This window comes from Alkalibacterium iburiense (genome assembly GCF_039521845.1).
In the GTDB taxonomy this organism is placed as follows: Bacteria; Bacillota; Bacilli; order Lactobacillales; family Carnobacteriaceae_A; genus Alkalibacterium; species Alkalibacterium iburiense.
The window spans coordinates 1-57,671 of sequence record NZ_BAAACW010000108.1; the positions used below are offsets into that span (position 1 = coordinate 1).

Genomic DNA, 57,671 nt, shown 5'->3' on the forward strand with positions numbered 1-57,671 from the left:
GTGAAAAGCATTTGTGATAATCGTAACAATGAACACAACGTTTATTAGGAAGTTTTATGCAACACTAGTGGTTTACTATAAGAAAAGTGTTAAAAAAATTCAAACGATACACTCTAAAAGGGGATGAATCAATAGACTCACTTTTAGCTCTTAAACGATTGAGCGATTTTCGCTTTGACATCCTATCTGAAAAAAGTCATAATAAGTAAAATCATATGAAGGAGAAATGACCTATGAGGATACCAAAGAATAAAGTTGTTTTTAGTATGGATAAAGACAATGCACCGGCTTTAACTGCCAATAGTGGAGATAGAGTGGTGTTTGAAACAATGGATTGCTTTTCTGACACAGTCAAAACGAGTGAAGATGTCGTAAGTGAGATTGACTTCAGTAAAGTCAATCCAGCCACTGGTCCTTTGTTTGTCAAAGAAGCCCAACCAGGTGATACGTTAAAAGTGACCATTCATTCGATTAAAATCAGTGACAAAGGAGCTGTCTTAACTTCTCCTGGTCTGGGTCAATTGTCCGATTACATTGAAAAAGAAGAGACGATTATCTGTGATATCAAAGAAGACCATGCTGACTACAAAGGGATCCGAATTCCTTTGACTAAAATGATTGGTGTCATTGGAACGGCAGCTGTCGGAGAAGGTGTAAATACAGGCACCCCTCATAATCACGGTGGGAACCTGGATACGACTCGTATGGCTGAAGGCTCAACGGTTTATTTGCCTGTCAATGTGGAGGGTGCTTTGCTTGCTATGGGAGACTTGCATGCTTCCATGGGTGACGGAGAGATTATGGGCTCTGGCTTAGAAGTAGCCGGTGAGGTAGAGGTCACCGTAGAAGTTATAAAAGATTTTAATCTCCCTCTTCCTTTAATTGAAACAGACGATGTATGGGTCACACTCGGTTCAAGAGAAACGATGGAAGAAGCTTCCAAATTAGCTATCCAGAATATGGTGAAAGTGATTCAAGAACACTCTGACTTATCCTTTAATCAAGCCGGTATGTTATTGTCTTTGGCCGGGCAGTTACGCACCTGTCAAGTCGTTAATCCAAATGTCACCATGCGAATGGAGTTAGCCAAAAACATTTTTAACTAAATAAAAACTGTCATCACAGGAGGAAGATGTATCCTCTTATGATGACAGTTTTACTTTTTTGTTTAGTTTGGTACAGCTAACAAAATTTCACTGAGTGCTTTAACTAAATCTGTTTCTAGGTCTAAAGCCAGTAAGTGTCCCAATACCACTTGTTTATTGCCTTCTTCAAATACAATCCGATCGATTTCTTCTTTGATGTCAAAACCAATCTGAGCTTCATCCAGTAGAGTTTCAATCATTTCTGTGACGTTGTTCTCTTTTAACTGAATATCTTTGAAAATCACCGTATAATCGGAATCAGTAGATGCTTTTGGCAACCGAACGCGTATCCCTTGCTCTGTATTCTCGACTGTTGCTGAGACTTCTTTCCCTTTAACAGTGATGACAGGTTGACTTGGCGATGAAAAGCCGACGAATTCAATCGTGTATTGTCTCTCTTCCGGCAAGTGAGAAACATCTCCTTCTGGTTTCTGAATCGAGAACTCAGACGATGATCCTTCTTTCCACTTGAGTGACATCGAGGTTGTCGCTCCGTCAAAAGGAGCGGTTTCTCCGCTGTCTTCATACAAAGTAAAGTGTCCATCTGCTCCTGCGAACACTTTGACTGTTAAGGATTCTGGAATATCTACACTGTTTTGAGTGGTTGAATCCATTGGAATAATTCCACCCGCTTTTGCAAAAACAGGAACGGCGTCCAATGTCCGGTAGGCATCCATTAAGCGTCCCCCACGGTAACGCATCCCTGTAAAGAAATCATACCATGTGCCTTGAGGTAGCCAGGTCTTCGCGTGCGACCGCTGTAATAAAGGAATCAGCTTAGTCGTAACAGGTGAAACAAGCATTTCTGTTCCGAAGTAATACTGATTTTTCACCTCATAGGCTTCTTCTTTCCAAGGGTGATGGTAGTACATCGGTCTCACAAGCGGCAAGCCTTCATGGGACGTCAGGACGTTCATGGAATACAAGTAAGGAACCAGCTGATGACGGAGTCTCAAATAGTCATCCACTATTTCCTGGGCTTCAAACCCATAGCGCCAAGGCTCTTTTCCGTTGTATTTTCCACCGGTGCTATGCAGCCGGTTAATCGGAGAAAAGACCCCATATTGTAGCCAGCGTATATACAACTCTCTGTCTTTCACTCCACGCATGTGTCCGCCAATATCGTGACTCCACCATGTGTAGCCGACATTGGATGCCGTGGATGTAAAGTAAGGCTGGAAATCCAAAGACTCCCATGTCGTGATGGTATCTCCTGAAAAGCCAATCGGGTAACGATGCGATCCCAAGCCCGCATAACGAGAGAAAATAAGAGGACGTTTCCCGTCTCTTCCATGATCTAAATAATGGAAGTGGTTTAGCATCCACAAAGGATCCAAACCTTCAATTTTAGACGTCGCTCCCTGTTGCCAGTCAATCCACCAGAAATCAACTCCATCTTCTTCATGAGGGTGGTGTAAATGTTTAAAGTAAGCATCCATAAAGTCGGGTTCTGTGATATCAAATTCAATGCCTTGCTTTTTCGAAGGGTCAATTCCTAAGGCGTGTGCCATATCTTCATACGCGTCTTCATGCGGTTCGACCCCTTGAGCCGGATGTAGATTCAAAGAGGTGTGCATGCCTTCATCATGTAACCAGTTTAAGAAACGAACCGGGTCCGGGAACAAATCTCTGTTCCAAGTGTAACCCGTCCAGCCACTCCCGTATTCTTCAGGTACATCAGTGATATGCCAATCCATATCAATAACTGCTACAGATATAGGAATGTCGAGGGCTTTAAATCGATTCATCAGCTCCATATACGTTTCCTCCGAATACGGATAGAAACGACTCCACCAGTTGCCTAACGCATATCTTGGAACGATAGGAGGAAAACCAGTTAATTGGAAGTAGTCTTTTAAAGTTTGCAAATAATTTCTTCCATACCCTAAAAAATACAAATCAATATGGCCTTTTGGTTTTTCTTCCACCCATCCATCATCGGTGAGTATAACGGTCTCACTGTCATCAATCAAAGCGTAGCCATTTTTGTTCATCAAGCCTTCTTCTAAAGGCGTTTCTCCATCGACCCAATCTAATGTACGAGCTGTTCCTTTAAGGGTTTCAAACGTTTTTCCATAGTGCCAGCTGCTATGATAAGTCGAAATGCTTCCAATGACTTGAGCGGTTAAATTATTGGCCGTAAATCCCCCTTTTTCTTTTACGAAAATGAGATGGACAGAAGATGTGATAATCTCAATCTGCTTATCTGTTTCAATTAAATCAAAGGCAACAGATGGGAACTGTCTATTTAAAACCGTTTTGGTAGCTCTGTCCACAAATTCTTTTGTAGGACTGTACTCCATCCGAATCATCGCATCGGTTAATACGGTGAATCGGTATTCTTCCCACGTCACAACACTGTCATCTAGTGGTTTAATTTCTTCAACGTCTTTATTTAACTTTTTATGCATATTCAATCCCTCAACTCTTTACTTTTTTAAGTGATAATCAAACTCCGGAATGTTTAACCATCTTTGTTTTAAGAAATAAGCAATCATTTTGGGTTCACGTGCGCGATTAAATATTCCTTTCTTATTCCCCTGGACTCTTCCCGTTCCTACTTTTGTTTCAAAATCGGCGAAGTTCCATACTTGTTCTCCCACAATAAATGGAAACTCATCAAATACTTTATGGTACATCTCATAATAGTGGACTTGAAATTCTTCAGTAAAGGGAATATCTTGAACAGAATGAAGACCCGAGACCGTATCTGCCCCGTACTCGGTAAAAAGAAACGGCTTGTTCAAATCTTTCTGTTCCCATTCTTTTAATTCATCTCTCAAAGCTTTTTCTCCAGCTTTCAAGTCTGCTGTCTGCAAGTACCAGCTATAGTATCGATTTAAACAAATGACATCCACTAAATCGTGAGTTAACTCTTGACCGGGTAAGGCTTCCATATTATAGACAATGGTAACAGGCCTATTTTGAGGATCTAGTGAACGGGTCAATTCAATTAACGGCTCAAAATACTCTCTCGCTCCTTCATGATGAGTTGCTGGTTCATTCGCCACTGACCACATGACGACACACGCATGGTTTTTATCGCGTTCGACCATTTCTTTTAGAACGAGTTCATGCGCTTCTTTTGTCTGCATTTCATCCCAAGTATTGGGTTCTTCTCCGTCAAACTGGACATTAAAACCAGCATATAAAGAAACAGCAGGTGTTTCATCAATCACAACAAAACCTTCTCTGTCGGCCAAGCGCATCATCTCTTCAGAATAAGGGTAATGAGAAGTCCGGAAAGAATTCGCTCCCATTTGCTTCATTAAATTCAAGTCTAGTACATTTGAAGGTTCATTCAAGCCTCTTCCATGAAGATAGGTATCTTCATGTTTTCCAAAGCCTTTGAAATAAAAGGGTTTGTTGTTGATTAAAAACTGACTCCCTTTCACTTCAACCGTTCGAATGCCCACAGGTAAGTGATAAATATCCGTATCGTTTGGAGCTGTCACTTCTACTTTCACTGTATACAAATAACTATCTAAAGGTTCCCACTGCCGGACAGCCTCAATCGTCAGCTCTGCTTCTTTTCCTTCTCCAGTAGCTACGCGTTCATTGTCTTCATTGAACAGAGTCACACGCACGTTGTCATACTCTCCCTGGATAAAGGTCTGGACAGAAACCTGAGCTTGTTCACCTGATACTTCATAGGCGACTGCTACATCTTCAATAAAGGTTTTAGGAGTGGTATACAGCTTAACAGGTCGGTGAATGCCCGCATAGTTAAAGAAATCAAAATTTTCTGAAACTTTCTTGACTGTTTTTCCGTCCACGACCTCCTCAGAATATACGCCAACGGGTAAGGTTGTATAGTCGATGATATTACTGACACAGACAGTTAAGCGATTTTCTCCTGGTTTAATCGTTGAGCTTACCTCTACTTCAAAAGGAGTAAATCCTCCTTTATGTTCGGTGATAAGCTCGCCATTCAAGTAGACCTGTGCCGAATGCGTCACTGATCCAAAACGCAAAACTAACCGATTATCTTTTAAATAGTGAGGAATAGAAAAAGTTGTTTCGTACCAGATATTCCCTATATGTGTACGCACATCCTGCTCTACTAATTGATCATTAAATGATCCGGGTACAGCCACGGAATAGCCTTTTTTCAAAGGGTTCCTTGGGTTGCAATCATTGCCTTCTTTTTCTAATTGTAATGTCCAAATGCCAGACAAATCAATGACCGCTCTAGACTCTGTATTGATGGGGTATAACACTTTTTCTGCCTCCTTTAGTTCACTAATCTGACTTCTTTTTCTTGTACCTCGTCACTCGACGACCCTATAAAGACCTTGAAGCGACCAGGATCACTCTTCTTCTCTAAGTTACTGTGCACATATCTCACCATGTCTTCTGTTAAAGTAAAGCGAACGTCTTTTGATTCTCCAGGAGCTAAGTCAATTTTTTCAAACCCTTTTAACTCTTTAACCGGGCGGATGACTTCCCCTACCAAGTCTTGAACATAAAACTGGACGATTTCTTTTCCAGCAACTTGTCCTGTATTTCGAACGGTGACTTCTACTGTTAAACCTTCTTCTTTCGAAAAGGTATCAGAAGACAGCTTCATGTCTCCATATTCAAATGTGGTGTAGCTAAGCCCGTAACCGAAAGAATAACGCGGCTCATTCGGCACGTCCAGATATCGGGATAACCATTTGAATTCTGACCCGTCTTCAACCGGACGGCCTGTTTTGAAGTGATTATAGTGAACAGGTATTTGTCCCACATTATAAGGGAAGCTCATCGTTAATTTACCTGATGGATTAACGTCTCCGTATAGGACATTTGAAATGGCGTGTCCGGATTCCGTCCCGAGGAACCACGTCTCAACTATCGCATCCACTTCATCCACGACACCCGTTAAATCTAGCGGACGGCCATTGAATAAAACAGCAACCATCGGTTTACCCGCTTCTTTTACTTTTTTGACCAGTTCAAGCTGAGCTTCCGGCAACTGAATGTTACTGCGACTTGCAGCTTCCCCACTCATTTTAGCATGTTCTCCCAAAGCCAAAATGACGATGTCCGCTGACTCAGCCACTGCTTTAGCTTCTTCTAACCAGTCCTTATTCCCTTCCGTAATGTCACTTCCTTTGGCATAAACGAGAGAATCTTTATCCAGTCTTTCTTCCAGTGAATCGAGTAACTGTACCGCTTCACTTTCTTCTCCACGCCAGTACCACGTTCCCAATACATTACTGTCCGTTCCAAACGGACCAATGAGTGCGACTTTTTTGTCGGTGCTTAAAGGTAAGACGTTCTGTTCGTTCTTTAATAAAACGATGGATTCTTCCGCGACTTCTCTAGCGATTTGTCTGTGTTCATCAGAAAAGACGACCTCTTTTTCTTTCTCTTCGCTGAGTCCTCTATAGGGGTCTTCAAACAAGCCTAATTTATTTTTCAGCTTTAAAATACGCATAACGGATGCATCAATACTATCCATCGATATTTTATTTTCGTCCAGTAATTGCTGGAATCCTGCCGCATAACAGAAAGTCATCATTTCAATATCCACGGTTGCATCTAGCGCCTTTTGTGCTGCTTCGATTTCATCTTCTGCTACTCCATGAGTGATGAGTTCACCTAGTGAATTCCAGTCAGAAATCACAACCCCATCAAAGCCTAGTTTCTCTCTCAATAACCCTTTAATCAGTTTTTTATTCCCTGTAGAAGGAATCCCGTTGACTGGGTTAAAGGAAGTCATCACCATTTCAACACCTGCTTCAATCGCTGCTTCAAAACCAGACACGTGATTTTCTAATAACTCTCTTTCCGATACGTCCACGGTGTTGTACTCTCTTCCTCCTTGAGAGAGACCGTAGGCGACAAAGTGCTTCACACAAGCGGCTATGCGCATTGGATCTGTTCCTAATTCGTCTCCTTGGTAGCCTTTTACAAAAGCTCTGGAAAATTCAGCATTTAAATATGGATCCTCACCTGTGGATTCAACAACTCTTCCCCATCTCGGGTCTCTCGTCAAATCAACCATGGGAGAAAAGGTCAGGTGAATGCCTGATACAGCTGATTCTTTTGCGGCCACTTCGGCACTTTTCTCTGCTAAGTCCACATTCCAAGAGTTCCCTATAGCAAAGGGCAGAGGAAAAATCGTGCGGTAACCGTGTATGACGTCAGCTGTAAACAGTAAAGGGATTTTCAACCGGCTTTTTTCTAAATAATTGGATTGAATCTCTCGTATCGTCGCTGCTCCATAACTTCCCACAATTGATCCGTTAGTGGAATCGAGAAACTCTGGAGCATTCACTCCGCTCAAAGGGCCTGTCACATCGCTACTGGATTCTTCATATAGGTAACCTGCTAGCTGAGTCATCTGGCCAATCTTCTCTTCCAGTGTCATCTCTTTAATTAAATGGTGCAGTTCTTCAGTATTCATTTATATTCTCCTCATTTTTCATTGCTTCTTTCAGTGTAATACAAATCACTTCACTAGTCGCTTATCAACACAATAAGGCGAAATGAAACATTTCGCCTTATGTTTAAAACTATTCATTTGTATTTAATTGTTTTCTCCCGCTTCAACCCATCTGTCGTAAGCGTCTTGGTGAATTTCTTCAAAACGTCTGACACCTAAGTTTTCTAAAGTCGAAATATAATCATTCCAGTTGTCATCATTTAATTCGATATTGCCTGTTATAAAGGCTGCCTCATTTTCAACGACATAGGTTTCTAACTCTGATTTAATATCCGTTACTTCTTCTTGTTCTTCAGGCGTCAAGTACACTTGAGGGAAAATAACTTCGCCATGTGCTTCGATCTTTTCTTGGGTTTCTTCAAGTAAGAAATCACTAAAGGCAGATCGCTCTCCACCAATTGGATCTAATTCAATAGATAAACCTGGAATCGTAATACCGTAAGCCGGTGTAATGGATCCACGGTACTCTTCTCGACTATCTGGATCGATTTCCTCGTTGAAGACACGTGTGCCGCCTTCTTCATCTTCCCATTCCCACAGATAACCTTCAGGTCCTAAGTTAATAAATTCATACCCCTCTTCTGTGTAGAAATAGTCAATCCATCTTAAGGAAGCTTCCGGATGTGGGTTTTCACTCGTTAAGGCAAATGTCCCTCGTTTAATCCCTGAATCTATCGGCATTAATGGTGTCTCTTGGTATTCACTAGTCAAAGGACCGTACATCGGATCATTAATCGCTTCTTCTTCACTTCGTCCTGTTGTGAAGTAAGAGAACCAGTCTTGGAAAACACCGATCTGGTTGTTTTCACCCTTGGCTTGTTTCTGCTCTGTGGATTGTGAAAACGTCTCTTGGTCTAATAAGCCTTCTGAGTAAAGTCTATTCATAAATTCCAGATAGCCTCTGAAGTTTTCTGTGGCAAAGGTGTAACGTGCTTCACCATTATGTTCTTCAATACCCCAGCCTTTTATACCGAAAGCAGGCATCATCCATCCACGTAGACCGTTCATATTAATATCTGAAATAGGAATTTCATCCTGTTGACCATTTCCATTAGGGTCTTCATCTCTGAAACGAACCATTAGTTCATAGAATTCTTCCGTCGTCTGTGGTAATTCCTCTACGCCTAAAGCATCTAGCCATGCTCCGTTATACCATACAGGTCCCATAATCCAGGAAGATGTATCTCCTCTAACTATACTTGGTAGAGCATAAATATGCCCATCAGTAGTTGTAATGGATTGTCTAATCTCAGGGTTTTCTTCCATCAAAGCATAAAAATTGGGCGCATACTCTTCCAGCATATCTTCTAAAGGAAGAAGTAACCCTTGTGAACCATAGTCAACTTCTGCAGAAGCATTTAAAGTGTTAGGGCCCCCTGCATATATGATGTCAGGTAACTCTTGACTGGCAAAAGCTAAGTTTAAGCGCGTCGCAAAATCGCTTTGTGGCGGAGTAGTGTATTCAAATTCAATATTGGTCAGTTCGGAATATTCCTGTAATGTCGGCATATCTTCCCATTCAGACAAACCTAAACCCGGAGCCATCAATGATAACGTAATCGTCTCTTCAACAATTGGAAATCCTTCCGTAGCCACTTCTACGGATTCTGTTGTGCCTTCGTTTCCTGCTCCCGTATCTGTTCCATTTTCAGTATCGGCTTCTTCTCCATTCCCACATGCTGCTAATGTCAGTAAACTACCTAGTAAAATCGGTGCTAACGTCTTTTTAGTTAATATCATTCTGTTTCCCTCCATAATGAGTTTTTGTTTTATTTTTTTCTGAATTGATTTTTCTTATGTGCATTATTCAGTTATGAAACTAAACCGCCCCTCCTTTTCACCTGTTAAAGATAGGGATAAATTAAGCGACTGATTTTTTCTAAACATTGGCGGTTATCCGCCTGTTCAGAAGTCAGAACGATAGCTTTTTCTTTTTGTGGATAGACGACTGCCAACTGGCCAAAAGCACCATCTGCACGATACGTTTGATCTCTTTCGTTTATCCATAAGCCATATCCATAATGAGTCGAATAATCATCCGGCTGATCAACTGATATGTGCTTTGTATAGGAATAACGAACCCAGTTTTTCGGGAGAATTTGCTTCCCTTGCCATCTGCCATCATTCAAGTAGAGTTGAGCCACTTTCTTAAAATCTTCGGGGTATAAAACAATACCGCCTGCTCCGAAAGTATGACCAGTCGGATCTTTTTCCCAATGGACATCTGAAATAGCCAATGGCTCAAACAAACGGGCCTGTAAGAAACGAGACAAATCTTGATGGGTTACTTTTTCAATAAGACGTCCAGCTAAGTAAGGGCCTACATTACTGTATAGAAAGGCATCGGCCTTCTTGTTCGAAAAAGGTTGGTTTAAGCAAAAGCGAATCCAGTCTTCTTCTTCCAGCAGTTCTCTTTGTCCCATCATCAAATACCTCTTGTCCTGTCCCAGACTTAACGTGAGTAAATGGTGTATGGTTAAGCGAGATAAGACATCTCTATTGTCAGGGGTCATATATTCTGGTAGTAACTCTAACAGTGTATCACTTAAACGGAGGTAACCTTCTTCTATAGCAAACCCTATCCCCATCGATACAAAGGTTTTGGCTATGGAATGCATATTTTGAGGTTTCGGTTCATTCCACCGGTATTCTGCGATTGTCTCGTCTTTAGTGATCACACTAATCTGATTTACGCGCTGCTTTGAATCATTTATTTCTGAAATAAATGATTCAAGCAGATTCGGACTAAGGGTAGTCATTCCATCAGAAACTCCTTTAATCATTTTATGGATACTATAATGTAATCGTTCACATATAGAACCAAAAAAAATAAACTGTTTATGAGGTATAGCGTTATACCTCATGTAAGTAAAGAATAGAACACCTATTGTTAATTGTCAACACTTATTTTTTAAAAATAAATATATCTTGACAGATAGAAGGTTTATCACTAGTATTATAGGTGTTAAGCGTTAACAAAAATATAAGTTTAGCGGTATACTTAATTCGAGTGCTTCGAGTGAAAAAGGAGTGAAAAAATGAGTACATTAAAAGAAATTGCAACAGCTGCTGGAGTAAGTGTCATGACTGTCTCAAATGTCGTCAATGGCCGTCACCATAAAGTCTCAGTAGATACGATTGATAGAATTAACAAATTGATTGAGGAAATGAACTATGTTCCTAATGCGAGTGCTCGGATTCTCTCCACAAGCCGCAGCAAATTAATAGCGATGTGCATAAATAATAAATCAAATACTAATGTACTGGAAGACCCTTATAACAGTTTTATTGTCGGAGCAGTCAGTCGTCAGGCGAATGAAAAAGAATATGCTGTTCTTCTGGAAAATGAAACAGAAGTGCCTAAAATCATGAGTCAGTTGAAAAGCTGGAATGTAGCTGGCGCAATCTTTTTAGGCTTTACAGGAAACGATCTGTTAACTATAGAAAAAGAAATGACCGTTCCTTACGTTTGTCTGGACTGTTACCCAGAATCTAAAAACATGGTGACAATCGGAACACATGACTATAATGGTGGAAAATTAGCTGGGCAATATCTCACGAGCTTAGGCCATAAACGCATTGCTTTTGCATCTGGTCCAACAATCACGGATAAAAACAGTAAACAATTAAATCCACTGCTTCATTATCGCTTTCAGGGCTTTCAAGATGCCTTGAAAGAAGAAGGGTTAGCATTGCAGGAAGAGTATATTTTAAAAAGTGAAATCACCTACGACGACGGAGTTCAAACCGGATCGCATCTCGCTCTGTTAAAGGATGTGACAGCTGTTTTTTGTACAGCAGATATTTTAGCCGCCGGAGTCATTGAAGGCTTGCGCCTCAGTGGAAAAAAAGTGCCGCACGAAATTTCTGTTTTAGGTTTTGATAACTTGCCTATATCCAATTATATCTCGCCTAAACTCTCAACTATCAATCAGCAGCACACTTTAAAAGGACAAAGCGCCGTTGATTATATTGTAAACATGATTGAATCACCCGAAATTGTAAAGCCATCTATCCAATACGATGTTAACTTAGTCGAGAGACAAACGACATTACCTATTTATTAAAAATCGGAGGACACTAATGACACTAAATACTTATCCCCTTACACAGTGGGTATTTAAAGAAGCAGAGAAGAAAGAATGGCTGAAAGCAAAAGTGCCTGGAACCGTTCATACTGATTTACTCTTTCATGACCTCATCCCTCACCCATATGAGGGAACAAACGAGAAGTATCTGCAATGGATTGATAAAAAGGATTGGGAGTACCAAACCGTTATCACCATTACAAATGACATGCTATTAGACGAAAAAATCGAGCTAGTCTTTGATGGATTAGATACATTTGCGACCGTTTCGGTAAACGGACAAACTATTTTAGAAGCCAACAATATGTATCGTGAATGGAAACGAGATATCAAACCATTTGTAAGTGAAGGCGAAAATGTGATTAACGTCTATTTCCATTCCCCTATTAATCAAGGACTGAAATTACTAAAAGCTTCACCCTATAGCTTACCTGCTCCTAATGATGATTCAGTATTAGGAGGGATTGGCGAGCAAAAAGTCAGTATGTTTATTCGAAAGGCTCCCTATCATTTCGGATGGGACTGGGGACCGCGTTTTGTCACCAGTGGCATCTGGAAAGACGTGCGGTTGGAATGCTGGTCTTCTTTTAAACTAACAGACGTTTATATTGAACAACCAAGTGTAACTAAAGAAAAAGCTGAATTAATAGCCCATATAACAATAGAATCCACTAAAGATCAAGTAGTCAATTTGACACTTTCAACAGACAACTTGAATATCAATGAAAGGGTCGAATTAGTTAAAGGAGTAAACAGTATTCCCCTTCCTCTTACTCTGACAAAGCCACAATTATGGTGGACGCATGATTTAGGAGACCAGCCTCTTTATACCTTTGAAGTGTACGCAACAAATGATGAAGGCATGAAATCAATACACTCTGTCAGAACAGGTCTACGGGATATTCAGCTAGTTATGAAAGAAGATGACTATGGACAAACTTTCCAGTTTGAATTAAATGGAACCCCTCTATTTATTAAAGGAGCCAACCATATTCCTCATGATTTATTTCTTCCAAGTATCGACGACAATAAATACACAGAGGAAATAGACAGTGCACTGGATGCCCATATGAATATGATCCGAGTGTGGGGCGGCGGAATTTATGAAAAAGATGTTTTTTATAATTATTGTGATGAAAAAGGGCTATTAGTATGGCAAGATTTCATGTTTGCTTGCAGTATGTATCCTGGAACATCTGAATTTTTAAATAACGTTGAAAAAGAATTAGAAGAAAACATTACCCATTTAAGAAACCACCCATCCATCGCCGTTTGGTGTGGAAACAACGAGATAGACAGTATGTGGAAAGAGTACGGAGAAAATACCAGCTGGGGTTGGGGATGGAAGTCTCAATACTCAGATGAACACCGAAAAGAAGTCTGGCAGGCTTACGACACACTCTTCCATAAGCTCATCCCAGAAAAATTAAAGGTATTGCATCCTGATAACAATTATTGGCCTTCTTCTCCAATGGCAGAATTAACTTATGATGAAAACCAGCATGCTTCCTTAAAAAGACACAGAGGAGACATCCATTTCTGGAATGTCTGGCACAGTCGCGCACCAATTGAAGACTACACTCACTTTATCGGTCGATTCATGTCCGAGTATGGGTTTCAGTCCTTTCCTGAACGCTCGACCTATGAAAAAATCGCTCCTGATCAGTCTTTATCTATCACTTCTGAAAGTGTGAGTCACCATCAGAAAAACAAGTCTGGTAACGATCTCATTTTTGACTATTTAAGTCAATATTACAAAAAACCAAAAGATTTTGATAGCTATCTTTACCTCAGCCAGCTCTTACAAGGATATGCCTTTGATACGGCCATACGAAACCATAGAAAGGCCATGCCTTATTGTATGGGAACCTTGTACTGGCAGTTGAATGACGCTTGGCCAGGGGCTTCATGGTCTTCCATTGATTACTACGGCAATTGGAAAGCCAGTCATTATGCAGTGAAAAAAGCCTACCAAAAAAGTATTCTGTATTTAGAAGATAAGGGTTCAATTATTCACATTTACGGGGTGACTGATTCCTTAGAGAATCAATCGGTCACTTTGGAAGTTTACCTTGGTCAGTTCTCTTCTAAAGCCTCTCCTACTAAAAGTTTAACTCAGGAAGTAGATTTACCTAAACAGTCGTCTACCCTGCTCTATACTGTTTCGAAAGATGACATAGACATCAAAGAGAATGATTCTTATGTCCATGTCAAATTGGTAGATAAAGATGAAGTGACTATCGATTCTATTCTTTATTCGTTTGATAGGTTTAAGGATATCGTATTACCTCATCCCACTTTCACTTATTCTCATCAAGTGAAGGAAGAAGGAGTTTTATATACTATCCAGTCTGATACCATTGCAAAAGGAGTATCTCTCACATCAGCAATCGAAGGACATTTTAAAGACAATTTCTTTGATCTTGTACCGAATGAACCGTATGAAGTTCTTTTTATTTCTAAACAAAAAGAATCCTATAATGAAGCAGACTTTAATCTGACTATTCGTTCAATGGTTGATTTTATTCACTCATAAATATCATAAAGAAGGTGCCGTCTAACAATCAGACGACACCTTCTTTTTTATTCTTGACGGGTCAACACGTTTGACAAATACTCTTCTACCCATTCAGCCGCAGCCTTTTCAATAACGGTTTCTCCATCTTCCGTACGTTTGGATGTATAGATGGTCGGTTCTTGTTCATTGGTAGCCACAACAAAAGTAAAATCAACGTTTGTTGCGATTCCCCATTCCCCTTTGTTGTTCATACAGACAAGAGACATGGCGCCTACTTTTCCATATTTTCTTTCCAGCTTTTCTTCGAAGTCTTTCAAGCTAGTTTGAGCCGCATCCATAGGCGACAATCCCATACCCATTCGTCTCACAACTTCATAGCTTAAAATGCCTTTCATCAGATCTTCACCCAGACCTGTTGCTGTTGCTCCACCGATATCACTGTCGGCATAAAAGCCAGATCCCGGTAGAGGGGAATCCCCTATTCTCCCTTTTTTCTTCATAAAGAGACCAGAGCTAGAGGTGCCTGATACTATATTCTTATCTTTATCTAAAACGACAGTTCCTACTGTATCGTGTCCATCATAAGGAGTCAGCTCTTCATTTTCGACTTTCTTTAAACGTTCTTCCCATTTGTTCTTTGAGTAGTCTGTTAATAAGTTTTCTGATAAAAACCCTTCTGATTCAGCGAATTTTTTCGCTCCATCCCCTACTCTAAAAATATTGAAGCGATCTTGACTCAATAATCGGGCAACAGATATTGGATTTTTAATATCTTCCATTCCTGCGACAGCTCCTATTTCAAAAGTTGAGCCATTCATGTACGCCGCATCCAATTGTAGTTTCCCTTCTTCATTTGGCAAGCCCCCATAGCCTACTGAAATGAAATTCTCGAAATCTTCTATCTCACGGATAGAGGCTTCCAGTACATTGCCGGCAAACTCGCCTTCTTTTAGTCGTTCAAACTGATTAACGACTCCTTCATAAGCCATGCGCCAGGTGGATATCATTCCATACATAGTCATTCCCCTTTAATCTCTTTTATGTAAAAAGAAGAGAAAGACTCTTCTCCTCTTTTGTGTTACTTATCGTTACTTAGTGAATACGGTAGTTGGTCAACTGTGTACTCTTTTGCATTGGGTAACAATGAAAGTCTGACAGTCATTTCTCCACCCTTTACAATGTCATCTTGTGAAATAAACAAATTCTCATACATTTGGCCATTCAACTGAATCGAGTGAACAAACGAATTTTGAGGAACATTTCCTTCCACACGAATTGTAAAGGATTGATCATTATCTAAGCGAATAGTCATTTCATCAAACTGTGGGATACCTAATACATATTCAGGCACACCAGGAGTGACAGGATAAAACCCTAAGTGTGAGAAAATAAACCAGCCACTCATACTTCCGTTGTCTTCGTCCCCAGGAAACCCATCGAAGCCATCTTTAAAGGCATGTGTAGACAATTGTTTAACGACATGCTGAGTGTATTCAGGTTTACCTGCATAAGCATATAAATAAGGGATATGGAAGCTAGGCTGATTGGAAATAGCAATCTGTCCAAAATCAACCGTAGACATTTCACTCATTTCATGAATTTCCATCCCGTAGTTCCCTATTTCAAACACAGGTTTTTCATTAGCCAATGTCGTGAGGTGATCAATAAACTTTTCTTTTCCTCCAAGCAAATCGATATACCCTTGATTATCATGATAAAAAGCTAAAGCGTTTTGCCAGGCGCTTCCTTCCGTGTAATCAAAGCCCCAATCTTCAGGGGTAAAGGAATCAGCAAATTGCCCTTCGGAATCTTTCCCTCTTAAAAAACCTGTATTTTTATCGAACAAGTGGCGATAATTTTCTGCTTCTTTACGGTATCTTTCTTCAATATCGTGACGCCCAAGTTTTTTAGCTGCTTGCATAATGCAAAAATCACTATAGGCATTATCCTGTGTTTGATTCACATTTTCGATTTCTTTATTCGATACATAACCCAATTCCAACATCTCTTTCACACCTGCGCGTCCAAATTTTCTTTCTTTTGGAGCTTCTGTCGATTCTTTAACCATGGCATCCAAGAAGAGTTCCGCTTCTTCTTTAGGTAAGATATCTTTCACTATGGCATCAGAAATAACAGCATTAATCAGTGTTCCTGGCATAAGTCCTCTTTCATCTGGACTTAACCATTTCGGCAAGTGTCCGGACTCCAAGTAAAAATGCTTAATGCCTTCCAAAATATCCTTATACATCTCTGGATAAATAATTGAAAAGAGAGGATAGACGGTTCGGTACGTATCCCAGAAACCATTATTTGTAAAGAGTTTGCCTTCTTTTACCGTTTCACTATAGGAATCAAAATGAATCGTTTGATTATACTCGTCTCGTTCATAATACGTCTGTGGGAATAAAAACAGACGATACATATACTGATTAAAACTATCTACCTTCTGGCGGTTTTTATCTTTAACCGTCACTCTATTTAAATGACTTTCCCACTCGTGAGCAGACTGATCGGTTAACTCTTCTAATGAATAAGGAGACACTTCCCGTTCTAGATTCAAGACCGCCTGTTCTCGACTGATAAAAGATGTCCCTAAAGAAAAGGTTAGATTTTTTTGTTCAGTTGCTAGTGACAACCACACGAAACTATCCTTGACATCACTGCTTTCCTTCCAATTTTTGTCATGGATATGTTTCAATTCAATTCCATCTAAATCTGACTCATCAAAGTCTAAAACGACATACATGTTCAGAGTGTTTTTCCCATCATTAACTGGTTGTGGCACACAACCATATAGACGATTGTTCTTTTTATCCACTTCATATGTGACGGACTCATTAGCCGTCAGCAATAATCCCTTTTCTTTATCAGTCTCGTAATCCAGCTTAAACTTAGCTCCTCTTTTAGTGGGAACAATAGTCGTTTTCACTCTGTACCGCAAACTTTCCACTATTAATTGATGCGGATTAAAAACAGCTTCTGATTCTTTATATGAAGACTGGAGTCTATTCAAATCATTGCTTACGGGTCTTCCTGAAATAGGTGTAAACAACAACCAGCTGTAATCCCCCATCCAAGGACTCGGCTGATGTGTCAGCCTGAATCCTTGAGTAATCGGGTAAGTCGGGTCAAAGTGCCAGCTTGATCCAGTCTGGGACTGAACGATAAAGTAATTCATCCCGAATGGTGTTCCTGTATAAGGGAGTGTATTTCCATTAGAATAGCCGCTTTTATTCAATGTTCCGTGTCTCGTGTCGACTGTTTCAACTTTCATCATAGATTACTTCCCCTTTTTCCATCTTTGGGTAATGATTTCAAACGGCTTAGCTGTAAAGTCATCCTTGACTAGTGACTCTTCTTCTAAAATCGTCGTCTTATAAGCTTCCTGATTCTCAGCCGTTATGGAGTACGTTGTTTCTTTATTTGTTAAATTGTACACCCGAGTAATCAGATCATTCGACTCACGATGACGTTTAAGTGCGGTTAAAGCAACGGCTTCGCCTTCAACTGTCAGATAGCGATCGGATGACTTTAATTCCCCTTCATGTAAACTCGTTTGAAGAGCCGTTAAAGGAATTGTTTTATATTTTGCTTCTCTAATCGCTTCTAAGCCATCTTCTTTTCCGTGGAAACTTAAGTGATAGGTAAACTCAAATTCACGATTTAAACACTGAGCTCCCGGTGTTGGGAAGTAACCCCAGTCGCCTAATTCTCCTGTTGCTCTTAATAAAGTAACAGCTAGTGTTAACTGGTTATTTTCTTCAATGACTTCATATTCATTTAACCCATCAGGGGCAATGACTAATCCATTATTATCATCTTTTACTTGAATAAAATGATGGGTTCTCTGATTATTTTCTGGGTTAGTCCAAGACTCACTTACGTTGTTGGGTCTTTCAACTGTTTCATATATTGTATCCGCATAGTGAACAGATGACTGTAAGCCTGTTGGGAAGAGCACACGCAACCTGTGGTCTTTCATTTCATTCGTTAATCTCGTTGTGAAAGAAAGAGATTTAGACTGTTTTCCTAAAGTTAAGACTGTTTCAATCTTTAACGGTTTCGTTTCAGTCACACGTTGAGCTTTTCTGTTTCTAAATTCAACCACTTGATTTTGTTCTAAATCCAACAATTCGTTTGCGGATACAGGAATGTCTAATTCATGTGTGAGGAGTAATTGTTTGTCAAAGCTTGTTTCTTCAAGAACTTTTTTATCGACTAGTTTACCTATCGATAATATAGGTTCTTCTCCGTTTGGCTTCTTGTAAACATACTCGTTTCCAATATCTCCCGTGTTTTCAAAAATCATTAATTGCTTGTACTTTTTGTTATTGACTTTATCTTTGACATTTAACGTTCCATCCTGGTCCACTTCAATAGCTAAATAGTCATTTTCAAGAGAAACCGTCTCACTATTTTTAACCACGTCTTTTTCGGTTGTCGGTACCAAATAATAAGTCGTCCATGATAAAGGTGCCATATTTTCCACATACACACTTACTGAAACATTGTTTGCAATGTAGGGTTGTCTAAAAGCATCCTTAGGTAATTCATAGTTGAATTTCGGATTGAGTATGTCGACTTGTGCTAAGACATCCTGCCCCTTTTCATCAACCACTTTGTACTGAGTGTTTTCTTTTATCTGATCTAAATCTTTATACCCTTCAGTTGGAAACTTTTCAGAAAAGTATATTTTCTCGGTCTCTAAAGTAAGGGAGACTTTATCCGTTTTCTCAGTAGCTGATGTATTAAACACAACAAAAGGAATACTGTCTTCGGGTGCATTTTCTTGTGTATTGATAGCTTCAGCTAAGGTAACTGTTGCTTCATCTATAACATACTTCGCTATATTTTCAGCTTTTTGGAAACGAGTCATCATCTCTTCATGCACTTCATCGACACTGCACCCGCAAATACTATCATGCGGATGGTTTTGCATATAGACTTTCCAAGCGTAGTCTAGAATATCGTGTGGGTATTTTCCAGTGACTTCATAAGCCATTGTTGCTAAAGGTTCTGCGATACTCTCAAGTAAGCGACTCACTTTTGCATTCTCCTGTTTTAAATACACTCTCGAAGAGGCTGTATTGGTTAAGGTATACCAGCCTTCTGTTTCTTGAGATGTCAATTCACCTGTCACGGTATCTAACTTTTCAGGTAAGTCTTCCATCATGTTTGTCATGTAAGTAGTGAAGTCTGAATGAATAAATTCATAATCGGGATATAGTTCATTGGCTACTCGAATCGCTTGAGTGAGTTCTTTTTGTACAGGCTGATGGTCACACCCGTTCATCATAAGGAGATGACTTGTTGAAGCATATGTCTCAACATCTTTGAGTTTCTGATTCCAAAACTTTTTAGCTGACTCTTTCTCACTTGGAATTTCATTCCCGTTGCTGTACCAGTTAGCAAAGAGTAAGCCGACGATTTCAGAGTTATCGACTCCCTTCCAATTCATTTCAGAATAGGAAGAAACAAAGTTATCCCCTTCTGAAGTTTGGTTCGCAAAGCCAGTCGGTTTAACTCCTCGGCCATAAGCTGCTACTTCAAAGCCCAACTGGTTCATTAATTGAGGAATTTGACCTGGATTTCCAAAGGTGTCTGGGAAATACCCGATATCCGTTGTCGCTCCCCATTTATCAGTTTCTTGTTTTCCAATGAGGGCATTTCGGACATTCGATTCACTTGATGTTAAATAGGCGTCTTGTAAAATATAGAAAGGCCCGATTTTTAATTGCCCGTTATCGATGTATTTCTGAAGCACGTCTCGCTTCTCAGGACGAACCTCTAAATAATCGTCTAAAATAATCGTTTGTCCATCTAGATAGAAGCTTTTAAATTCTGGATCGGTTTCAAATAATTCCAAGACATCATCTATCAACTCAACCAGTAACATGTGGTGACGTTCATAGGGTAAATACCACTCACGATCCCAATGACTGTGAGAAATAATGTGTACTGTTTTCTTCATTATAAACTCCTTATTTTACAACATTTTTATCCAATAGTTTCTTTTCTTCAATGACTTTCTTAATCCATTTCCCACTCTTCTTAATCGAACGGTCGCCGGTTTCTAAATCCATTCTGTAGAAACCATAACGGTTTTTATAGCTGTTCAACCAGGACCAGCAGTCGACGAATGTCCACAAGTGATAACCGAAACAGTTTGCTCCTTCAGCTATTGCTTTTTGAACAAATTCTAAATGATCATGAATAAATTCAATACGGTAATCATCTTCAATCATCCCATCTTCATTCATGAAGCGTTCTTCTTCTGCGACGCCCATGCCATTCTCTGAAATATAGAATGGCAAGTTGCCATATTCATCTTTAATCATCATCGCAATATCGTAAATACCTTCAGGGTAAATTTCCCATCCTCGGTATTTATTCATGCGCTTTTCAGGCCAGTCATAGTGACGAGAGAAATGTCCCAGTGAATTCACAGGATAGGTTTTTTCGTGCTCTTCCACTTCTCTTACACGAATCGGCTGATAATAGTTAACCCCAAGGAAATCTACCTTTCCTTTCTCAATTAACTCTAAGTCGCCTTCTTCAACTACAGGCAGTAAATCATGTTCTCTGAGCAGGTCAATTAAATAATCGGAATATTTTCCTTTGACCGTAGGCTCTAAAAAGCTCTTAACATGTAATTCTTCTGCATCTTTCTTCGCTTTTAAATCGCCTTCACTTTGAGAGCGCGGGTAGACCGGTGACAAGTTTAAAATGTTCCCAATCTGTCCATCTAAACCTAATTTTCTATATTCTACGACAGCAGCCGCATGAGCTAGGTTGGTGTGGTGGGCCACTTGAATCGCGCGTTTTAAGCTATTGACTTTTGGCCAGTGGTATTCACCTAGATAGCCACAGGTCACATGTACAATTGGTTCATTGAATGTCGTCCAATAAGTGATTAAATCCCCAAATTGTTCAAAAGCTGTCTTAGCATAAAATGCAAAATGGTCAATCGACTCTCTAGACTCCCATCCCCCTTTTTCCATTAACCACCAAGGCATGTCAAAGTGGAATAAGTTCATAATCGGTTCCACACCTTCATCCCTTAAAGACTGGAAATAGTCCCGGTAAAAAGCAACGGCTTCTTCATTTAACGTTTTGCCGTCTGGTAATAAACGGTTCCAGGAAATAGACGTACGGTAGGAGTTTAAGTTAATATCACTCATCAACTTAGCGTCTTCACGGTAGCGATTATACACATCAGATGTGACTTCAGGACCAATATTGGCGTTAAAGCGTTCCGGCTCTAATTCAAACCACTTGTCCCATGTACTGGCTGATCGTCCACCTGCGTATTGTCCACCTTCCGATTGAGGTGCGCTTGTTGCAGCACCCCAAAAGAAATGTTCAGGAAATGTGTGTGTCATTTTAAACTTCTGCCCCTTTCAATTTGTAATCATAATAGTCCAGCATTAATTCACAGAACAGCATGTTTGGCCAAGAGAACCATTCACGTGTGTACTCTTCTGGACGGTCTTTATGGAATCCTTCATGAAGGGCTTTTTGTCCGCCATCCGTCGCAACCATGGTATCGAGCATCTCTTTTTTAACATCTTTATCTAAGCTGGTTAACCCAATCATAGCCAGGCTCATATGCCAGATGTACTGATCTGGTGTATGGGAACTTCCGATTCCAGAAGCTGCTTCCCCACTATAATAATAGGGATTTTCATCACTCAATAAGGTTTCACGGGTGTTTTGATAAATTGGATCGTCTATATCACAGAATCCTAAATAAGGAGCTGAGATTAAGTTAGGAATATTAGCGTCATCCATGATGCTTGTATTTCCTAGTCCATCTACTTCATAGGCATAAACGTCTTCGCCTGCTTTATTTTTGACGATGGCATGGGTTTTTATCCCCTCATTGATTTCGTTTTTTAATGTGTTAATTGTCTCGACTAAAGACTCATCCTTTGTAATATTTGAGTAGATGTCTTCTAAATAACCTAAGACGGCTACCGCAAACATATTGGATGGAACGAGATAATGATACGTACAGCGGTCGTCACTTGGACGGAACCCTGACCAGGTCATTCCAGTGTAAGCGACCGGAGTGCCTTTTCCATCATGTGTTAACGTATCTTCTTCTCTCCACGTATCTCTTTCAAACTGATAAGGAGAGTTCTCGTGGTTTTGCTCTGTTTTCCAAACATTTAATATCTTCTTGACTCCTTCATGGAAGGTATCATTAAATGAAGAGGTATCTCCAGTTTCTTTATAATAAAGGTAAGCTAACTGGATAGGGTAACACAGGGAATCTATTTCGTATTTTCTTTCCCAAATGATTGGTTGCATATCTGTATGATCATCTTGGTGTCCAGCATTATTATCCTCTTCGTTAAAAGCATTAGCATAAGGATCTACATTAATCATCTGGAAATGTCTTTCGATCAGACCTTTAATCATGTCGCGAATCTCGTCACTCTCATTGGCCAAAAATAAGTATGGTCTAATCTGAGCAGTTGAATCTCTTAACCACATGGCTGGTATATCACCAGTTAATACGAATGTCGTCTCATCTTTCAAAATTTTAACGGTGTTATTTAATGTATCTAAAAAACTATTATTGAATATCTCTAACCATTCTGGCTGGTCTGCCGCCAACTGATTGACTTTATCCATAAATGCTTGAACTTCTACTGTGTTTTTCTGACTCATTACTGCCATCTCCTCTTTAATAGTTGCATAGCCATTAAAAGGCTCGCATCCATCCCCTTTGACGGAGAGGATACGAGCCATATTAATTAATCATGTTGTATGTGATTTAAGCTTATTCTTCTACAGCTTCAACACTTCTGTCGTATGCTGCTTGATAAATTTCAATAAATCTGTCAGCACCCATGTTTTCTAATGTAGAAACATAGTTATCCCATACGGCATCATCTGTTACGTCTAATTGACCTGTAATGAATTTAGCTTCTTCTTCTTCAATGTAAGTAGCCATATCTCCTGCTACTCCTTGAATTTCTTCAATTTCCTCGTTTGTTAAGTAAACCAACGGGAATGCAATTTGTGAGTTTGGTACAACTTTTTCTTGCGTTTCTTCACGGATGAATGTTGCGAAATCAGACTCGCCGACTTCTCCGATTGGAGGTAAAGAGACACCTAAACCAGGAGTAGTGATTCCGTAGAATGGAGTGATTTCTCCACGATACTCTTCGCCTTCTTCTGCTCCACGTTCAGTCATCACTTTTTCTCCGCCTTCTTCGTCAGCCCAGTCCCAGTAATGTCCAGCTGGTCCACGGTCGAAGAATTCTGTTCCTTCTTCACTATACATGTAGTCTACCCAAGCCATAGTTGCTTCTGGATGTGGGTTTTCTGAAGTAATAGCAAATGTTCCACGAACCATCTGTGGGCTTCCTGCGACTGTTCCTTCAGGGTTCCATTCACTCTTAAGTGGTCTGAACATTGGGTTGTTAATCGCTTCTTCTTCTGTTTCACCTGTAGTAAAGAATGAGAACCAGTCTTGGAATAATCCAATTCTATTTTCTTGTCCTTTAGCTTTTTTCATTTCGTCTGATTGAGAGAATAACTCTTGGTCTACTAAACCTTCAGAATAAATTTGACTGAAGAATTCATAGTAAGCACGAGCGTTATCAGTCATAGGGTTATATCGAACTTCCCCATCAACTTCTTCAGCTCCCCATGAATGCATACCGAATGCACCTAGGAACCATACACGTGGGTGAGTTAATCCAGAGTTACTGATTGGAATTTCATCCGCTACACCATTTCCGTTTGGATCTTCGTCACGGAATCTAACCAATAATTCGTGGAATTCTTCTAACGTTTCTGGTACTTCTGCGTCCAATGCATCTAACCATGCACCGTTATACCAAAGAGGTCCAATTGGCCATGAAGCTGTGTCCCCATCGTCAATACGAGGAAGAGCATAAATGTTTCCATCTGGAGTCGTAATCGCTTGTCTCACATGTGGACGTTCTTCTAATAACTGGTACAAGTTTGGTGCATATTCTTCAATTAAATCGTTTAATGGAATAAGCATCCCTTGTTGTCCGTAGTCTACTTCTAAAGCTGGTGTTAAGACGCTTGTTCCTGGTGCAAAAATGATATCCGGTAAGTCTTGACTGGCGAAAGTTAAGTTAAAACGTGTTCCAAAGTCATCCATTGGAGGCGTTGTATACTCTAAGTTAATACCTGTCATTTCAGCGTAAGCCTGCATGGTCGGCATATCTTCCCACTCAGCCATACCTGTACCTGGAGCCATTAAGCTTAATGTAATTTCTTCGTCAACGATTGGGAATTCCCCAACGTTCACTTCTACATCTTGTGCTACTGCATCGTCATTGCTATCGTTAGAACCTGTATCCGCATCGTCACCGTTGCCGTTCCCACAAGCTGCTAAAACCAACGCAGAAGATAAAACTAACCCTTTAGTTAAAAATTTATTCTTCAACACTTTTTTTCCTCCTATTTAATAAAAGTTTTTATAATATCTGAATCCGTATGAAAATATGACTTACCCTTTAATAGACCCAATCATAACACCTTTAACAAAGTATTTTTGTAAGAATGGATACACGATAATAACTGGCAACGTAGCTACAATCATTACACCGTATTTCAAAATAGCTGAAAGTTGTTGTTGAGAGTGTAAGAATTGTGCTTGGTCAGTTGTCATCGATCCAATACTTGGGTTACTTGACATATCTTGCTGTACTAAGATTTCTCTTAAAATCATTTGTAGCGGATACTTACTTCTATCATCCATATAAAGTAATGCGGAGAAGAAGTTGTTCCAGTGACCTACACCATAGAATAAGGCCATAACGGCGATAATCGGTTTTGATAGAGGCAAGACAACTTTTGTAAAGATTTCCAAGTTGGTTGCTCCATCAATAACTGCCGCTTCTGTTAATTCATCCGGTATAGTGGATTGGAAGAACACGCGTGTAACAACAACGTTATAAACGGATGCTGCTCCTGGTAAAATCAGTGCCCACATCGAGTTCGTTAACCCTAAATCCGTAATTAAGATATAGGAAGGGATTAATCCACCTGATACAAACATAGTCAGTACCATCATTTTAGTAATAAATCCTTTTAGCTGAAAATCGTTACGAGACAAAACATATCCCGCAGGAAGTGTTACAGCCAAGTTAATTAACGTTCCGACCACCGTATAGATGATCGTGTTATAATAACCGCGCCAGATGGCCTGGTTAGCAAACACCAGTCGGTATCCTTCCCAGGTTGTATCGACTGGGAATAACCACATTTCACCTGAGTTAACTGCACTCGGGTTACTGATTGATGCACTGAATATATAAATCAGTGGGTATAAAGTGACTAATAAAGCGAAAATCAACATGAAGTAAACGATACCTAGAAAAACGCGGTCGGCAGTTGATTCTTTTATCGGCTTATTTTTTTTCTTTCTTTTTCTTGATTTGTCTCCTAATATTGCATCTGCATTAGCAGCCATAATAATTGCCTCCTTTCATTTTTCTCTTATAGTAGGGATGTATCTGTATACTTAGCTGAAATCCAGTTTACAGCGAGTAACATGACTGAGTTAATGACTGAGTTGAATAATCCAATGGCAGCCGAATAACTGTACTGTCCTTCAAGTAAACCTGTACGATAAGTAAATGTCGCAATAATATCAGATGTCTGCATATTCAATGGGTTTTGTAGCAAGAATGCCTTTTCAAAACCAACTGACATAATTCCACCAAAGTTCATAATTAATAAAATAACCATAGTCGGAACCAATACAGGTAAGTTAATATACCACATTCTCTGTAATCGGGTCGCTCCATCAATGGTAGCCGCTTCATGTAGTTGCGTATCTACCCCTGACAGGGCTGCGAGGTAAATAATGGTTCCCCACCCAGTACTTTGCCATATGCCTGATAATACATATATATGTCTAAACCAACGTGGATCTTGCATAAAGTGATGTCTGTTTATTCCAATCAAGTCTAAGAAGTGGTTGATAACCCCTGTAGACGGTGATAGAAAGGCAATAATCATACCGACGATAACCACGGTTGAAATAAAGTTTGGTGCATAAGTGACTGTCTGTACAAATCGCTTGAATTTCCCGTCCTTTATTTCATTAAAGGCTAAAGCCAAAATGATAGGTGCTGGGAATCCTGCAACAAGGGAGTACAAACTAATACTTAATGTGTTCCAAATTAAACGACCTGCGTAGTGCATATTAAAGAATCGTTCAAAGTGCTTGAGGCCCACCCACGGGCTTCCCCAAATTCCAAGTGATGGCATGAAATCTTTAAATGCGATTTGAACACCATATATAGGAATATAGTGAAAGACGAAGAAGAAAGCGACTAGCGGCAGAACCATAACATATAGTTCCCAGTTTCCAGCGGCTTGTTTAAGTCGATCTTTCATCGTACGTTTCTTCACTTCTAAGTCATCAACTGTTTTGTACACTCTACCCGGTCGGGCCGATGGCGACTTCTGTAGTTGAGCGATATCCTGAGCATGCTTTTCCATGCATCTTCCTCCTTTTTTATTTTTGTTCTCCGAATTATTTAATTATAAAAGCTGAAAGATTTCATGAAGCGTTTACAATTAAGTAATTCGACTAACGTGTAACCTTATAGTAATCAAACTGGGGTGTTTAAACAATATGTGAGAATTTACCGCTTACACACTCCTGTAAACCTTGATATAACAAGCTTTATCCCTCTCAAAAAAAAGGAAACATATTTTTACACATTCTTTACAGGGTGACTATTCAATGTAATATGTCTGAATCGCTTTCAAATAAGGGACTGAACGACTCGCCTTTATCTTGATTCGAATATGCTGTGTGCTTATAGCATCCAGTAAGGCAATCTTTTTGTAACCAATGACATAGTCTGTGTACACTGTTTCCCATTGCCCATCCATTTTGGCTTCAATAGTAAAACGTTCCACTCGCTGCCCTTTTGTAATGTCTTCTTGCAGAACCACACAGTTTAATAAAGTCGGCTGATCAAACGCAATAGCAATCGAATAAGGGTTCGTTAAAGTTTGTGTAGCTGATTCAGTTAAATCCGTTTGAAAGGCTGACTTCAATTTTTGCCCGAAGGCTTTTAAAACGGAAACATCCTTTTCATGGAACAACCCTCTTCTATCTGGTGGAACATTCAATAAAAAGGTGCTGTTTCCTCCAACTGTTCGAACATATAAATCAAACAACTCTTCTGTATGCTTTACTTGTTCGTCTTCTTTTTCATCGTAAAACCAGCTGGGACGTATCGAGGTATTTACTTCTGCAGGATACCAGACGAGTGTGTCTGTTTTTTCCAATACGTTTCGACTACCTAAATCTTCTTCTGCACTGGACACTTCTCTTATAAACTCTTGATGATTTTCCGTTTGCTGAGAAGCTTCTTGTATTTTTTCAGCATCTTGTAAGCTTTTAGGTACGACGCTCCACTCTTGTTTACGGGTGGCTCCTGCTTCGTTTCCACACCATCTCACATCTGGTCCACACACAGATATCGCTGCATCAGGTTGAAGCTCTCTGATTGTCTCGTAATACCCATCCCAGTCATACACTTGTTTCTGTCCGTTCGGTCCTTCTCCACATGCTCCATCAAACCAAACAGAGAATACTTCCCCATAATTTGTCAGCAATTCTTTCAACTGATTCACAAAAAAATGATTGTATGTGGGTGAATCCCCATACGTTTCTTCATGACGGTCCCAAGGTGAGAGATAAACGCCAAATTTTAAGTTATGTTTGCGGCAGGCATCTGAAACGTCTTTAACGAGATCCCCTTCTCCATCTTTCCAGGGACTGCTTGCGACGGTATGGTCTGTATACTGACTCGGCCATAAACAAAAGCCGTCGTGATGCTTGCATGTCAATATGATTCCGTTCATTCCTGCTTCTTTCATGGTAACGACCCACTGCTCGACATCTAAGTCGGTTGGATTAAACAAGAGAGGAGACTCTGTGCCGTCTCCCCACTGCTTTCCAGTAAATGTGTTGATATTGAAATGAATAAACCCATAAAATTCAGTTTCTTGCCATTTCAGTTGTCTCTCGCTCGGACGAATGGACGCTAATCGTTCTTCCCATTCTTTTTGAGTCACATTGGTTTGAGTCATTATTTATTTCTTCCTTTAACAATCTTATAGGCTTTAATCGCATCACCTTTATGGACTAGAGTGTTATGTGGTACCTTCACACTTTTGTTTGATTCCATATCTAAAACCTGATAACCGTCTCCAAGTTCCAGCATGGTTAAATCTAAAGGTGTTTCCTTTTCTTCAGGAAGGCAGAAAGCATAGATAGCGTCTTCTTTTTCGGTGAAGTGCCAATTTCCTATTGAGTTAATTTTGTAAGGGCGAGTATCATAAATGCCTTCACCATATTTATCTAGCCATGTTCCCATTGTCTCCAGTAACTCCAGAGACTTTTCTGGTAGTGTGCCGTCTGGTTTCGGGCCGACACCAATAATTAAATTACCACCCATCGCTACTACATTAACAATAGATTGAAGCATGTCTTTGTCACTCTTATAAACTTCATTGGGTACATATCCCCAGTTTTTACCGTGGGGAATATTGCTCTCCCAAGCTTTAGATGGGGCAACTTCCGGTATTTTTCGTTCAGGAGTGACATAGTTTTCATGTTCTCCTCCGACAGAACGGTCCACCATCAGCATGTCTGGATTGTATTCACGCATTTTTCTCGCTATTTCATCCATATCCAGATCTTCATTTGTTCGGCCGTCTCTGACCCAGCCCGCATCCAACCAGGTAATATCAATAGGGCCATAATTTTTTGCCAGTTCAGTTAGCTGATTATGAGTAAATTCTTTAAATTTATTCCATGTTTCTGGGTCTTCTTTCGGATTATAGCTTGCTGTTCTTCCTTTAGCGTGCTGTCCAGGTACCCAGTAATAAGGAGAGTACCAGTCAGCTTTAGAATAATAGGCTCCAACTGCTAGCCCTTTTTCTCTAAATGCCTCAGCTACTTCTTTGAAAATATCTGCTTTCGGATGGTCATGGAAGGGACTGTCTTCCTGTGTGATTTTATAATCTGAATAGGCTGTGTCATACATATTGAAGCCGTCATGGTGCTTGGTTGTAAAAATCATGTATTTGAAGCCCGCTTTTTTACTGACCTCAGCCCATTCTTCGGGATTGAACTGCGTGGGATTAAAGACTTTATTTAATGCCCAGTAATCTTCTCTGATTTGTTCAACGGTTGGTCTCCAACCTCCACGTTTTCTAGCCCAGTCGTCTTCTTCTGATAATTGCCAGGATTCTACGATTCCGGCTTCGGCATACAAGCCCCAGTGAAAAATGATGCCTAGTTTCTGATCTTTGAACCACTCTAACTTTTTCTGAATGTTTTCAGGTAAGCCAGCATACTGCTCTTTTTCGGAAGCTTCGTTTGTAACAATATCTTTTCTATCCATTGGCTTGATTCTCTCCTCTAGGGTTTATTTAATTGTGATCTCTTTTTCAGTTGTTCCAATCATAAGGCGTGTCACAGATGGATAAATGACCGGTTTGTTGTCAAAGTCTAATTGAAGAAAAGCTTTCGCTGACAAAGTAAAGGTAACCTTCACTTCACTTTTACCTTCTATAAACACCTTGTCCATCCCAACTAGTTCTTTATGACGCGCGAGTAGTGGTGTACCCATTTTCCGAATGAAGAGTAAGACCGGTTCATTTACCGCTATGTCACTCTTATTTTGAATCCTTACAGATACATCTATCTGTGCACCATCCATTAGTTCCTCTGATGTGATTTTTTCTAAGTTAGTTGACAGGTCTGTATAAGAAACGTCCGAGTAGCTGAATCCGTCACCGAATGCCAAAGTCGGTTTTCCATCCATATCAAAGTAGTCTTCTTTTTTGAGTGATAATTTCTGATTGTAGTAAACAGGTAATTGCCCGCTGGATTTAGGAACCGAAATAGGTAAGCGGCCATTAGGGTTTTCATCGCCTGCTATAATTGAAGCTATGGCTTCTCCCCCTTTTTGTCCTGGGTACCAGGCAATGAGCACAGCGTCTGAGTCACTTAATATATCTTCCATTACGTAGGGTCTTCCTTGAATCATAACGGATATAATCGGTTTGTTTAATTTTGTCAATTCTCTAAAGAGTTCTAGCTGATATCCACCGATATCTAGACTTGCTACATCAATGTTTTCACCTGTGTCCATATTCTCTTCAGGCTTATCGACGGCTCCATTCGCTAAGAAGTCTCCTCCGAAATTCCGCGTACTCGATCCACCCAACGCTACGATAATCACATCAGAATCGGATACAATGTCCAGTGTTTCTTCAATGTTTTCTTCCGGACTTCTAATTTGGCAGCCTTCTGAGTACACAACGTCTGAATCTTTAAAGCGTCTTTGAATCCCTTCCAGTACGGTACTTGACCCGTCATTATTTTGTGGGGATGTGTAATCGCCGAGCTGATTATATAAAGCATGAGCATTCGGCCCAACAACGGCAATCTTCCCTGGTTCTTTTAGTGGAAGGATGGCATCTTTATTTTTCACTAAAGTGATACTTTCTTTAGCTGACTGTAAGTTTATTTTCTGCCACTCTTCTTTTTTAGCTTTCCAGTCCACCTCAGCTTTTTCAGTATCCTCTTCATCAAAGAGTCCAAGTAGGAATTTGATAGCTAAGACTCGGTAGACGGCTTCATCCAATGCTTTTTCTGAAATACGCCCAGATGTAACCCCTTCTTCGATACTCAAGTAAGCATGATCCCACAGACTTAAGTCAACTCCACCTTCTAAGGCCAGCTTCGCTTTTCCTACAGTATCTCGGCTATGGACTAAAAGACGGTCGGTTGCTCCTCCATCAGCCATCACTAAGCCTTGAAATTTTCGGTCTTCTTTTAGCGCTTTTTTTAATAGTTTGGGATTGGCATGGCATGGCACACCATCAATGTCATTATAGGCAGCCATGACTCCGACTGCATTTCTCGCACTATCCATTAAGGGAGAATAAATATCAAATAATTCTCTTTCTCCTAAAGAGACATCCCCAGAGTTGTGTCCTCCTAAAGCATCGCCTTGTGCGATAAGGTGTTTGAGCACAACTCCTAATTGATAGGGTTGTCTATTAATCTCATGAACGGTTTTTTCTGTGAAGGGAACATCTGACTGAATCAAATCTCCCTGAAAGCCTTTGACTACAGCTTCACTGTAAACGGAAGCAAGGTAAGGATCTTCACTAAAGCATTCTTCTGTTCGTCCCCATCTTGGGTCACGTGCTAAGTCTAGTGTCGATACCAGTCCAATGTGAACTCCCTTGAGAGACAGTTCTTCTGCCATACTTTTGGACATGTCCTCAATAAGTTCTGGATTAAACATGGCACCTCGACCAATATTCGTCGGATAGGAGACACTGTCTAATCCTTGATGGCCATGAGGACACTCTTCTACGAATAAAGTAGGAATGCCTAACCGACTGTTTTCTTTAATGTAACGCTGGACTTTCTGAGTCACTTCTAAGCTCTCTTCAGGTGAAATGCCGTTATCGTAACTCACCTCAGACCATGGGTCGGCTCGGAACAAGCCGTATAGTGCTCCAAGTCCCCCGCCCCATTTCACATGGTCTTTAAAATAATCTGTTAATTCGATTTCTCCCAAATTATTCTTCTCATATACTTTCCATCCATACAGGTGCTGATTCACCTGTCCTACTTTTTCTTTTACAGTCATGTGACTGATTAAATCCGTCACACGCTCATGAATGGGTAATGAGGAATCTTTATAGGCTTCCATATGTGTGTATGCTCCTCTATTTCACTAAAAATGTTTTAATTTCAAACGGATCGAGAGTAAATTCTAGTTGATTATTCTCGATTACTTGAGATTCTCCTAGTTTTTTCTCGACTAAATTCGTCTCCGTTATGGTCTGTGCGTCAAATAGTAAATCTAGTCTGACTTGACGTCTTCCTCCTGTGTGATCGTGGAGTCGAATCACGTAACCTTCTTCTGAATCAGCTTTTTTAAAAGCATCAATAAAGACTGTTCCTTCACTGGCTACTTTTAAGAAAGGTTCTACATCTAGGTTTTCTCCTTCAAAGATACGAGAAGGATTATTTAGATCCCAAGCTTCTTCAGCTGTACGAGCATCCAGATAACTGCCTTTATGTGGCAGCAAACTGTACGTAAAGGTGTGCTCTCCACGGTCTGCATTAGGATCCGGGTCGATGGCTCCTGTCACTAAAGTTAAACGCATCGTGCTGTCTTTAATGTCATGGCCGTACTTAGAATCATTCAGTAAGCTGACTCCATAACCTGTTTCTGACAAATCGACCCATTGGTGCCCCACACTTTCGAAACGTGCTTTATCCCAAGAGGTATTCCAGTGGGTCGGACGTTTCGCATTTCCAAATTGTATATCATAGGTCGCTTCTACTGTTCTGACATCTACATTAAAGCCGACTTTTAACAGTTGCTGTCTTTCCTGCCAGTCTAAATACGTTTCAAAATCAATGCGTCTGTTATTCGCATACAGTTTCATCTCTTGAGTGAGTGATGACTGGTTAAAGGTATACTTGAACTCAATAACTGCAAAGAGAGAATTGGTGTCTTTGACAGTAATGGAATCTGCTTTTAACACTCTGCCTTTTTCTTGATAATAAATATCAATATCCCATGCATCATAGGCCATTGGCTTATCTTCAAACAATTCAAATAGATTGCCTTTATCCTTTAACACCTCTCGCTTGTTTTCTTTATCAAAGAGACTAATTAAGTGGCCTTCATCATTCCATTCAATTCTGTAAAATGGTGTGTCCACTGTGTTACCTGATGTCTTAAATGGATTTTTACCTTTCTCAGAACTCCCTTTATCTTCGGAATCCAGATGAATCGTTAGGGTTTCAAAAGCTGGAATTGAGTCGACATAGATATAAGCTCCTTTATCAGTAACAACGGATTCTAAAGCTGTCCCCTCTTGGTTGTTGAAATGAGAGTCATCGTTAAAGTCACCTTCAATAAAGACAATTTCTGAACGGTCCCAGCTGGCACTGTTAAATAGCGTCCAAGAACCGTTTGGATCAGATTCAAAATGGCTTAAAATCGTATGGGCATTATCATAAGCGACTTGGTATTCCCGTTCACTGTCTTCATACACTTCTTTAATCGAACAACCCGGGAGAACATCATGGAACTGATTCAGTAAGATGGCTTTCCATCCTTCATCTATTTCTTCCTGCGGGTAAGCGACTCCTTCTGTGATACTTCTATAAGAAGAAAGGAGTTCCGTATCACGGTACAACAGTTCCAAGCGGCGGTTATGGTTTTTCGTTTTAGCCTGTGATGTGTAAGTGCCTCTGTGATACTCCAGATACAATTCCCCATCCCAGGTATCGACTTCAGTAGATGGTGCCTGATCAATGGTTTCTTTCAATTCTTCAAAGTAATCTTTAGCTGTTCCTGTTTTTACTTTTGGTAAAGATGGTATATCATACTTCATCATACGGTCTAACAGTTCAACCATTTCTCGGTCTGTCCCGCCTCCACCATCTCCGTGGCCATAAGCTAGCAATAAGTTCTGGTTCAATGATTTATTATTGTAATTACGGTAAATGCCCTTCACTGTTGCTGGTTCCATTAAGCCACTGTAAACAGCCCCTATGGCATCATCATGACTATTCGGATTAGGGGTCGTAATGAAATGAGTATAGATTTCACTTCCGTCTAAACCTCTCCAGATAAATGTATCATTTGGCATACGGTTATACTGGTTCCAGCTCAACTTAGTTGTCATAAGCATATCAATACCTGATTTTTTCAGAATTTGGGGCAGTGCCCATGAATAGCCAAATACGTCTGGTAACCACAAGTAGTTCATGTCTTTATTGAATTCTTTTTTGAAAAACTGTGACCCGTAAGATATTTGTCGAATCAAAGATTCTCCAGACGGAATGTTGGAATCCGGTTCAACCCACATCGCTCCATCGGCTTCCCAGCGGCCTTCTTCAATCCGCTCTTTTATTTGAGCATATAATTCTGGGTAATCTTCTTTGATAAAGGCGTATAACTGAGGCTGTGACTGCAAGAACACATACTCTGGATAATTCTCCATCAAACGCATAACGGTGGCGAATGAACGAGCTGATTTCTCACGGGTATGCTTCAGCTGCCACAACCAGGCAACGTCAATGTGGGTATGCCCTATTCCAGTTACGGTTGCATAAGTCGTATTTTCTAACTGTTCGAGTTCTTGAACAATATAAGTATTGGCTTCTTCTACTGATGCGTAAAATGCTTCACTGCCTGGATAAGACCAGTCAATATATAAAAAGGTTCGGTCCAGAATAGTAAGCAGCTTTTCTCTAGCCGGATCTCTTTCTTCCATATCCATAACCGTTTTAAATAAGACTTTTGCATTGAAGTACAAATCATCCGTGACATGTGATAAAACGGATTCATTTAACACATTTAAACGGTGCTCTATTTTTTGAACGGGTCCGCCTGCTTCCAAACCGGTCCAGAGCATAAAGGCTAACTCAACTTGGCTGTCAGAATAATCAGCATTTAAAAAGAGCTCTTTATGGTTCTGATCAAATCCTTGGTAGATAGTGCCGTTCACAAAGGCAAGCGCTTCGTATCCTTCTAATTCTCTGATTCGTCCACTAATAAATTTTGAAAAATCTAAGATGACAGCGTATTTTTCATCTTCTTTTAAAGGCGGAACGGTCAAATCAACTTTAAACCAGTAATAGGCATCTCGCCCCTCAAGTAAAGTAGATTTATCAAATTCTGTCCATCCTCCGTCCGCTTTTGGAGGATACTTTCTTTTTTTGGTCTCATCTTCAAAAAACAAAATGGGTTCAATCGGTTTTTGGTTCATATAGCGAAAGCCGGACAATTGCATAATCCGTCTTAATAGTTTGTCTATCTTATAATCCATAGGTTTCACCTCTACATAATTAGTCTTTCATAATTATATTGTATAAAACGCTATCATATATGCAACTGCATTCAATAATTACACATAAATAGAGGCTAAAACATAGTCCTTTTCGCTTGTTAAATGAGCAGCTTCTCATCAAACATAAAAAAACTGACTAAAAGTTTTATTATACTTCTAGTCAGTTTATGAATAATTATGGAGTTGTGGTTGACGTGAACGTGGTATCTTTATACTTTTTTCTGTATTGACCTGGGGTCAGTCCATTTTCTTTTCTGAACTTACGGGTAAAGTTGGAAACGTCATAGTACCCCACATCCACAACAAGATCTTTAATAGGTGTTGATGTCGTCAAGAGCAATTCTTTAAATAAATTCATTCTTAAGGATTGAATAATATTTGAGAATGAGTCTCCTGTTTCTTCTTTAATTAGTTTACTGGCATAAGAAATCGAAATATTGTATTCTGATGCAATCTGTTCTAGAGAAATATCCGGGGAACTAAATTCTTCAAAAATATACTGAACGATATTTTTTCCGATTTCATTTGTTTCCATTTCCTTCTGATCATTTACCTCTTTGCAAACAAGGTAGCTGATTTTCTTAAGAATCTCCTCAGATTGGTCACTCTCATTTAAATGAGAGAGCTCCAGAAGCATGGTGTTATATTCTGTTATTCCCAATTCATTCCCCACTTCTAATACAGCATTATACACATAAGCCGTAATGACTTGAATCGCGATAGGACTGGAATAGTCTGATCTGATTTTATTAAAGAGTTCGGTAATGGTTTCTTCTGCCATCTTCTGGTTCCCTTGCTTCAAACTCTGTAAGAGCAGCATGGTTCCCTCTTTAGGGTATTCCAGAAGCTTCGCTGACGGGCTGCTTTCATTATTAATATCTTTAAAGAATAACACTTTATTTTCTTTCACCCGTTTTTTATTAATCGTTTCAAGGGCAGAACTTGCTTCTATATGCGCATTCTTTATTTTCTCCCACGATTCGTGAGTTGATCCTACTCCCATTTTTATGACTGTATCCTTAGTCGTTTCATTGGAAGAGAAATGCTGAGTAATGGATTGAATAATTTGTTTCCATATTTTAGGATTATCTGTTTTCAAATTGACAATAATCACAATTTGATTGTTTTTTAAAGGCGGAACCGTTGACTCAATGACAAATTGATCCCCAACTGAGTACGTATCCAGTTCATGACTGATTCGCTCAATAGCCGAAACATAATCTGTATTAATAGCTTTCTTTCCTAGCTCAACGATTATTGTTGAAAAATAATTAAACGGGAAATGAATATCTATTTCTTCTAAACGCTTTTCTATTTTTTCAAAATGATTATAGTTTCCATCTAATAAATCTAATAATAAAGCATTTCTGATAATTGGAGCCTGCTCATCCACTAGTTCGCTTAAATCTTTTACTTCAGAGAACTTGCGGCTAATACTGGTTTCAATATAACCCCACTCATCTTTTGGTTGTGTCCCTTGAGGGCCATCATGACTAAAGCTGTCAATAATATTTTGTACAGGACGGTAATTTTGTTTAGCAAAATAATAAGAAATCACAACACCAATGAGAGTGAGAATGATAATGCCTACAATCGCTACAATAAATATATTATACAACGGGCGATAAAATTGCTGGCTGTCTACTAATGATACAAATGTCCAGCCTGTGAGATTATTCGTTACTTTATTCGACAAATACTTGGTTCCGTCTATTCTTATTTCATCTGATTCTAAAATCGTGTCAATGGACGCATTTATAGCTTGCTGATTTAGCTTCTCGTAAATCGAGCTGGACAAGACGATGTCATCCTCTGCATTCAATAAAAAAGACATGCCTTCATTATTATCGGATAACAATTCCAGGTTGTTTCTTATATTATTCGCATTCATCACAGCTAAAATACTGCCATAACTTTGCCCTGGTCTTCCTAAAGGAATAGTATAAAAAATGCGATTATTGATTACATTTAATGAAACGGTGTTTTCTTCCAATACCTCTCTCATACGATTTTTCTGAGATTGAGTCGAAAAGTGCACACTGTAATCAATCAAGGCATCAATGGTCATATTCCCTCTGGACGAAAACACATAGGATGGATTATTAAAAACGATATATAATGTTTCCACAGCATTAGTTGAGTGCTCATGACGGTTAATTAAATCGCGGTATTCGCTGAAATCTTCTCTTCTATAAACAGAGTTACGATTGAAGTTGTCCATTTGATTGATGTAATTGCCCAATGAATTGATTTCTATAATCTTTTCATCTAGCATAAGGTTCGACTGCTCTAAATAGTTATCATTCGAGAGACTGAGTTCTTCTCTCACATCACGGATAAAGACAAAGTTAATCCCAATTAACAACAAAATAAAGGGCAAGGAAAACACTAGAATGTAGGAAGCAATATACCGTTTAAATAGCGATGATTTCGAAATGTTTTTCACTTGTTTATCTCTCCCACTTAAGTACTTCTAAAAAAAGGCATTGCGTTTGAGATGGTTTTACTGACTAAACATCATCTGTATTGACTTTTTCTTTCTCTTTCTTTTTCTGTTTCTTTTCATCTTCTTTTTTAAATTCGTCTTTTAACTCTTCAATCTTTTTCAATCCATTATATGGAAACCAAGCTAGTGGCAAAATGATTAAAGGGACACCAAAGAATAGCCCAATAAAAATAACGTGACGTGACAGTTCAAAGGCAAGCACAACACCTAGTACTGCGGCAATTGTAGATAAAGGAGTCGACAAAGATACAAAGAAAGACTGCTTAAAGATATCTTTATAACTTAATCCATGCCCAACAAGTATAGGGAAGGTATACACAGTGAGGAATCCTAAAATAAACAATATGACAAGTAAGAGTGTATGCAGGGCTGGTGATTGAATAAATTGCTCGTTGATTCTTAAATCGAAGTATAGAAATCCGAATGCTAGTAAGAGGGTATAGCCAACCAGATTAGCCTTCTTGAAATGCTTACTCCAGTTATCTTTAAATGTCGGATGAATTTGGATCGCATCTTCTAATATAAACCAATCAATAAACGTTCGCGTCATAGCAGCTATGGAGGGAAATACCCCCAAAACAATGGCACCTTTTATAGAATAGAGAATAAAGAAAAGTTGCATCAAGAATAAATTGGCTATTTTTTCTCCGGTTCTAGTGACAAAAGGAATAAACCCTTTTCGCTTGTTCTCTTTTGGTTGATTCGTCTGGTCCGTTTGATTCGTCATTATAAAACCCCTTTTAACATTTTACTCAGGTCTCAATAACATATGATATTGAAACCGTACTCAAATAGTATACTACAAAAAAGCCCTTTTGTCTGAGAAGTTTTTAACTTTTAGTGACAAATTTCATTTAATTTTAAAGTAATCGACAAAAAAACCGATCCCCTCTCTTCTGCTAAGAAAGGCAATCGGTTCTTTCGTTGGATGAAACAACGCACTTTTAAACGTATTAATCTTCAATAAAGAAGTTGTCTGTCATGACTGTTTCAGATATTTTCCACTCGCCGTCTTCCAGTACGAGCGTGTGATTCGCCACACCTAAGTGATCACGGTAGTCATCGGCTTCTTCTGCCTGATCTACAGCCACCGTTTGTTGAAACACTTCTATGAGCATGGTGTCCTCTTCTTGTTCTAAAACAGTGATACTTAAAATGGTATGTTCCAAATCGTATAGTTCAAAGAAAGCTTCCAATTCGGTTCGCGTGTTTTCATGAGCACTTGATACAATCGTGGATAAATACCCATCCATATCCTCAGCTTCTGCATAAGCAATGTTATTTTCTATAACCTGCACAGCTTCTTCTACAGCTTCACGATCCGTTATGTCTGTCTCTTCTTGTATTTCATACGATACCTCTTCTGGATTAATATATTCAGCCGTTTGAGAAGGAGAACACCCTGATAAAAATAAGAGAGCGGACCCTAATGCAACCAAGAAGTACGTCATACTATTCCTCTTTTCTATTTAAACGCCAGATAATTTGCTTGTACTACTAATATCCGTGTACAAGCCTCTCCCAATCATACCGCTATCTGTTCGTTCTTTCAACTTCTCTTCTTCTAATTCTTCTAAAATCGGTAAGTCACCCTTTAAATAAGCTTCTAAACGACTCACTACCGTATCCATTCGTGCAACGGCTCCTCCGTAACGAATGTCTAAAACTTCCCATCCAAAAGGCTTGTTGTACAGCATCCAGACATCCCGATGAGCGAGGCGCAATTGATTCTGTTCAGTATACAGACGTTTAGCCACAGCTAGCATATCCTGTAATGCATCCGTATCTTGATTATCATAGGCTGCTTTAACTTTTATACCAAATTCAGCTCTTTCAGATAATACCTTAGCTAACTGGTAGTAAAAAGTAAACAGTGTCTGATAGTTCCCTTTTGATTGAAGAGGCTTTAACTTCTCCGCTAATTCAGCGTAATGTTTATTCAATTCGTGCCCTTCTGCATTCTTATCAAAACGCCCTAATAAAGGATCTTGCCATAACAGCACTTTTGATCCAGCTGAGACATGTAAGTTGTTTTTCATCACGCCAGGTGTTTCATCCAGTTCATTTAGCAATACAAATTCATCAAAGGTTAAACCTGTGTTCTGCTTGGAAACGGCATTGGCCAATTCTTCATCCACTGTCTCTCTATAAGATAAGTCAGCGAATACTTGAAGACCAGGCAAAGCGGACAGTATAGGTGTTTCTCCTCCGTCATCGCCCCATAATGTCGCAAAGACTTCGTCGATGCCTAACTCTTTAGAAGCAGCCAGACCAGCCTTCGTCGTTTCAAATGATTTCCCGAAGTTGGGAGCGATTCCGTTCCACGTCCACACCCCACCGGCAAAAATCACCTTTTGCTTCATGGCGATATGGCGTTTTAAAAACTCTGTATAATCTTCTTTCTTTTCATGGTAGTAATCCCAGAACACCATATTGACATCTGGTATCCCCTCAATAATGTGTTCCGGTACTTCTACTTCTTTATCATAGTAATCATGCGTTTTTGATCCGGCACGGTAATACATATCGCTCCACATCATGGCTTCAAGACCCAATCTTTCAGTGATACCAATCACTTTCTGTACATGTTCATTCATGATTTCAAAGGTATCTTTTTCTCCATGTAACTGCTTATAGCGCCCCGTTCCGATCCCAAATGCTTCATCCATTCCAATATGAATCCGATTTGAGCGGAATGGTGTCGTGGCAGCTCGAATAATATTTTCCAGAAATTCATAAGTCTTAGGCTCTCCTACCAATAAGACATCTGACGTATCTTGAATGTCATGGTGCGTTCCAAATTGAAGAACCTGGTACAAGTGCCCCAGCGTTTGAATACACGGAATCATTTCTATGCCCAACGCATAGGCGTAATCATCCAATGCTTTCAATTCTTCTTCGGTGTATTTGCCTCTTAAGTAACCAAAGTAAGGGTACTCTTTTACTTCATACGTATCTTCTGTATACAGCATCGCGAGGTTTAAACCTAATTTGGCCATGTGACGTAAAAACTCTTTCGTTCCTTCTACATGTAAAACCGCATTACGCGATGCATCTATCATAGCACCTGTTTTTTTGAAATAAGCTTTTTCTTCTTTTTCAAAAGGCACACCCTGTTTGTAATTCACTAACCATAAGTTCAGTTGTCTGAAGAAGGTGTTGGTAGAGTGATACACAATTTCTCCTTCATTGCCGTTATAGCCAATCTTTAACTGTGTCTCTTCAGGTTTATACGTTAAGCTGATTGGGATGCCGTCTTCTTGACGAACAAAATTCAACTCTTCTTTTAATAATTCAAGACCTTCATCTAAAGCCGACGTGTCCCCAATAAATTTAAGTGCTAGCATGTTTTTCCTCCGACTGATTATTTTTAATATTCATGAACATTTTTCATGGTCTGGTAGAGACGATACAGTTCTGTCACCTCTTCTTCCCCTTTGACAAATCCGGCAAAGGTGTCATATGCCTCTTCATCCCAATGGTGCCAGGACGTGACGATTTTACCGAAAAAGTGGTCTTCCAGATTGTGCTCTTTTGCATCGCGTTGCGCTTCACCAAATAACTGCTCGGCCACATTTTCTTTATACCAGCAAGCAGGCATCACTCTAAAGCCATGTTCCATTAAATAATGGGGAGTGGGGTATCCTTTGTCTCTCTCGTCGTAGTGCCAATCCAGAACAATGATATCTTTCGGCAAGTCGTGAATGGCTCGGTGAGTCCCAAACGTGTCTGCTTCCCAATTGTCGTAGCCAAACTTCTCAGCATCCAATAAGCGGTCTCCCCACATCATGACTTCTAAATCGCGATCTTTCGTAATAATCGCATGCATGTCATTCACGGCTTTCGCAAAGAGCTCAGCTCGGTCTTTCCCTCGGCATCTGTCACACTGATCACTGGCAATTTCATACACTTCATCCATTCCGATATGGAAATAACGAGGTGTAAAAGCTTCTATCAGTTCATTGATTAAATCCGCGACGACATCGTTCACTTCAGGGTGAAGCGGGCACCAGCTTCGACAAAAGATTTCTGGCCATTCGGCATCCAGTGGAACGTCAGGCGTTTCATCAAACTCAGGATACGCTCGAAGCAACGCACTTCGGCTCCCTCCCCATCCCTGATGTCCTAAAGCTTGGAACAATGGCACAATTTCAATTCCTAATTCTCTCGCATAAGCTTGTAAATCTTGAGCATCTTCTTTTGTTAAAGAATGGTCTCCCTCATGGACTTCTGGGTGACTTTTGAAGATAAAATTTTTATCTATTTCTAGTACTATCATATTAAATCCATTAGGCTCTAAAACCGTTCTCATTAATTTTTTTAAATGTGGTATGCGCTCTTTGTTTCCAAATCTTAAATGAAAGGCAGTTGTTTGTTGTGTAGACATGTTAGGCTCCTTTTTTATTTTAGTTTCACTACAAAAGCTTCATAAGGTAGTAGGATTAAGTCTTTTTCAATAGTCGTTCTTTCCGTGTTACACAGCAACAGGCTATCTATTTCTTTACCCACTTCAAATCTTACAGGTGTCTCTTGTTCCGACAGATTCGCCATGACAACCCACTCCTCTCCTTCATAACTGCGTTTGTAAGCAAACAGAGTCGGATGGTCGGGATAGAGTAATTCATAGTCTCCCCAGATAACGAGAGGATGGTCTTTTCTCAATTGAATCAGTCGTTTATAGGTATAGTAAATGGAATGTGCGTTGTCTTGGGCTAACTGGACATTTATCTCTGGATAATTCCGCTGCACGGCTAACCAAGGCTCACCTGTTGTAAAGCCCGCTTGGTCTGTTTCATTCCAATGCATAGGCGTCCGTGCATTATCGCGTCCTTTTTTATTTATCACATCCATTAATTCTTCATGGGTGAAACCCTTTGTGATTCTATCCTTATACATATTGATGCTCTCAATATCATCCACTTCATCCAAGGAGTCAATGACTCGATTTGTCATGCCTATTTCTTCTCCCTGATAGATATAAGGCGTCCCCTTCATTAGATGGAGAAGAATAGCAAACAGTTTGCCGCTTCTTTCCCGGTAAACGGTGTCATTTCCCCATCTGGAAATAATTCTCGGTAAATCATGGTTATTCCAGAAGAGGCTGTTCCACCCTTCATCATTTAAATCGGTCTGCCAAACGGAGAGAGCCTTTTTCAACTCTACGATATTCAGTGGCTGTAAATCCCACTTTTCTTTTCCCATTTGCTGGTCGAGGAGAATATGTTGAAATTGAAAAACCATCGATAATTCTTTTCTTTTAGGGTCAGAATACAGCTTCGCTTCCTTTATTCCTGCACTCCATGCTTCACCCACTGTCATCAGGTCTTTTCCTTCAAAGGTGCAGGCATGCATTTCCTGTAAATAGTCATGCAGTTTCGGTCCGTTCACTTCAATCTTCTCATCAGGCACTTTACCGATTAAATCAATGACATCCAGACGAAACCCTTTTATACCTTTGTCAATCCAGAAGTTCATCATATTATAAATCTCATGACGCATCTGAGGGTTTTCCCAATTTAAGTCCGGCTGCTTTTTGCTAAAGAGATGCAAGTAATACTGCTGAGAGGATTCATCATACTCCCAGGCTGATTCACTGAATCCAGAAGTCAGATCATTTGGCGGGCCTTCCTCTACTGGATCACGCCAAACATAGTAGTCACGGTAGGGATTGTCTTTCCCTTTCTTTGCTTCTTGAAACCACCTATGCTGGTCGCTTGTATGATTGACAATTAAATCCATAACGATTCGAATGTTTCGTTTATCCGCTTCTTTTATTAATGTCTCCATGTCAGCCATGGTGCCATATTCCGGATGAATAGTTTCATAGTCACTAATATCGTATCCATTATCTTCATTCGGAGAGGCATAGACAGGACAAAGCCATATAGCCTGAATGCCCAGATCTTCTAAATAATCCAGCCGCTGAATGATACCAGGGATATCTCCAATGCCGTCTCCGTTACTGTCTTGAAAACTACGGGGATAAATTTGATAGACTACCGCTTCCTGCCACCATTTAGTTTGTTGATCTCGATTCATTTCATCCTCCTTCACTCTAATCTATTTTAAGTTTATTAGCTTAAGAGTACCAACCTGTATGCGTTTACTCAATGTGTAATACTCCGTGTAATTATACATAGTCGTTATATTGGTAAGCGAATTCAGGGTGTGCTATTCTTGATTTAATCTTAAAACCGAAAGGATGACTAATTATGGATAAACAACCGAATACATTTGGGCAACCTGGAGCGATGAATAACGATCCAACCAATCAGGCTGATCTTTTTGCAGATGGCAGAAGTATATCAGATGCAAAAAATAAAGGAAAAAAGAAAGACGATGCCGCTTATGCCGATGATAAATCGAATGAGCTTGAACAAAAAGCAAGAGAAGAACAGGATGACAATCCATTAGCAGAAGATTTTGAACCCTTTAATTTAGATGCTATTGATGAAAAGAATAACGATAAGGATAAAGAATAATAGACTAGCCATTCAACCTTCTTACGGTTGAGTGGTTTTTTTCTTTGGTTTCTAATAAGAAAAAAGACCATCTTCCCTCTTTTGAATAGAGGAGAGATGGTCTTATGGCATTGATACAAAAAACTAGATAGATTAATTTACAATATCGATAGTAAACGCATACTGATAAGAACGTGTCGCATGCAGCAAGAACTCTGGTTGCGTTTCTTGACTCCAGCTATCATTCCCACCTACACCCATTTGAGCTAAATTAATGCGCAGTACCGTCTGATTGGACTCTGGCAGTTTGTAGGCATAATCCACACTTTCTAATTCTTCAAAAGTATAGGCACTTGCATTAAATTCAACTTGCGGGTGACCGGTTACTTTCAATCCTTTTTCTTTATTGGATACAGTAACCCAACGCGTGCCTACATGGTTCCCGTGTTCTTGGGGTCTCAAGTAAGGGACAAACTGATCTTCCACCGTACTTGAATGCAAACCTATTTTGGCGCCTGTTTGTCTATCCATATAAGTTTCAAATGGTCCTTTTCCAAACCATTCTAATTGCTTAAAGGAAGGATCCAAGCTCATTCTTAGTCCAATTTCTGGCACTTCAGGCAAAGGCTTTAAAGGACTGAATGAATAATCCACTCGAAGTGATCCATTGGCCAAGAAGGTATACGACAAGACAACAGTCAAGTCTTTTAACTGCGGATACAGGAATTCTGTAACGACTTTCACTGTATCTCCCTGATGGGAAACATCCGAACCTATCCATACACGCTTATCTTGCGCGTCTCTCCAAATAGCACTCCGTTTATCTAATTGGCTTCCTTGGTCATTGTCCGTCATCGCTCGCCAGAAATTTGGTTCAAGCGGAGAGAGTACCATCTCTTCTTCTCCGACTTTGATAGAAGCTAACAGACCCGTTTCAGAATCAAAGCCGAATGAGGTGTTTTCAGCTGATACGGTTAATCCGTTCTCTTGGGATATTTCCCATACTACTGAAGCCTCTTCTTTTTGACTATTAACTTTTACTTTAGCAGGCAAGACAAATTGTTCAAAAGCTACTTCATGTCCTTTGTCTGCATAAAGTGTGGCTTCTTTTTCAACCAACTGAATCGTTAAAATGGCTACATCTTCAAGAGTGGAACGTTCAGGCAAGCTGTAGTCCAGAGTGATTTCTTTTTTAGACAAAGGCGCTACATCAAGACTGTCAACTGTCCCCTCACTCACTCTTTCACCATTTAACTCAACTGTCCACTGTAAATCATAGTGAGACAAATTGATGAAGAGATTCTTGTTCTCGACTTCAATTTGACCATTCAATAAATCAACCGCTTTAAATTCAGCATTCTGGTAACATCTCTTCATTTCAGGCATTTTAGGCGAAACGGTCCCATCAGCAAATATCATACCGTCTCCTGAGAAATTGCCGTCATGAGGAGATTCACCGAAGTCTCCACCATAAGCAAGGTAGTCTTTTCCATCTTCTGAAGTCCGGGCTATAGCCTGGTCTTTCCAATCCCAGATAAAGCCGCCTTGTAAGATAGGGTATTTATCAAATAACTCCGTGTATTGATAGAAGTTACCCAAAGAGTTACCCATAGCGTGTGAGAATTCACAGATAATATAAGGCTTCGTTCCTTCCGTCGCTTGCAAAGCATACTGCTCTACCAGCTTTGGAGGAATATACATTGTACTCTCGATATCAGAAGCAGCTTCAGATTTTCGGTAATGGAAGACGCCTTCATAATGAACTAATCGAGTCGGATCGGTTTCTTTAAAGTAATCATACAAGGTCAAGAAGTTTTCTCCACCGAATGATTCATTTCCAAGAGACCAGATCACAATAGACGGGTGGTTCTTGTCCCTTTCATACATATTCTGAGCACGGTCAAGTAAATTAGCTGTCCACTCTGGTCGGTCTCCAGGAACGTTTCTTTCTTCTAGTTCTTTTTGACCATAATACCAAGTTCCATGCGTCTCCAGATTCATTTCATCAATGACATACAGTCCATAGATGTTACACAATTCATACCAGTAAGGATCATTCGGATAGTGGGATGTCCGAACAGCATTAACGTTATACTGCTTCATCAGTTCAACGTCTTTAACCATGTCTTCTTTAGTCACCGAACGGCCTCTTTCAGCTGCCCATTCATGACGGTTAACCCCTTTAAAGACGATACGCTCTCCATTAATTTTCATTAATCCATCTTTCAGTTCAAAGCGTCTGAACCCTACCGATTGCTTATGGACCTCTAGAACATTTTCTTCAGCGTCTTTATGAAGAATAAAGAGAGTGTAAAGGTAAGGATGTTCTGCACTCCATTTCTTAGGATTTTTAATCGTATTTTTTAAAGTCAGTGCATCAGATGATAGCTCTTCTGTTTCATTTTCCAATGATATAGATTGACCTTCTGCGTCTTCCAGTACTATAGACACTTGGCCTTCCCAATCGACTTGGAAATTATTTTCTAATTTTAAATCAACGACTAATTCAGCGTCCCTATAATCATCATCCAGAAGTGTCTGAATGCCGATATCATTGACATGAATAAGAGGCGTGCGATACAGGTAAACATCTCTAAAAATACCACTTAATCTCCAGAAATCCTGGTCTTCCAGCCAGCTCGCATCGGCCCATCGGTAGACTTCTACCGCTATTTTATTATCTCCTTCTTTGACATAAGGTGATAAATCAAACTCAGAAGCCGTAAAGGTATCTTCACTATAACCGACTAAGTCTCCATTTACCCAAATATAAAAAGCAGCTTCAACGCCTGCGAAATGGATATATAAAGGAGAGTCAACCCATTCTTTTTCTAAATGAACGGTTTTAGCGTATTGGCCGACAGGATTATAGTTTGTAGGCGCAAATGGGGGTTTGATATCGTCATGCTCCACCCATGGATACGTGACATTCGTATATTGAGGGTAATCATAGCCTTCAAACTGCCAATGACTAGGTACTGAAATAGTGTCCCAATCGTCGACTGACACTTCTGCTTTATAAAAGTCAGTATCTCTTGAATCAGGATTCTTGACCCATTTAAAAGCCCACTCCCCGTTTAACGAACGAACAAAAGGAGAGTCGCTGCCCACTTTTGCCTCCTCTACCGACGCATAAGGAATTGAAGTAGCGTAAGGATCCCTCCTATTCAAGTGGAAAATATCTGGATTATTATTCCATTCTGGATACCCATTTTCCGGTGCTGCATATTTAAACTTTTCAGGTCTCTGTACCATCTTATCCTTCCTTTTCTCTAAATTTTAAAACCGCTTACACTTTGGGATAAAAAATTTAGTAAATATTTTGCATCTTATTTACTCCCTTTCATTCTAGCATAGCGTATAAAAAATTCAAGATAATTTCCTTAATAATTAAGACTTTTCACGATTGTGTATTTCTTTCTATGATTTTTGTAGTAAGATGAACATAACTTAATTCGATAGGAAAGGAATACATACTCATGACACAATCTAAACCTCACTTCACTCTATTAAAATACCTCGGTATGAACCTATTGTGGTTCCTTATGACTTTCCCGATATTTATTGTACTCATTACTTTTGATTATGTTCAAAATTTAGGAGAAGTTCTTACTAACTTGCTATTACTTATTCCATTGATAGCTTTTTTGCTCTTTCCTGCCTCTACTGCTCTGTTAGGAGTCATCAAATTGGAAAGAGAAGCTCGAGAAAAAGTTGATGTTTTCTTATCCTATTTTTCTCAACTAAAAAAGCATTACTGGGCCAGTTTAAAAGGCGGTCTAATATTCAGTGTCGCACTGACAGCTGTCTTTTATGGGCTTTATTATTTTACATTACAGAGGCAACTTATCCTTTCATTCATAGCCTTTGCTTTATTTTTGATACTGGCTTTACTAGCCCTATATTTTATAGTTCTCACGACGATTTATAAAGCATCCGTTCGGGCTAAGGTTACAGCTTCTTTTAAGTTAATCTCTGGCCATAAAAAACATTCCATTATTTTTATATCTGTCGTCACGGTGATTTCTCTCTTAAGTGCCACTTTCTTAAGAATTCTGATTCCAACTTTTTATGGCTCGCTTATAGGGTTTGTAACTTACTATCTAACTAAAGACAGAGTAAATAATCTATCCAATTAGGCATAAAAATATCTCGACTGTTTTTAGACAGCCGAGATATTTTTTTATTTGATCGATCCAATCATTCCTTGAACGAAATGTTTTTGGAGTAAGAAGAATATAATAGCTGTTGGAATAGTCGTAATGAATATGGCTATCATCACAGCCCCGTAATCAATTGTATAACCGGACCCCATAGCTGAAATAACTAACGGAACAGTGTAGTTACTTGGCGATTGTAAGATAACCAATGGCCACATGAAGTTGTTCCACGCATTCATGAACGTGACTATACCAGCTGCCGCATAGGTGGTCTTCATGGTCGGTATATAGATTCGCGTAAAGAGACCAATCTCAGATAGACCATCCATTCTTCCAGCTTCTAATAGCTCTCTCGGAAACATTTTCGTATTCTGTCTGAAGAAAAAGACTAAGAACGCTGTCGAAGCATAAGGAAGTACCACACCAAATAAAGTATCTATTCCAATGGCAGGTGCAAAGCTAGAAATGGTTCCGAATAATCGGAATAGAGGAACCATCAAGGCTGCGAAAGGAATCATCATAGAGAGTAAAATAATATTATAAACCATTTCTTTCCCTTTACTTGGGTGAATTTCGAACCCGTATCCAGCTAAAGAGGACAAGAAGATGGATAAAAAGGTTTGACCCACAGCCACAATGGCTGAGTTTCCAATGGCCTGAATAATATTTGTCCCTTCTATCATGGTTCTGAAGTTTTCGACTACATGTCCCCCAGGTAGCAACCGTCCTCTAGTAATATCTACTGATGGATTCGTGATACTCACAATTAAGAAATAGAACGGGAAGAAAAAGGCTATCGAACTGAGAATTAAGAAAAGATACATAAATACTTTCTTTGTCTTTACGTTATTTCTCATTTTCTTTCCCTCCCTACTCTAAACTGAATAATCGATAGGATAACAACGAACACCACAATACTGTAAGAAACAGCAGCGGCATAGCCAAAGTTTGGTGTATATTCGAATGATAAGTTATAAATATACTGAGAAATGGACATCGTCGCATTTCCCGGTCCTCCACCGGTTATATTCATCGGCTCATCAAAGAGCTGTAAAGTCCCAATCGTAGAGGTAATGGATGTAAACAAGATAACCGGTCTTAACATAGGGATGGTAATTTTAAAGAACTGTTGGATAGCGTTCGCTCCATCGATTCGAGCCGCTTCATAAATACCAGGGTCAATATTTTGTAAAGCCGATAAGTAGAAAATCATATTGTACCCTGTCCATCGCCACGTTATTGCAATAACAATCAATACACGTGCCCAGAATGGATCTCCCAGCCACATAATTGGACTGTCAATGATATTAATAAACATCAGGAACTGATTAATAATTCCATTGTTTGCGAATAGATAACGGAACACGAGTGAGTAAGCAACTAATGATGTGATGGCCGGTAAAAAGACAATGGTACGAAATATACCTTTGAATTTTAAGGTTTTCTGATTTAGAACGACTGAAAAAATCAGAGCCAGAATAATCATTAGCGGAATCTGAAATATCAGATAGAAGAACGTATTTCTGACAGCTGCAATAAAGGCCTGGTCATTAAAGAGCCTTTGATAATTCGCTCCTCCTACAAAATCTAAATTGACTCCTGCTCCTGAATGCAAAGATAACCAGAATGCTTGAATCATAGGATAAAAATAAAAGAGTACGATAAAAAAGGTTGGAATAATAACAAACATCCAGCTCATAATCGCTCGGTTTCTAGTTAGATTCCCTGAAGACTTCTTTTTTTTCTTAACTGTTTCATTTGACATAACTGTATCCCCCTTCTTAGAAAAGAACAGGCTCTTTCAAAGGTTAGAATGAAAGAGCCCATCAAATCTATCTATACATCTTACATAGATGACTCTGCTTGTTGCTGCGCATTTTCTAATACATCATCCAAGTCGGCTCCACCGATATAGTCTTGAAGTGCTACAGATAATATGTCTTGAATTTCATAGGTTCTTTGACCAAAATCCACTTCCGGAATTTCTTGTGTCCACTCTGCTAAATCTTGATAAATTTGTTGTCCGCCATAGAATTCACTTTCATACTCATAGGCTTCACCTGCAGCTGCTGGCTCAAATGCACCAACGGCTCCAATTTCTACAAGAATATCTTGGTAGAACTGAACATCTGAACCAAAGGTAGAGACTAAGAAATCAATGGCTAAATCATTATCATCTAAATTCATCACATATATAGAGGAACCACCAAGGTTGGATGCATTTACACTTTCTTCTATATCCATTCTAGGAATCGGCGCAATACCCCAATTACCTGATTGAGATTCTTCTTGAGTGATAGAGGCTGAAATCCAGTTTCCTGTAGGTACGGTTACAACATCTCCGTTATTAAAGGCTTGAATAAATTGATCCCACTCGTTATGAACATTCATGATACCTGCATCAAACATTTCTTTATAGTATTCAAATGATTTTCTTAGGGGTTCGTTATCTACAATATAAGGGGTCACACCGTCTTCTTCTGTCCACCATACACCAGCTGACTGTAACATAATACGCATGATACCTAAGTCACTGTGGTCATTTGTAATCCAGCTTATGCCGGTTTGTTCATAGACATCTATACCGATATCTATATATTCATCCCAAGTAATATCTTCTAAATCTTCTAATGTATAGCCTGCTTCTTCCAGATAGTCTGTTCTGACATAGTTACCAGTAACCCCACTGTCAAATGGGATATTATAAACATTCCCGTCATGGGTACCTGCCGCAATCTTATACTCAGCAAAATCATCTACATTAAAATGATCCTGTAAGGGTAAAAATGATCCTTCATATGAGTTTAAAAAGCTCGGTGCTCTATAATCTTCAATAAATACAATATTAGGCAAACCTGTCTCAACACCTGAGCTCAGTGAGGTATTCAGTCGTTGGACAACATCTTCTTGGGAGTTTTCTACAATATTAAGAGAAAAATCAGGATTCTCTTCCTGGTAAATTTCTTCTGCCATCTCTAATGCCACTACGTTAAAGTTAGGATCCCAAGTCCAGACTGTTAATTCTTGTGGATCATCACTTGCACCTTCAAAATCATCGCCATCTGCATTTCCGTCTCCGTTCCCATTGCCATTTCCGCCACCATTTCCACAAGCAGCTAAAAGGAGTAACGCAGAAGCACCTAGTGCTAAAAAGTTTCTTTTACTAATCATAATAATTTCCCTCCATTTTTATTGTTTCTGAACAAACAATGACAAAATGTTTCTTATTCATGAAAAAGTGTAAAAACTATTTAAAGCTTTACGAATCGAAGATAATTAAGACATTCCTTGTAAATATAACTACCTACAGGTATCCCCTTTCAGTTTATTTTTCCTACTAAAGATTTACTAAATCACCTCACGATATTTTACCAAATTGAGATTTTTTCAATCTTTTCTTCTTAGACATACTATAAGAAAAAGTGAGACAAATTGCAAGCGTTTTCTTATAATGTTTAAGTATGAATAATATCTTGAATTCATTTATCTTTATACAAATAAAGAAATGACAGGCTTTTAAGCTGTCATTTCTCTAATGTTTATTTATTTTTTTGTATGGTTAATTGGTGACACTCTAACTCTAAATCCTGATATTTATTCTGGGGCTCATACAATCGAATGTGAACAGGAACTACTTGCTGATCTTTATCTAATGAAAATGGTCCTATTTCCTTTAAATTTAAATCCTTGCCTGTCACAACCAAATCGGAATGCCCTATGCTTACGAGATAATCTATTGTTTCATTGGATTGACCTGTCATTTTCATAACGTAGTTTCCAGCTTCATTATTTTTGAAATAACCTGACAATCGTATGTTTGATTTTTCCAAGCTAGTATAGTTGCCCTCATCAACAAAGTTAAATCCTTTTTCTAACTTATCAGTAGTAAGGACCCAACTATCTGTTTCACTCACGACAGTCTGTTCAGGAACTAACTGAAGTTCTCCTTTCATAGTTACTTTTATAATCGTCACTAAAGGATCTGAAAGCTTGTCTGGCAAGTATACAACTAATTCAGTATCTTCTTTATCCCATTCTAACTCTTTATCGTATCCATCTTCAGTGATTTCTTCCACTTCAGTTACTAAGCCTTTCAACTTTACCTTTTTATCTTCAGGCTGTTCAAAAATATGCAAATATAAGTGATTATTTTTAGCCGTCATTTCTCCCCAACCCGGTTTAGCAAAGCGTGTCGGATGGGTGCCTATTACAGCATCTCTATGTCGCTTCAGCCAATGCCCCATTTGTTTTAATACATCGGCTTCAAAGGGGACGACTGATCCGTCGCCTTTTGGACCTATATTTAAAAGATAGTTTCCACCTCTTGCGCGAACGGATATCAGTGTTTGGAGCAAGTTCAATACTTTATGTTCAAAATCTTCTCTCTCTTGCCACTCTCTGTATCCCCATGTTTCACGGTAAATAGAAGCAGGTGTCTGCCATGGTCCATCTAATTTATCGTAAGGCACTTGGTTGTCATTTAACGTTCTAAAGTCACCTTTGTTATTCCATATACGTCCATTAATTCCTGCTTTTGGCTGATATTTGCGAACAATATGAGAGAACTTTTCGCTTTGTTCTACAGTCGGGTGCCCCATATCAAACCAGACTTCCGCAATAACACCATAACCTGTCATCAATTCTGTCAACTGCTCTTCAATTAAGGACTCCATTGATTTTGGTATCTTGTTATTGTTATTGTGATCGAAAGCATGTCCTTCATTCCAATCAACTAATGAGTAATACAAACCAAATTTCAATCCTTGTTTTTGACATTCGTCTGCCAATAAACGTAGGACATCTTTTCCAAACGGTGAAGTTTTCACTACATTGTAATCGGTAGTTTTCGTATCAAAGAGGCAATAGCCATCATGGTGTTTACTTGTAACAACCAAATACTTCATTCCAGCTTCCTTTGCTAAGGAAACAATCGCTTTTGCATCAAAGTTTTCTAGTGTAAAATCTTTTGACACAGCAGCATATTCTTCTTGCGGAATATCAGCCCACATCTGAATCTGTTCACTGTAACCTACTTTAACAGGCTCACCTTTCCACATACCGCCGAGCTGAGAATATAATCCTAAATGAATGAACAGACCATAATGTAAGTCTAACCATGACTGTAACTGATCTGAGCTATTGTTTTTAATTTCTCCATTAATTCCTTGTAATACCATATCTACTTAAATCTCTCCTTATATTTACGCTTTAAATTTCTTCAATCGGTACATCATCAAATGGAAACATCGGACGAGGGATGCGCTTAAATGTTAAATTCTCTGTCCGTTGATTCGTCGGTCCCTCAGTCAGTGCCATGATACAGTATGGAGAAATAGTTCTAAATTCTTCTGAAATATAACCTTGTTTCACTATAAATACATCATAGTCAGCTATATTCAACCCACTTTCCTCAAATTGTTCAGGCATTAAGTATTGAATCGCATCGAATTCTACGATGACACTTACTGGATAATCATCCATTTTCACTGTATAAACAGTTCCGATATCTGTCTTATTTCGGTAGGCTTTACTCCCTAGTCCTTTGGCTACCAATCGCCCTTTTATCGGGACTTTTTTTGAATACTCATGGACATTTTTACCTAAAGTAAACTCCACTGTGTCTCCTACTTCATGTTTACCTAAATAGGCATGGGCTTCTTGATCGATAATGCCTGCAAACAAATAATTCTTATTGTTGAAGTCAGTTAGTTTTAAAACTTCTCTCAATAAAATAGTATTGAATCCATCTGCCCCTGATCCGACATTATCTCCTGAATCAGTGATAAAAAGTGGTCTCCCATCATACTCTGTCATAATACGCACAGCATCAGATGGCTCTTCTACATTTCCATAAAACTCAAAATCATAGCGTCGGCTATATGCGTAGTTTCTAATTTTCAAAGCCCATTCTCGTGCAAACTCCGTATCGCTTTTCTTTTTAGGGACAACTACTACTCCGTTTCCATTCTTATCACCATCGTGACGAATGTAGCCAATATGATACGAGGCACTCAGTATTCGACCAGTTGCCTCTGCTTCATCTAACATGTGATTAATAGACTTCATCGGTTCAACAAATGATACGCTACGTTCACCGTCCATCATCATAGGCACTCTATAGTAAACGGGTCTAATATCTCTTCTGTCATTCAGTAAGTCGATAAATTTTTCCGCTACAAATTCAAAGGTTTCCTGCACATCGATATGAGGAGAATGTCTATAGCAACGTAATATCTGGACATTATTAACCAGCTCATCCGATATATTCCCATGCGGATCCATGACTAAAGCTATCGGTAAATGAGGTCCTGTTATACGTCTGATTTCTCTTACTATAGCATGTTCCGCAGAATCTCCTTCTAAGCCTAGAACTTTACTGGCACCATGTAAAAAAAGATAAATACCGTCAATCTCATGCAGATTTTCTTGAACCTCTTGTTTAAAACGTGACAGAATAAAATCGAAAGCATCTTTTGTAACTGGTCCATGAGGATGCCCTCTGGCAAAAATGGACGGCACAAGATCAATATTGGACGTTTCAAATAAATCTCTCACACGCATAGAATCCAGCATGTCATTACCGAACTTAAATATAAATTTATTAAATGACATGAGTGACTGAGAATGCTCGTTTGACTCTGAACTAAAATACCCCATTAAAACTTTTTTCTTTTTCAAGTGATTCTCTCCTTTTTTATGTTTATTATACGCTTACAATTATGTATTATTAAGGTTTTCTCCCTATCCTTATTAAATACGAACTTGTAAAAGTGTTAGTATTGATACAAGTATAACATTGGGTCAGACGATGTTTTAATGTGTGTTTCTTCTTAAATGATAAGAATATATATGTATAAAAGATACTACCTCAATTTAAAGTTCACTTTTTATAGTATTATTTTTCATAGTATATTTGAATATACAAAAATACAGTAAAGAGGTATTGTGTAAGTAATTAGCTTACCTCTTTACTGTATATAAACGTCTCTTTTATTAATGCAATTTTTGTTCGTCACTTGTAGGTCCATCTATTTTCAATTCACCATTCTCGAAATATAAACGGTCAATTGCTGGCCGTCTATTTCCACTTGGATTGTGAGGATCCGTGTGAATGTGATAAACAGCATATAAGGTACTATTATCCAATCCAACTGTCACACTATTATGCCCAGGACCTGAGATATCGTTCTCTAAGTCCTTTGATAATATTGGATTATTCTCGTACTTTTCAAATGGTCCAGTTGGTTGGTCAGACACAGCATACCCAATAGCATAATCAGGACTCGAATAAACATTAGCAGAATACATAAGGTAATATAGGCCTTCATTTTTAACTACATAAGGGCCTTCATTCCATTGATAATTTGCATTAGGATTTTCCCACGCTTGATCAGGAACTAATAGGAGTTCGGGCTCTCCGGTTACTTCTAATAAATCATCAGTCATTTTTTGTACATAAATATGACTCACATTATTCCCATCTACTATATTCTCATAATTATCTTTTACATAATACATGTACGGTGTTCCATCATCATCGATAAAAAAGTGTCCATCAATATAGGAACCCGGTAGATTAATTAAATCCACTGTTTGATCAATAAACGGCCCAGTTGGAGATTCACTTGTGGCAATAGCCATTTTTAAGCTACCTGATTGGTCTCTCGCACTGTATACCATGTAAAATAAATCTTCATGGTATATAACTTCTGGAGCCCAGAAATCTCCTGTAGCCCATCGTTCATCTTGCTGACTGTGTGCATATGCTACAGTACCACTATCCCAATCAACTAAGTTATCCGACTGCCATACTAAAAAACCAGATCCTGGAAGTGATGTTGCATACATATAATACGTATCATTGTATTTTAAGACATAAGGATCTCCTATATCTATCATCTCACCAATAGGGTTTTGATAGTAAACATCTTCCTTCAATAAGTCGCAACCGATTAGTGTAGTGCTAAATAATAATAGAAAAAGCATTTTTAATTTCATATCTTCACCTTTATTTATCCAGACTTTTTTTCTAGTGATGATACACGAATAGATTTATTCTTAGCAAAATAAATCACAGTAGCACTCATACCTAAAACAAGGCTTATCATATCCATTATAAGGTAAGAAAAAACAGCATTTACTAACAACCATATACCAATTTTGTTAATGGAATTGTCTTTCATATAATTTTTTTCAGCGACCAAATTAAATAACCCAATCCCCATCATTACTGTTCCAAAAATGTTTATAAATATTAAAAGTGCTTTTATATCATTTGCCGTTCCAAACTGATGATACATTTGAGTGGTCAAAGCGTTTCTATTAATTATACTATAATAAACAATGGTAAAAAGACCATGACATATTTGCCAAAAACCCACTGTTTTCATTAAAAGTCTTTCGGTCTTTCTAGTCATTATAATCTCATCCTTTCACTCCAACAGAAAGTGACATAGATTGTAAGAAGTATTTCTGTGCAAATAAATATAATAAGAACGTGGGAATTAAAGCGACTAATGCACCTGCCATTAGCATTCCTGGTTGCGCTTGATACTGACCTTGAAGAAGTTGCAATCCAGGTGTAATCGGCATATTATTTACATCATTAACTACAATTGTAGGCCACAGGAAATCATTCCAAGAGCCGGTAAATGAAAACAATGCGACTACTAACAAAACAGGTTTAACGAGCGGCAAAATAACACTAAAGTAAATTTTCAAGTCACTTGCTCCATCTATCCTTGCGCTTTCATCATACTGGATAGGAATATTATTCATAAATTGTCTGACCAAAAATATGTTAAAAACCCCTGCTACTCCTGGAAAAATCATAGCTAACGGAGTGTTTACCCATCCTAATCGATCAACGATCACATATAACGGTATGAGATTTACTACGGCTGGAAACATCATAGTAGCTAACAGAAACATAAATAAAGGATCCCTTCCTCTAAATCGTAGCCTGCTATAAGCAAAAGCAGCTAATGATACAACTACAAGTACTATTAATGTATGAGAAACTGAGATAACCATTGAATTGGTAAACCATCTAAGCAATGGTGTACTCCTATTATTTACTAACAAATGTGTATAATTGTCTAAAACCCAGTTTACAGGCAAAAGATTAAATCCGGCAGTTAATATTTCTCTTTGAGTTTTAAAAGATGTTAATACACCCCATATTAGAGGAGTAATCCAAATTATGCCCATAAAAATTAAAAAAAGTAATGCAATCGTTTTGGATATCCACTTGTTTTTTGACATAAGTATCGCTCCTTAGTCTTCATCCTACATAACAGTTAAAATCATTTTCTATCATTTCTAGTTAAGAAGAAAAATTGTAACGCAGAGACAATCATAATACATATTCCTAAAATGACTGCCATCGCTGAGGCTATACCAGCAATAGATTGCCCAGATCCAAAAGCGTTTTGTTGA

General features: G+C 39.1%; 38 protein-coding genes (1 of these 38 running past the window's edge). 5 read left to right on the forward strand and 33 right to left on the reverse strand.

Features of this window, described 5'->3' with window-relative positions:
• The first annotated feature begins 233 nt into the window (after positions 1-233).
• Complete coding sequence (locus tag ABDZ53_RS08640) at positions 234-1,106, forward strand: acetamidase/formamidase family protein (RefSeq protein WP_343755581.1); 873 nt, start codon at positions 234-236, stop codon at positions 1,104-1,106.
• Between the two features lie 62 nt (positions 1,107-1,168).
• On the opposite strand, the gene ABDZ53_RS08645 is transcribed toward ABDZ53_RS08640, so the two are convergent.
• From ABDZ53_RS08645 to ABDZ53_RS08665, 5 genes are all read right to left on the reverse strand, one after another.
• Positions 1,169-3,556 (reverse strand): glycoside hydrolase family 31 protein, encoded by a 2,388-nt coding sequence (locus ABDZ53_RS08645; RefSeq protein ID WP_343755583.1) that lies wholly within the window; start codon positions 3,554-3,556, stop codon positions 1,169-1,171.
• An 18-nt stretch (positions 3,557-3,574) separates the two neighbouring features.
• Positions 3,575-5,365 (reverse strand): beta-glucuronidase, encoded by a 1,791-nt coding sequence (uidA, locus tag ABDZ53_RS08650; RefSeq protein ID WP_343755585.1) that lies wholly within the window; start codon positions 5,363-5,365, stop codon positions 3,575-3,577.
• Between the two features lie 14 nt (positions 5,366-5,379).
• The gene (locus tag ABDZ53_RS08655) at positions 5,380-7,539 is read right to left on the reverse strand and encodes a glycoside hydrolase family 3 N-terminal domain-containing protein (RefSeq protein WP_343755588.1); all 2,160 of its coding nucleotides are present in this window, start codon (positions 7,537-7,539) and stop codon (positions 5,380-5,382) included.
• Between the two features lie 123 nt (positions 7,540-7,662).
• Positions 7,663-9,318: an extracellular solute-binding protein gene (locus ABDZ53_RS08660; protein ID WP_343755590.1), complete on the reverse strand. Its 1,656-nt coding sequence runs from the start codon at positions 9,316-9,318 to the stop codon at positions 7,663-7,665.
• 104 nt (positions 9,319-9,422) lie between these two features.
• Positions 9,423-10,337 carry a serine hydrolase domain-containing protein gene (locus ABDZ53_RS08665; RefSeq protein WP_343755592.1) on the reverse strand — a complete coding sequence of 305 codons (915 nt, stop codon included), beginning with the start codon at positions 10,335-10,337 and terminating at the stop codon, positions 9,423-9,425.
• Between the two features lie 279 nt (positions 10,338-10,616).
• On the opposite strand from ABDZ53_RS08665, the gene ABDZ53_RS08670 reads away from it, so the two are divergent.
• Positions 10,617-11,645, forward strand: coding sequence for a LacI family DNA-binding transcriptional regulator (locus ABDZ53_RS08670; RefSeq protein ID WP_343755594.1), 1,029 nt, complete (start codon positions 10,617-10,619; stop codon positions 11,643-11,645).
• Between the two features lie 16 nt (positions 11,646-11,661).
• A complete protein-coding gene (locus tag ABDZ53_RS08675; protein ID WP_343755597.1) occupies positions 11,662-14,202 on the forward strand; it encodes a beta-mannosidase in 2,541 nt (846 codons plus the stop codon).
• Positions 14,203-14,249: 47 nt separating this feature from the next.
• On the opposite strand, the gene ABDZ53_RS08680 is transcribed toward ABDZ53_RS08675, so the two are convergent.
• The 18 genes from ABDZ53_RS08680 to ABDZ53_RS08765 form a co-directional block, all read right to left on the reverse strand.
• The gene (locus ABDZ53_RS08680) at positions 14,250-15,200 is read right to left on the reverse strand and encodes a glycosylasparaginase (protein ID WP_425541696.1); all 951 of its coding nucleotides are present in this window, start codon (positions 15,198-15,200) and stop codon (positions 14,250-14,252) included.
• 62 nt (positions 15,201-15,262) lie between these two features.
• Positions 15,263-17,461 (reverse strand): GH92 family glycosyl hydrolase, encoded by a 2,199-nt coding sequence (locus tag ABDZ53_RS08685; RefSeq protein WP_343755601.1) that lies wholly within the window; start codon positions 17,459-17,461, stop codon positions 15,263-15,265.
• 3 nt (positions 17,462-17,464) lie between these two features.
• On the reverse strand, positions 17,465-20,155 hold the full coding sequence (locus tag ABDZ53_RS08690) for an alpha-mannosidase (protein ID WP_343755603.1): 2,691 nt from the start codon (positions 20,153-20,155) through the stop codon (positions 17,465-17,467).
• Positions 20,156-20,165: 10 nt separating this feature from the next.
• Entirely contained in the window at positions 20,166-21,566 is a 1,401-nt protein-coding gene (locus ABDZ53_RS08695) for a glycoside hydrolase family 1 protein (RefSeq protein ID WP_343755605.1), read from the reverse strand.
• A 1-nt stretch (position 21,567) separates the two neighbouring features.
• Positions 21,568-22,860 (reverse strand): glycoside hydrolase family 125 protein, encoded by a 1,293-nt coding sequence (locus tag ABDZ53_RS08700; RefSeq protein WP_425541697.1) that lies wholly within the window; start codon positions 22,858-22,860, stop codon positions 21,568-21,570.
• A 112-nt stretch (positions 22,861-22,972) separates the two neighbouring features.
• Positions 22,973-24,622, reverse strand: coding sequence for an extracellular solute-binding protein (locus tag ABDZ53_RS08705; RefSeq protein WP_343755607.1), 1,650 nt, complete (start codon positions 24,620-24,622; stop codon positions 22,973-22,975).
• Positions 24,623-24,682: 60 nt separating this feature from the next.
• Entirely contained in the window at positions 24,683-25,648 is a 966-nt protein-coding gene (locus ABDZ53_RS08710; protein WP_343755609.1) for a carbohydrate ABC transporter permease, read from the reverse strand.
• A 26-nt stretch (positions 25,649-25,674) separates the two neighbouring features.
• Positions 25,675-26,580 (reverse strand): ABC transporter permease, encoded by a 906-nt coding sequence (locus ABDZ53_RS08715; protein ID WP_343755665.1) that lies wholly within the window; start codon positions 26,578-26,580, stop codon positions 25,675-25,677.
• Between the two features lie 345 nt (positions 26,581-26,925).
• Positions 26,926-28,293, reverse strand: a complete 1,368-nt coding sequence (locus ABDZ53_RS08720; protein WP_343755611.1) for an alpha-L-fucosidase — start codon at positions 28,291-28,293, stop codon at positions 26,926-26,928.
• Positions 28,293-29,612, reverse strand: coding sequence for an alpha-L-fucosidase (locus ABDZ53_RS08725; RefSeq protein ID WP_343755613.1), 1,320 nt, complete (start codon positions 29,610-29,612; stop codon positions 28,293-28,295). Before ABDZ53_RS08725 ends, ABDZ53_RS08720 begins: the two co-directional genes overlap by 1 nt.
• A 24-nt stretch (positions 29,613-29,636) precedes the next feature.
• On the reverse strand, positions 29,637-31,943 hold the full coding sequence (locus ABDZ53_RS08730; protein WP_343755615.1) for a glycoside hydrolase family 3 C-terminal domain-containing protein: 2,307 nt from the start codon (positions 31,941-31,943) through the stop codon (positions 29,637-29,639).
• A gap of 16 nt (positions 31,944-31,959) precedes the next feature.
• Positions 31,960-35,085, reverse strand: coding sequence for an alpha-mannosidase (locus ABDZ53_RS08735; RefSeq protein ID WP_343755617.1), 3,126 nt, complete (start codon positions 35,083-35,085; stop codon positions 31,960-31,962).
• A 196-nt stretch (positions 35,086-35,281) separates the two neighbouring features.
• Positions 35,282-37,552, reverse strand: coding sequence for a helix-turn-helix domain-containing protein (locus tag ABDZ53_RS08740; protein ID WP_343755619.1), 2,271 nt, complete (start codon positions 37,550-37,552; stop codon positions 35,282-35,284).
• Positions 37,553-37,616: 64 nt separating this feature from the next.
• Positions 37,617-38,339, reverse strand: coding sequence for a YesL family protein (locus ABDZ53_RS08745; RefSeq protein WP_343755621.1), 723 nt, complete (start codon positions 38,337-38,339; stop codon positions 37,617-37,619).
• A gap of 226 nt (positions 38,340-38,565) precedes the next feature.
• Positions 38,566-39,063 carry a hypothetical protein gene (locus ABDZ53_RS08750; protein WP_343755623.1) on the reverse strand — a complete coding sequence of 166 codons (498 nt, stop codon included), beginning with the start codon at positions 39,061-39,063 and terminating at the stop codon, positions 38,566-38,568.
• An 18-nt stretch (positions 39,064-39,081) separates the two neighbouring features.
• Positions 39,082-40,959, reverse strand: coding sequence for a beta-N-acetylhexosaminidase (locus ABDZ53_RS08755; RefSeq protein WP_343755625.1), 1,878 nt, complete (start codon positions 40,957-40,959; stop codon positions 39,082-39,084).
• Positions 40,960-40,982: 23 nt separating this feature from the next.
• Entirely contained in the window at positions 40,983-41,999 is a 1,017-nt protein-coding gene (locus tag ABDZ53_RS08760) for a family 20 glycosylhydrolase (protein ID WP_343755627.1), read from the reverse strand.
• A gap of 14 nt (positions 42,000-42,013) precedes the next feature.
• The gene (locus tag ABDZ53_RS08765; protein ID WP_343755629.1) at positions 42,014-43,651 is read right to left on the reverse strand and encodes a glycoside hydrolase family 13 protein; all 1,638 of its coding nucleotides are present in this window, start codon (positions 43,649-43,651) and stop codon (positions 42,014-42,016) included.
• A gap of 173 nt (positions 43,652-43,824) precedes the next feature.
• Between ABDZ53_RS08765 and ABDZ53_RS08770 the strand changes: the two genes are divergently transcribed.
• Positions 43,825-44,094: a hypothetical protein gene (locus ABDZ53_RS08770; RefSeq protein WP_343755631.1), complete on the forward strand. Its 270-nt coding sequence runs from the start codon at positions 43,825-43,827 to the stop codon at positions 44,092-44,094.
• Between the two features lie 132 nt (positions 44,095-44,226).
• Here ABDZ53_RS08770 and lacZ read toward each other — a convergent pair whose 3' ends face one another.
• Positions 44,227-47,328: a beta-galactosidase, LacZ type gene (gene lacZ, locus ABDZ53_RS08775; RefSeq protein ID WP_343755633.1), complete on the reverse strand. Its 3,102-nt coding sequence runs from the start codon at positions 47,326-47,328 to the stop codon at positions 44,227-44,229.
• 224 nt (positions 47,329-47,552) lie between these two features.
• Here lacZ and ABDZ53_RS08780 point away from each other — a divergent pair, with 224 nt between their 5' ends.
• Positions 47,553-48,212 carry a DUF624 domain-containing protein gene (locus ABDZ53_RS08780; protein WP_343755635.1) on the forward strand — a complete coding sequence of 220 codons (660 nt, stop codon included), beginning with the start codon at positions 47,553-47,555 and terminating at the stop codon, positions 48,210-48,212.
• 44 nt (positions 48,213-48,256) lie between these two features.
• On the opposite strand, the gene ABDZ53_RS08785 is transcribed toward ABDZ53_RS08780, so the two are convergent.
• The 9 genes from ABDZ53_RS08785 to ABDZ53_RS08825 form a co-directional block, all read right to left on the reverse strand.
• The gene (locus ABDZ53_RS08785; protein WP_343755637.1) at positions 48,257-49,090 is read right to left on the reverse strand and encodes a carbohydrate ABC transporter permease; all 834 of its coding nucleotides are present in this window, start codon (positions 49,088-49,090) and stop codon (positions 48,257-48,259) included.
• Complete coding sequence (locus tag ABDZ53_RS08790) at positions 49,087-49,932, reverse strand: carbohydrate ABC transporter permease (RefSeq protein WP_343755667.1); 846 nt, start codon at positions 49,930-49,932, stop codon at positions 49,087-49,089. The genes ABDZ53_RS08785 and ABDZ53_RS08790 overlap by 4 nt, the downstream gene beginning before the upstream one ends.
• Before the next feature lie 146 nt (positions 49,933-50,078).
• Positions 50,079-51,404, reverse strand: a complete 1,326-nt coding sequence (locus ABDZ53_RS08795; protein ID WP_343755639.1) for an ABC transporter substrate-binding protein — start codon at positions 51,402-51,404, stop codon at positions 50,079-50,081.
• 368 nt (positions 51,405-51,772) lie between these two features.
• Positions 51,773-53,410 (reverse strand): alpha-L-fucosidase, encoded by a 1,638-nt coding sequence (locus tag ABDZ53_RS08800; protein WP_343755641.1) that lies wholly within the window; start codon positions 53,408-53,410, stop codon positions 51,773-51,775.
• 31 nt (positions 53,411-53,441) lie between these two features.
• Entirely contained in the window at positions 53,442-54,911 is a 1,470-nt protein-coding gene (locus ABDZ53_RS08805; protein ID WP_343755643.1) for a M81 family metallopeptidase, read from the reverse strand.
• 315 nt (positions 54,912-55,226) lie between these two features.
• Positions 55,227-56,231 carry a glycoside hydrolase family 43 protein gene (locus tag ABDZ53_RS08810; protein WP_343755645.1) on the reverse strand — a complete coding sequence of 335 codons (1,005 nt, stop codon included), beginning with the start codon at positions 56,229-56,231 and terminating at the stop codon, positions 55,227-55,229.
• A 14-nt stretch (positions 56,232-56,245) separates the two neighbouring features.
• The gene (locus ABDZ53_RS08815) at positions 56,246-56,650 is read right to left on the reverse strand and encodes a hypothetical protein (RefSeq protein WP_343755647.1); all 405 of its coding nucleotides are present in this window, start codon (positions 56,648-56,650) and stop codon (positions 56,246-56,248) included.
• Positions 56,651-56,657: 7 nt separating this feature from the next.
• Positions 56,658-57,497 (reverse strand): carbohydrate ABC transporter permease, encoded by an 840-nt coding sequence (locus ABDZ53_RS08820; RefSeq protein ID WP_343755649.1) that lies wholly within the window; start codon positions 57,495-57,497, stop codon positions 56,658-56,660.
• Positions 57,498-57,538: 41 nt separating this feature from the next.
• A protein-coding gene (locus ABDZ53_RS08825) for a carbohydrate ABC transporter permease (RefSeq protein ID WP_343755669.1) crosses the window boundary here: on the reverse strand, positions 57,539-57,671 show its final stretch. It continues 725 nt past the right edge of the window; only the last 133 of its 858 coding nucleotides appear in the window; its start codon lies off the right edge, out of view — the gene reads right to left on this strand; its stop codon occupies positions 57,539-57,541.

Bases quoted from the DNA above. Each gene is read 5' to 3' on its own strand.
- ABDZ53_RS08780 (WP_343755635.1), top strand. From the start codon at position 47,553: ATGACACAATCTAAACCTCACTTCACTCTATTAAAATACCTCGGTATG.
- ABDZ53_RS08765 (WP_343755629.1), bottom strand. From the start codon at position 43,651: ATGAATCGAGATCAACAAACTAAATGGTGGCAGGAAGCGGTAGTCTAT.
- ABDZ53_RS08690 (WP_343755603.1), bottom strand. From the start codon at position 20,155: ATGAAGAAAACAGTACACATTATTTCTCACAGTCATTGGGATCGTGAG.
- ABDZ53_RS08645 (WP_343755583.1), bottom strand. From the start codon at position 3,556: ATGCATAAAAAGTTAAATAAAGACGTTGAAGAAATTAAACCACTAGAT.
- ABDZ53_RS08685 (WP_343755601.1), bottom strand. From the start codon at position 17,461: ATGATGAAAGTTGAAACAGTCGACACGAGACACGGAACATTGAATAAA.
- ABDZ53_RS08695 (WP_343755605.1), bottom strand. From the start codon at position 21,566: ATGACACACACATTTCCTGAACATTTCTTTTGGGGTGCTGCAACAAGC.
- ABDZ53_RS08715 (WP_343755665.1), bottom strand. From the start codon at position 26,580: ATGAAAGATCGACTTAAACAAGCCGCTGGAAACTGGGAACTATATGTT.
- ABDZ53_RS08750 (WP_343755623.1), bottom strand. From the start codon at position 39,063: ATGACGTACTTCTTGGTTGCATTAGGGTCCGCTCTCTTATTTTTATCA.
- lacZ (WP_343755633.1), bottom strand. From the start codon at position 47,328: ATGGTACAGAGACCTGAAAAGTTTAAATATGCAGCACCGGAAAATGGG.
- ABDZ53_RS08815 (WP_343755647.1), bottom strand. From the start codon at position 56,650: ATGACTAGAAAGACCGAAAGACTTTTAATGAAAACAGTGGGTTTTTGG.
- ABDZ53_RS08790 (WP_343755667.1), bottom strand. From the start codon at position 49,932: ATGAGCTGGATGTTTGTTATTATTCCAACCTTTTTTATCGTACTCTTT.
- ABDZ53_RS08680 (WP_425541696.1), bottom strand. From the start codon at position 15,200: ATGTATGGAATGATATCCACCTGGCGCATGGCTTATGAAGGAGTCGTT.
- ABDZ53_RS08795 (WP_343755639.1), bottom strand. From the start codon at position 51,404: ATGATTAGTAAAAGAAACTTTTTAGCACTAGGTGCTTCTGCGTTACTC.
- ABDZ53_RS08665 (WP_343755592.1), bottom strand. From the start codon at position 10,337: ATGACTACCCTTAGTCCGAATCTGCTTGAATCATTTATTTCAGAAATA.
- ABDZ53_RS08730 (WP_343755615.1), bottom strand. From the start codon at position 31,943: ATGGAAGCCTATAAAGATTCCTCATTACCCATTCATGAGCGTGTGACG.
- ABDZ53_RS08770 (WP_343755631.1), top strand. From the start codon at position 43,825: ATGGATAAACAACCGAATACATTTGGGCAACCTGGAGCGATGAATAAC.
- ABDZ53_RS08755 (WP_343755625.1), bottom strand. From the start codon at position 40,959: ATGCTAGCACTTAAATTTATTGGGGACACGTCGGCTTTAGATGAAGGT.
- ABDZ53_RS08720 (WP_343755611.1), bottom strand. From the start codon at position 28,293: ATGACTCAAACCAATGTGACTCAAAAAGAATGGGAAGAACGATTAGCG.
- ABDZ53_RS08810 (WP_343755645.1), bottom strand. From the start codon at position 56,231: ATGAAATTAAAAATGCTTTTTCTATTATTATTTAGCACTACACTAATC.
- ABDZ53_RS08660 (WP_343755590.1), bottom strand. From the start codon at position 9,318: ATGATATTAACTAAAAAGACGTTAGCACCGATTTTACTAGGTAGTTTA.
- ABDZ53_RS08670 (WP_343755594.1), top strand. From the start codon at position 10,617: ATGAGTACATTAAAAGAAATTGCAACAGCTGCTGGAGTAAGTGTCATG.
- ABDZ53_RS08725 (WP_343755613.1), bottom strand. From the start codon at position 29,612: ATGGATAGAAAAGATATTGTTACAAACGAAGCTTCCGAAAAAGAGCAG.
- ABDZ53_RS08640 (WP_343755581.1), top strand. From the start codon at position 234: ATGAGGATACCAAAGAATAAAGTTGTTTTTAGTATGGATAAAGACAAT.
- ABDZ53_RS08820 (WP_343755649.1), bottom strand. From the start codon at position 57,497: ATGTCAAAAAACAAGTGGATATCCAAAACGATTGCATTACTTTTTTTA.
- ABDZ53_RS08710 (WP_343755609.1), bottom strand. From the start codon at position 25,648: ATGGCTGCTAATGCAGATGCAATATTAGGAGACAAATCAAGAAAAAGA.
- ABDZ53_RS08655 (WP_343755588.1), bottom strand. From the start codon at position 7,539: ATGAATACTGAAGAACTGCACCATTTAATTAAAGAGATGACACTGGAA.
- ABDZ53_RS08735 (WP_343755617.1), bottom strand. From the start codon at position 35,085: ATGGATTATAAGATAGACAAACTATTAAGACGGATTATGCAATTGTCC.
- ABDZ53_RS08785 (WP_343755637.1), bottom strand. From the start codon at position 49,090: ATGAGAAATAACGTAAAGACAAAGAAAGTATTTATGTATCTTTTCTTA.
- ABDZ53_RS08675 (WP_343755597.1), top strand. From the start codon at position 11,662: ATGACACTAAATACTTATCCCCTTACACAGTGGGTATTTAAAGAAGCA.
- ABDZ53_RS08800 (WP_343755641.1), bottom strand. From the start codon at position 53,410: ATGGTATTACAAGGAATTAATGGAGAAATTAAAAACAATAGCTCAGAT.
- ABDZ53_RS08700 (WP_425541697.1), bottom strand. From the start codon at position 22,860: ATGAGTCAGAAAAACACAGTAGAAGTTCAAGCATTTATGGATAAAGTC.
- ABDZ53_RS08760 (WP_343755627.1), bottom strand. From the start codon at position 41,999: ATGTCTACACAACAAACAACTGCCTTTCATTTAAGATTTGGAAACAAA.
- ABDZ53_RS08745 (WP_343755621.1), bottom strand. From the start codon at position 38,339: ATGACGAATCAAACGGACCAGACGAATCAACCAAAAGAGAACAAGCGA.